At 67.8% G+C, this 57671-nt stretch carries 45 protein-coding genes (1 of these 45 running past the window's edge); 36 read left to right on the forward strand and 9 right to left on the reverse strand.

Annotated features, from left to right (window positions below; translation table 11 throughout):
- Nucleotides 1-267: 267 nt before the first annotated feature.
- Together JYP50_RS18700 and pap are read right to left on the reverse strand one after the other, a co-directional pair.
- A complete protein-coding gene (locus tag JYP50_RS18700; RefSeq protein WP_206562088.1) occupies nt 268-762 on the reverse strand; it encodes an asparaginase domain-containing protein in 495 nt (164 codons plus the stop codon).
- Between the two features lie 36 nt (nt 763-798).
- Nucleotides 799-2283 (reverse strand): polyphosphate:AMP phosphotransferase, encoded by a 1485-nt coding sequence (pap, locus tag JYP50_RS18705; protein WP_206562089.1) that lies wholly within the window; start codon nt 2281-2283, stop codon nt 799-801.
- Nucleotides 2284-2462: 179 nt separating this feature from the next.
- On the opposite strand from pap, the gene JYP50_RS18710 reads away from it, so the two are divergent.
- Both JYP50_RS18710 and JYP50_RS18715 read left to right on the forward strand, forming a co-directional pair.
- Nucleotides 2463-4268, forward strand: a complete 1806-nt coding sequence (locus JYP50_RS18710) for an autotransporter assembly complex protein TamA (RefSeq protein ID WP_206562090.1) — start codon at nt 2463-2465, stop codon at nt 4266-4268.
- Nucleotides 4265-7939: a translocation/assembly module TamB domain-containing protein gene (locus JYP50_RS18715; RefSeq protein WP_206562091.1), complete on the forward strand. Its 3675-nt coding sequence runs from the start codon at nt 4265-4267 to the stop codon at nt 7937-7939. The genes JYP50_RS18710 and JYP50_RS18715 overlap by 4 nt, the downstream gene beginning before the upstream one ends.
- A 10-nt stretch (nt 7940-7949) precedes the next feature.
- Here JYP50_RS18715 and JYP50_RS18720 read toward each other — a convergent pair whose 3' ends face one another.
- Nucleotides 7950-8591 (reverse strand): OmpA family protein, encoded by a 642-nt coding sequence (locus JYP50_RS18720; RefSeq protein ID WP_431311306.1) that lies wholly within the window; start codon nt 8589-8591, stop codon nt 7950-7952.
- Nucleotides 8592-8804: 213 nt separating this feature from the next.
- Between JYP50_RS18720 and JYP50_RS18725 the strand changes: the two genes are divergently transcribed.
- Nucleotides 8805-9842: a metal-dependent hydrolase gene (locus JYP50_RS18725; protein WP_206562093.1), complete on the forward strand. Its 1038-nt coding sequence runs from the start codon at nt 8805-8807 to the stop codon at nt 9840-9842.
- Here JYP50_RS18725 and JYP50_RS18730 read toward each other — a convergent pair.
- A complete protein-coding gene (locus JYP50_RS18730; protein WP_206562094.1) occupies nt 9810-10988 on the reverse strand; it encodes a pyridoxal-phosphate-dependent aminotransferase family protein in 1179 nt (392 codons plus the stop codon). The genes JYP50_RS18725 and JYP50_RS18730 overlap by 33 nt on opposite strands.
- A 242-nt stretch (nt 10989-11230) precedes the next feature.
- Here JYP50_RS18730 and JYP50_RS18735 point away from each other — a divergent pair, with 242 nt between their 5' ends.
- The gene (locus tag JYP50_RS18735) at nt 11231-12079 is read left to right on the forward strand and encodes a hypothetical protein (RefSeq protein WP_206562095.1); all 849 of its coding nucleotides are present in this window, start codon (nt 11231-11233) and stop codon (nt 12077-12079) included.
- 19 nt (nt 12080-12098) lie between these two features.
- Nucleotides 12099-15179: a hypothetical protein gene (locus JYP50_RS18740; protein ID WP_206562096.1), complete on the forward strand. Its 3081-nt coding sequence runs from the start codon at nt 12099-12101 to the stop codon at nt 15177-15179.
- 33 nt (nt 15180-15212) lie between these two features.
- Here the strand turns inward: JYP50_RS18740 and JYP50_RS18745 are convergent, their stop codons facing one another.
- The 3 genes from JYP50_RS18745 to JYP50_RS18755 form a co-directional block, all read right to left on the reverse strand.
- Nucleotides 15213-15554, reverse strand: coding sequence for a cupin domain-containing protein (locus tag JYP50_RS18745; protein WP_206562097.1), 342 nt, complete (start codon nt 15552-15554; stop codon nt 15213-15215).
- Nucleotides 15555-15690: 136 nt separating this feature from the next.
- Nucleotides 15691-18297 carry a pyruvate, phosphate dikinase gene (gene ppdK, locus JYP50_RS18750; RefSeq protein WP_206562098.1) on the reverse strand — a complete coding sequence of 869 codons (2607 nt, stop codon included), beginning with the start codon at nt 18295-18297 and terminating at the stop codon, nt 15691-15693.
- Between the two features lie 210 nt (nt 18298-18507).
- Nucleotides 18508-19392 (reverse strand): LLM class flavin-dependent oxidoreductase, encoded by an 885-nt coding sequence (locus JYP50_RS18755; RefSeq protein ID WP_347136850.1) that lies wholly within the window; start codon nt 19390-19392, stop codon nt 18508-18510.
- Nucleotides 19393-19573: 181 nt separating this feature from the next.
- Here JYP50_RS18755 and JYP50_RS18760 point away from each other — a divergent pair, with 181 nt between their 5' ends.
- A complete protein-coding gene (locus JYP50_RS18760; RefSeq protein WP_206562099.1) occupies nt 19574-20590 on the forward strand; it encodes a TIGR03617 family F420-dependent LLM class oxidoreductase in 1017 nt (338 codons plus the stop codon).
- 40 nt (nt 20591-20630) lie between these two features.
- On the opposite strand, the gene JYP50_RS18765 is transcribed toward JYP50_RS18760, so the two are convergent.
- Nucleotides 20631-22721, reverse strand: a complete 2091-nt coding sequence (locus JYP50_RS18765) for a metallophosphoesterase family protein (RefSeq protein ID WP_241263323.1) — start codon at nt 22719-22721, stop codon at nt 20631-20633.
- 219 nt (nt 22722-22940) lie between these two features.
- Here JYP50_RS18765 and JYP50_RS18770 point away from each other — a divergent pair, with 219 nt between their 5' ends.
- The 8 genes from JYP50_RS18770 to JYP50_RS18805 all read left to right on the forward strand — a co-directional run bounded on the left by JYP50_RS18770 (nt 22941) and on the right by JYP50_RS18805 (nt 31643).
- A complete protein-coding gene (locus JYP50_RS18770) occupies nt 22941-24122 on the forward strand; it encodes an acyl-CoA dehydrogenase family protein (RefSeq protein ID WP_206562100.1) in 1182 nt (393 codons plus the stop codon).
- Between the two features lie 15 nt (nt 24123-24137).
- Nucleotides 24138-25277, forward strand: coding sequence for an acyl-CoA dehydrogenase family protein (locus tag JYP50_RS18775; RefSeq protein WP_206562101.1), 1140 nt, complete (start codon nt 24138-24140; stop codon nt 25275-25277).
- A gap of 74 nt (nt 25278-25351) precedes the next feature.
- Entirely contained in the window at nt 25352-26053 is a 702-nt protein-coding gene (locus JYP50_RS18780; RefSeq protein ID WP_206562102.1) for a hypothetical protein, read from the forward strand.
- Nucleotides 26050-27189: a hypothetical protein gene (locus JYP50_RS22025; protein WP_206562103.1), complete on the forward strand. Its 1140-nt coding sequence runs from the start codon at nt 26050-26052 to the stop codon at nt 27187-27189. The genes JYP50_RS18780 and JYP50_RS22025 overlap by 4 nt, the downstream gene beginning before the upstream one ends.
- A gap of 43 nt (nt 27190-27232) precedes the next feature.
- On the forward strand, nt 27233-27970 hold the full coding sequence (locus JYP50_RS18790; RefSeq protein WP_206562104.1) for a helix-turn-helix domain-containing protein: 738 nt from the start codon (nt 27233-27235) through the stop codon (nt 27968-27970).
- Nucleotides 27971-28076: 106 nt separating this feature from the next.
- The gene (gene rlmKL / locus JYP50_RS18795; protein WP_206562105.1) at nt 28077-30329 is read left to right on the forward strand and encodes a bifunctional 23S rRNA (guanine(2069)-N(7))-methyltransferase RlmK/23S rRNA (guanine(2445)-N(2))-methyltransferase RlmL; all 2253 of its coding nucleotides are present in this window, start codon (nt 28077-28079) and stop codon (nt 30327-30329) included.
- Nucleotides 30330-30696: 367 nt separating this feature from the next.
- Nucleotides 30697-31152 carry a flavodoxin family protein gene (locus JYP50_RS18800; protein WP_206562106.1) on the forward strand — a complete coding sequence of 152 codons (456 nt, stop codon included), beginning with the start codon at nt 30697-30699 and terminating at the stop codon, nt 31150-31152.
- Nucleotides 31153-31172: 20 nt separating this feature from the next.
- Nucleotides 31173-31643 carry a PaaI family thioesterase gene (locus JYP50_RS18805; protein WP_206562107.1) on the forward strand — a complete coding sequence of 157 codons (471 nt, stop codon included), beginning with the start codon at nt 31173-31175 and terminating at the stop codon, nt 31641-31643.
- On the opposite strand, the gene JYP50_RS18810 is transcribed toward JYP50_RS18805, so the two are convergent.
- On the reverse strand, nt 31640-32515 hold the full coding sequence (locus JYP50_RS18810; RefSeq protein ID WP_206562108.1) for a LysR family transcriptional regulator: 876 nt from the start codon (nt 32513-32515) through the stop codon (nt 31640-31642). The two genes, JYP50_RS18805 and JYP50_RS18810, sit on opposite strands and share 4 nt — an antisense overlap.
- 112 nt (nt 32516-32627) lie before the next feature.
- On the opposite strand from JYP50_RS18810, the gene leuC reads away from it, so the two are divergent.
- From leuC to JYP50_RS18920, 22 genes are all read left to right on the forward strand, one after another.
- On the forward strand, nt 32628-34061 hold the full coding sequence (gene leuC / locus JYP50_RS18815) for a 3-isopropylmalate dehydratase large subunit (protein WP_206562109.1): 1434 nt from the start codon (nt 32628-32630) through the stop codon (nt 34059-34061).
- Nucleotides 34058-34705, forward strand: a complete 648-nt coding sequence (gene leuD, locus JYP50_RS18820; RefSeq protein WP_206562110.1) for a 3-isopropylmalate dehydratase small subunit — start codon at nt 34058-34060, stop codon at nt 34703-34705. Before leuC ends, leuD begins: the two co-directional genes overlap by 4 nt.
- A gap of 55 nt (nt 34706-34760) precedes the next feature.
- Nucleotides 34761-35840 carry a 3-isopropylmalate dehydrogenase gene (leuB, locus tag JYP50_RS18825; protein ID WP_206562111.1) on the forward strand — a complete coding sequence of 360 codons (1080 nt, stop codon included), beginning with the start codon at nt 34761-34763 and terminating at the stop codon, nt 35838-35840.
- A gap of 57 nt (nt 35841-35897) precedes the next feature.
- A complete protein-coding gene (locus tag JYP50_RS18830) occupies nt 35898-36923 on the forward strand; it encodes an aspartate-semialdehyde dehydrogenase (RefSeq protein WP_206562112.1) in 1026 nt (341 codons plus the stop codon).
- Between the two features lie 238 nt (nt 36924-37161).
- A complete protein-coding gene (locus JYP50_RS18835) occupies nt 37162-39570 on the forward strand; it encodes a FimV/HubP family polar landmark protein (protein ID WP_206562113.1) in 2409 nt (802 codons plus the stop codon).
- Entirely contained in the window at nt 39563-40408 is an 846-nt protein-coding gene (gene truA, locus JYP50_RS18840) for a tRNA pseudouridine(38-40) synthase TruA (RefSeq protein ID WP_206562114.1), read from the forward strand. Before JYP50_RS18835 ends, truA begins: the two co-directional genes overlap by 8 nt.
- A gap of 88 nt (nt 40409-40496) precedes the next feature.
- On the forward strand, nt 40497-41141 hold the full coding sequence (locus JYP50_RS18845; RefSeq protein ID WP_206562115.1) for a phosphoribosylanthranilate isomerase: 645 nt from the start codon (nt 40497-40499) through the stop codon (nt 41139-41141).
- Nucleotides 41138-42349 (forward strand): tryptophan synthase subunit beta, encoded by a 1212-nt coding sequence (gene trpB / locus JYP50_RS18850; protein WP_206562116.1) that lies wholly within the window; start codon nt 41138-41140, stop codon nt 42347-42349. The genes JYP50_RS18845 and trpB overlap by 4 nt, the downstream gene beginning before the upstream one ends.
- A 10-nt stretch (nt 42350-42359) precedes the next feature.
- Nucleotides 42360-43181, forward strand: a complete 822-nt coding sequence (gene trpA, locus JYP50_RS18855) for a tryptophan synthase subunit alpha (protein ID WP_206562117.1) — start codon at nt 42360-42362, stop codon at nt 43179-43181.
- A gap of 47 nt (nt 43182-43228) precedes the next feature.
- A complete protein-coding gene (accD, locus tag JYP50_RS18860; RefSeq protein ID WP_206562118.1) occupies nt 43229-44188 on the forward strand; it encodes an acetyl-CoA carboxylase, carboxyltransferase subunit beta in 960 nt (319 codons plus the stop codon).
- The gene (folC, locus tag JYP50_RS18865; RefSeq protein ID WP_206562119.1) at nt 44181-45473 is read left to right on the forward strand and encodes a bifunctional tetrahydrofolate synthase/dihydrofolate synthase; all 1293 of its coding nucleotides are present in this window, start codon (nt 44181-44183) and stop codon (nt 45471-45473) included. Before accD ends, folC begins: the two co-directional genes overlap by 8 nt.
- Nucleotides 45470-46174, forward strand: a complete 705-nt coding sequence (locus JYP50_RS22195; protein ID WP_206562120.1) for an SPOR domain-containing protein — start codon at nt 45470-45472, stop codon at nt 46172-46174. The genes folC and JYP50_RS22195 overlap by 4 nt, the downstream gene beginning before the upstream one ends.
- Before the next feature lie 100 nt (nt 46175-46274).
- Nucleotides 46275-46802 (forward strand): CvpA family protein, encoded by a 528-nt coding sequence (locus JYP50_RS18875; RefSeq protein WP_206562121.1) that lies wholly within the window; start codon nt 46275-46277, stop codon nt 46800-46802.
- A gap of 43 nt (nt 46803-46845) precedes the next feature.
- Nucleotides 46846-48369 (forward strand): amidophosphoribosyltransferase, encoded by a 1524-nt coding sequence (gene purF / locus JYP50_RS18880; protein ID WP_206562122.1) that lies wholly within the window; start codon nt 46846-46848, stop codon nt 48367-48369.
- 20 nt (nt 48370-48389) lie between these two features.
- The gene (locus JYP50_RS18885; RefSeq protein WP_206562123.1) at nt 48390-49589 is read left to right on the forward strand and encodes an O-succinylhomoserine sulfhydrylase; all 1200 of its coding nucleotides are present in this window, start codon (nt 48390-48392) and stop codon (nt 49587-49589) included.
- A gap of 47 nt (nt 49590-49636) precedes the next feature.
- Nucleotides 49637-50566, forward strand: a complete 930-nt coding sequence (locus JYP50_RS18890; RefSeq protein WP_241263324.1) for an AAA family ATPase — start codon at nt 49637-49639, stop codon at nt 50564-50566.
- Complete coding sequence (locus JYP50_RS18895; RefSeq protein WP_206562124.1) at nt 50550-51536, forward strand: DUF58 domain-containing protein; 987 nt, start codon at nt 50550-50552, stop codon at nt 51534-51536. The genes JYP50_RS18890 and JYP50_RS18895 overlap by 17 nt, the downstream gene beginning before the upstream one ends.
- Nucleotides 51533-53545, forward strand: coding sequence for a transglutaminaseTgpA domain-containing protein (locus JYP50_RS18900; protein ID WP_206562125.1), 2013 nt, complete (start codon nt 51533-51535; stop codon nt 53543-53545). The genes JYP50_RS18895 and JYP50_RS18900 overlap by 4 nt, the downstream gene beginning before the upstream one ends.
- Before the next feature lie 27 nt (nt 53546-53572).
- Nucleotides 53573-55003 carry a HAMP domain-containing sensor histidine kinase gene (locus tag JYP50_RS18905; protein WP_206562126.1) on the forward strand — a complete coding sequence of 477 codons (1431 nt, stop codon included), beginning with the start codon at nt 53573-53575 and terminating at the stop codon, nt 55001-55003.
- Nucleotides 55003-55536, forward strand: a complete 534-nt coding sequence (locus JYP50_RS18910; protein WP_206562127.1) for a hypothetical protein — start codon at nt 55003-55005, stop codon at nt 55534-55536. The genes JYP50_RS18905 and JYP50_RS18910 overlap by 1 nt, the downstream gene beginning before the upstream one ends.
- A 6-nt stretch (nt 55537-55542) precedes the next feature.
- Complete coding sequence (locus tag JYP50_RS18915) at nt 55543-56871, forward strand: sigma 54-interacting transcriptional regulator (protein ID WP_206562128.1); 1329 nt, start codon at nt 55543-55545, stop codon at nt 56869-56871.
- A gap of 295 nt (nt 56872-57166) precedes the next feature.
- Nucleotides 57167-57671, forward strand: the 5' portion of a protein-coding gene (locus tag JYP50_RS18920) for a hypothetical protein (RefSeq protein ID WP_206562129.1). The gene runs 167 nt beyond the window's last position; only the first 505 of its 672 coding nucleotides appear in the window; it begins with the start codon at nt 57167-57169; its stop codon lies beyond the right edge, outside the window.

The following is a 57671-nucleotide window of genomic DNA, read 5'->3' on the forward strand; positions in this document are numbered from 1 at the left end:
AGAAACAAGTCCGTATGGACTTACGTCGATAATCTGAAGATGGCACAACTTGGGCCAGCCTTCTAAGAAGGCTGGCTTCACAGCCCCCTTATAGGGGGCTAAAAGCAAGTCTGCGTTCTTAGAACGCAGATGTTTACTCGGCCAACCCCGAAGCCAGCCCCTCCCTATAGGGCCGAATTCATCCGGCCAACCCCGAAGCCAGCCCCTCCCTGTAGGGCCGAATTCATTCGGCCAATCCCGCGAAGCCAGCGCCCCGTAGGGCCGAATTCATTCGGCCCGATCGGTCGCCTCGAAGCGGTTGGCCTCGACGTTCTTGACCACGCGATCGGCGTCAAACACCAGGCCGTTCATCGCGATGTAGACGCCCTGCGCCTTGCTCTGCACGGCGCCAATGGCGCAGCCGATGTTGAATACCGCGTCGCTCTCGGCGAACGCCGCCGGCTGCAGCGCGCCGGTGAGCACGATACGCTTTCCGGGAATGCCGGCCAGCGCCCGGGCAGTGGCCACCATGCCGTCGGTGCCGTGGGTGATCAGCACGCAGTCCTCGCTGCAACTCTCGGCGAGTTCGCGGATCTTCGCCCGGTCGGCATCCGTCATGTCGAGGCTGTCCTTGCGCATCGCCGACTCCACGCTGAACTCGAATCCGGCGCCCAGGCGGGTTAGCAGCTCGCCGATTACCGGATCGCCCACCTGGTAGTCGCTCTTGGCGTCGAAGTAGATTTTGTCGATGGTGCCGCCGGTGGTGATGATGTGGAGTTTCATGGAGTCCTTGTCCGCAGTTGCTGGGAAAGCGCCGCATTATAGCGCCGCATCGAGGGCCTTGCAGAGTGTTTTCAGGATCTGGATCCGGGCGTGGCGCTTGTCGTTGCCGGCCACCAGGGTCCAGGGTGCGTGGCGGGTGCTGGTGTGGGCGACCATGTCCTCCACCGCGCGCTCGTAGTCGTGCCATTTATCGCGGTTGCGCCAGTCCTCGGGAGTGATCTTGTACTGCTTGTGCGGCGTCTGCTCGCGCTCGTGGAAGCGCCGCAACTGTTCTTCGGGGGTGATATGGATCCAGAACTTGGCCAATACCACGCCGTGCTCCACCAGTTGCTCCTCGAACAGGTTGATCTCGTTGTAGGCCCGCTGCCACTCCCCGGGGCTGGCCAGTTCCTCCACCCGCTCCACCAGCACCCGGCCGTACCAGGAGCGATCGAACAGGGTGGCGCGGCCATCGCGCTCGATATTGCGCCAGAAGCGCCACAGGTAGTGGTGGGCGCGCTCTTCGTCGGTGGGGGCTGCGTATTGCACCAGGTGGTACAGCCGGGGGTCGATGGCGCCGGTGACGCGGCGGATCGCCGAACCCTTGCCCGCGGCGTCCCAGCCCTCGAATACGGCGATGAAGGAGCGCCGCTCGCGGTGCGCCCGCCAGCTAAGGTCCTGCAGTCGCGCCTGGTACTTGTTCAGCTTCTTGCGGTACTTGTCCTTCGACAGGCTGGCCGTGCAGTCGACAGTGTCCAGTACCCGCGGCTGCCGCGCGTCGGCCGGTACCGGTGTGGGGTCGACGGTGCCACTGCTGCGACGATCCACCCCGGGCCGCTGCAGGTGGTCGCGCATGGCTTGCAACAGCGCTTCGCCGGCGGCGACTTCCCGGTAGTTGCGATCCTCCGCCTCCAGCAGGTGCCAGGGCGCGCCGCCGGTGTCGGTCTGCAGGATGATGTCCTGGGCCACCTGCAGGACCTTGGGATAGGCTTTCCACCACAGCTTGTCGTCGGCGCCGACCCGGGGGTTCTGTTGCTTCTGGGGCGCCTCCTCGGTCAGCTGCTGGCGCTGGGTCTCGCGGCCGACGTGCAGCCACAGCTTGACGATGCGGTAGCCGTCGTCAATGAGCATGCGCTCGAAATCGTTTACCTGCTTGAGATAGTGGGCGCGCCACTCGCTGTCGGGTTGTTTGTCGAGGGCGGTGCGCAGTGCCCGGGTGTACCAGGAGCCCAGGAATACGCCGATCTCGCCGCGCGGCGGCAGCTTGCGCCAGAAGCGCCAGAAGTAGGGCCGCGACTCCTCCTCGTCGGAGTGCATCCACAGGGCGTTGGTCTCGATGCCCCGCGGGTCCATCCACACATTGAGCCGGTGCACCAGGCGCCCCTTGCCGGCGCCGTCGACACCGGCCACCACCACGATGACCGGCAGGTCGCGAGCGGCCAGTTCGAACTGGGTTTTCAGCAGCTGCTGGCGCAGGGGGGCCCCGCGCCGCTCGAACTCTTTGTCGCTCAGGAACTTGCCGGTCTCAAGGGCTTCAAACATCGGTAGACTCTGCTTACATGGGCCTGTGTCCAGGCCTTACTATAGCGTATGCCCGTCGCGGGCAACTGGCTATAATCCGGTGCCGACAACAGGGAGTGCCTCCGCTTGGTTTTTCGCACGCATGACAACCCGCCGCTGGCCGGCACCGCAGGGGACGTGGCAAGTAGCGGTCCGCGACATTGAAGTTGACCTCGATGCTGTTCACATCGATGAGGGGCGGGCTCGTCCTCTGCGCGTGGCTGGCCCTGTCCGCGGGCGCGCTGGGCGCCGAGACCCTGAGCTACCGGCTGACGGGGCTGGACAAGCCCCTGCGTCGCAACGTCGAGGCCTGGCTGGGTACCGCCCCCCAGAGCGAGGCGGAGCGCGCCAGCTTCCTGGTCGCGGCCCGCGAGCGGGTCGAGGAGGGCCTGCAGGCTCTGGGCTATTACCACCCCGAGATTGATTTCGAGCTGGATCGGCAGGCCGTGCCCTGGCGCCTGGAAATCCGGGTGGACGCCGGCGAGCCGGTGCGGATCGCCCGGTTCGACGTACAGGTGATCGGCGAAGCCGCGGACGACCCGGCCTTCGACCAGCTGCTCGAGGGCCTGCCGCTGAAAGCGGGTGACATATTGCACCACGGCCAGTACGAGGCGATGAAAACCTCCCTGCTCTCACTGGGGCAGCGCCGCGGCTACTTCGACGCGCGCATTGAAACCGGCCGGGTGGCCGTGGAAGCGGCGGCGAACCGGGCGGAACTCCAGCTGCACTATAACAGCGGCCAGCGTTACCGCTTTGGGGCGCTGCGTTATGACGAACAGAGCCTGTTCACCGAGCAGCTGGAAGCCCTCCAGCCCTTCCGTCGGGGCGATCCCTTTCAACTCGCCAGCTTGCAGGAGTTCCAGTCGCAACTGCAACGCACCGGCTATTTCAGCGGCGTGCTGGTACAGCCGCGCCTGGACGAGGCCGACAACGGCGAGGTGCCCCTCGACCTGGAACTGTTTCCCGCCAAGCGGCACAGCTTCGAGGTGGGAGTTGGCTACAGCACCGACACCGAGGAGCGGGTGTCGATGGTGTGGCGCACGCCGCGCATCAATCGCCACGGTCACAGCCAGGAAACCCGGCTGGAGTACTCGGTGATCAACCCCAGCGGCAAGGTCACCTACAACATCCCCCTGACCCATCCCCTCGACGACGTGCTGCAGCTGCGCGCGCGGCTGGAGCAGAACGAATTCGGCGACCTGGAGAGCGACCAGCAGGAGGTCGGCGTGCGTCGGGAGTTGCGTCGCAACGGCTATGTCTACGGCTTTTCGCTGCGCGCGCTCAACGAGGCCTGGGGGCCCCAGAGCAGTGTATTGGAAGAGCGCAACCGCCCGGGGTCGCGGGACCGGGAGGACACTTACCTGCTGCCGGGGTTCAGCGTATCGCACAAGTCCCGGCAGGGCAGCCTGGTCAATCCACGCGCCGGTCTCAGCCAGTATTACCAGGTGGAAGGCGCTAGCGAACAGGCGGGCTCCGACGCCAGCCTGCTGCGCGTCTACGCCAAACTGGTGGGGGTGACCAGCATGGCGGAGCGTCACCGTTTCGTGGGCCGTGTCGAAGCCGGCGCGGTGTACATGTCCGGCAGCCAGCGCGACGCGCTGGCGCCCTCGCTCAACTTTTTCGCCGGCGGTTCCCAGAGCCTGCGCGGGTACGATTACCAGAGCATCGGCCACGAGGTGACCGTGACCCGCCCCAATGGCGAGTCCCGCACCCTGGTGGTGGGCGGCGACCGCCTGCTGCTGGGCAGCCTGGAATACCAGTACCGCTTCCTCGACAACTGGCGCGGAGCGGTTTTCGTCGACGCCGGCGACGCATTCGATGACGGCCACTTCAAAGCCAACTACGGCGTGGGGGTGGGCCTGCACTATCTCACCCCGGTGGGCGCGGTGAAACTGGAGGTCGCCAACAGTGTCAGCGAGGACGACCCCTCCTGGATGCTGCACATCAATATCGGGGCGGAATTTTGAGACGGCTGGCCGGTATCGTACTGCTCGCGCTGCTGGTGTTGCTGGGCCTGCTGGCGACGCTGCCCCTGAGCGAGCGCGGCAGCCGCCTGCTGCTCGACACGGTGGCCCGGCATACGCCGCTGGAGGTCAGCTATGGCGGCGGCCGGTTGTTCGGCGCGTTCGAACTCGAGCACCTGTCCATCGCCGCCGGCGACGTCACGGTGGCGCTGCGCGGATTGAGGGCCGACCTCAATCCGGCCTGCCTGTGGCGCAGCGAAGTTTGCCTGCGCCGGCTGCAGGTGGACGCCCTGGAGGTCGATGTGCCCGCGGGCGAGGGCGATCCCGATCCCGATCCGGGTGGCGTCCAAAACGTGCCCCTGGTGTTTCCGGTACGCGTGCTGGCGCCACAGGTAATGGTGGCGCAAACGGCGGTGCGCTGGGACGGTGGCGGCTGGACCCAGGGCCCCGCCGCGTTTTCACTGCAAATCACCGAGGGCGGCATCTACATCGGCGGCGGCAGTATCCGCGACGCGCGCCTGGCGCTGGCGTCCACGGGCGAAGCGGACCCGGATCCGGCGCCGCTGGCGCTGCCGGAGCTGTGGCTGCCCTTCGAGTTGGCGGTGGACGAGCTGGTGCTGTTGCAAGCCGGCTGGGACGTGGCCGGTGCCGGCGGCGAGCTGGAGCGGGTTGTCCTCGCCGGGCGCTGGCAGGGCACCCGGCTGGAGCTGCCGCGCCTGCGGCTCGAGGACGGCGCCTGGGGCGAGGCGACGCTGGAAGGGCAGCTGGAATTCGCCGGGCAGTGGCCACTGGCCGCCGGCCTGCGCTGGGTCCCGGCGGCGGCGCGGGTACCGCCGGCCCTGGACCTGGGCGCCCTGGCGTTGAGCGCCAGCGGGGACCTGTCGCGCCTGGCACTGGAATTGCGCAGCGACGGCGCGCGGCAGCTGGATCTGCGCGCCCGGCTGGATACCCTGGATCCGGCGCTACCTTTTTCCGCCGAGGGGCGTGTCGACTGGCCGCGGGCACTGCCCCTGGCGGACCTGGTAACTCTGCCGGATGAGGCGCCCCCAGTCACGCTGGAAGCGCCCCTGACCCTCAGCGCCGATGGTACGCTGGACGCGCAGACGCTGCGGGCCGGCCTGTCGGTGACGGGGCTGGGCTACGAGGCGCTGGCGGTGTCCGTGGACGCCGAGCACCGCGCCGGCACCGTGCAACTCCACCGCCTGGCGCTGCGCGAGGCGGACGGTGGCAGCGCCCTGTTCGCCAGTGGCGCGGTGGCGCTGGGCCAGGCCACACGGGCCTCGCTGCAGGTATCCAGCCCGGGCCTGGTGTTGCCGGCGTTCAGCGAATATCTGTTTGGCCAGGTGCGCGGCGAATTGGCGCTGGAAGCGGAGTTCGCGGACGCGCGCTGGGCCGTGGACCTGTCACAGCTGTCCCTGGAGGGCGAGGTCAACGGCCTGCCCGCCAGCGCCGATGGCGCGCTCGCCCTCGATAGCGCGCGCTATGTCGCCGGCGGTGATCTGCGCTTCGATCTCAATGGCGCCCGCGGCGAAGTACGCGGTTTGCCGGGAGGGCAGGGCGCCCGGCTCAGCCTGGATGTTGCCGACCTGGGGCGCTGGCAGCGAGACAGCGGCGGCCAGCTGGCCGTCAATGCGGAATTCGCCGGCCCGGACGCCGACCTGCGTTTCCAGGGCGAGCTCGAGGATGCCCACTGGCAGGCGTGGCAGTTGCGGGGCGCCACCGTCGAGGGCCGCATCGCCCCCGGCGCGCCCGACCGCTTCCAGCTGGGCCTGGTGGCCTCGGGCGCGCGTCACGAGCAATTGCGTTTACAGCACCTGGCCCTGGATCTGGAGGGCAACGGCGAACACCGCAGTGGGCGCCTGGACATCCGCGGTGATATCACCGGAGAGCTACAGCTCGCCGCGCGGCGCGAGGGCGACGGGTGGCGTGGCAGCCTGCGCCCGGCGGCGCTGCAAACCCCGCTGGGCGAGTGGGCGTTGGCCGAGGCCGCCGGTTTTGACTGGCGCGGCGACACCCTTTCGGTGGCGGCGCACTGCTGGCGTTCCGGCGAGCGCAGGCTGTGCCTCGAAGAGGGGGATTTCGGCGCGTCGGGGCGGGTGCGGCTGGCACTGGCGACCGACCTCGGGCTGTTGTCCACCTTCGCCGTTGCGGGTGTCGAGCTGGAGGGCGATATGGACGGGGCGCTGCGCGCAACCTGGGACAGCGCCGGCAATCTCCAGCTCGACGGCGAGCTGGACACCGGCGCCGGGCTCATCCGCCAGCAACTCGCCGAGGGCCAGGAGGCCACCTGGGGCTGGGACGGCCTGTCCTCGAGTGTCCATTCCACCGACGGCGGCACCGAGCTGGCGGCGCAGCTGCGGCGCGGGGGGCGCACCGTGGTCGACCTGCTGGCCGTGCTGCCCACGGACCGGGCCGCGCCCCTGGCGGGCCACGCGACCGTAGACGACCTGCAGCTGGCGGCCCTGCGTTCCTTCGTGCCGGCCCTGGCGCGACTGGAGGGCACCCTGGCGGGGGAGGTGGAACTGGCGGGAACCGGCGCTGACCCCCTTGCTCTCGGCAAACTGCGGTGGCGCCAGGGCGCGCTGGCGGTGCACAGCAGCCCCACCGAAATCACCGCGCTCAAGCTCGACCTGGATCTGCGCGGCGACGACCTCGCCCTGAGCGGCGACGGCGAGATGGGCGGCGGTCCTATCCAGTTGCGCGGCGAACTGCTGGCGCGGCCGGACTGGGCGCTGGAGCTGACCCTGCGCGGCCAGCGCAACCACCTGGTGTATCCGCCCAGCGTGGAGGTGGTGGTGACGCCCGATATCCGTGTCGAGGCGGGACCGGACCGGGTCCACCTGGGCGGCACCATCCGGGTAGAGGAGGGCGAGGTGGCCCAGGCCGAGCTGCCCGCCGGTAGTGTCGACCTGTCCCGCGATGTGGTGCAGGTGGATTATGCCGGCAATGTGATCGAGCAGTCGCAGCCCTTCGACACCAGCATGGATGTGCGGGTGGTCATCAACGACGCGTTCCGCGTGGTCGGCAGCGGTCTCGACGCGCGGGTCGGCGGCGACCTGCAACTGCAACAGCAGCCGGGGCGGCCGCTGCAGCTGTACGGCAACCTGAATGTGGTCGGCGGCGAGTTCCGCGCCTACGGCCAGCACCTGGCGATCAAGCAGGGCAGGGTCTCCTTTGCCGGGGTACCGGAAAATCCCGAGCTCGACCTGCGCGCCCAGCGCGAAATTCCGCTGGAACAGGTGACCGCGGGGGTCCGCGTCACCGGTACGCTGGAAGTGCCACAGCTGGAGATCTACACCGATCCGCCGATGTCGCAACCCGAGGCGCTGTCCTACCTGGTGCGCGGCCGCGGCCTGGATGCCGGCGGCGACGGCACCGCGATGGCGCTGTCACTGGGCACTGGCATCGTCAACCGCAGCGCGGTGGTGGAGGAACTGAACCGGCTGCCGGGGTTGAGCAACGTGGAGTTCGGCGCCGAGACCGTGGAGGACGACACCGCGGCCACGGTCAGCGGTTACCTGGGGGAACGCATCTACCTGTCCTACGGGGTGGGCCTGTACGAACCGGTCAATGTGCTCACCGCGCGCCTGTATCTGCAGACGCGCTTGTGGCTCGAGGTGGTGAGCCGGCTGGAGAGCTCAGTCGATCTCTACTACAGCTTCGACATCGACTGAGCGCGTCGGCCTACGCCGATTTGGGCAGGATGTAGAGCTCCACCCGACGGTTCTGGGAGCGCCCCGCGGTGCTGGCGTTGTCGGCGATTGGCTGGTCCGGCCCCAGGCCCTCGACCATCATGCGCGAACGGTCCACGCCGCGGGTGGCCAGGTAGTCGGCGACGCTGCCGGCGCGCTGCTTCGACAGGGTCTGGTTGTAGCTGCGGCTGCCAGTGCTGTCGGTGTGGCCCGAGACCCGCAGGGTGGTGTCGGCGTACTTGGCCAGCACCTCGCCGACGGAGTTCAGGACCGGGTAGAAGCTGGAGCGCAGGTTGTAGGCGTCGGTCTCGAAGGTGATGTTGCCGGGCATCACCAGGCGCAGGTTGTCGCCCTCGCGCACCACTTGCACGCCGGTGCCCTGCAGTTGCTCGCGCAGTTTGGCTTCCTGCACGTCCATGTAGGCGCCCACGCCGGCACCGACGATGCCGCAGCCCAGGGCCGCGTTGCGGGCCCGCTTGCCGGACTCGATGGCGCCCACCAGGGCGCACACGGCGGCGGCGCCGCCGCCGTAGGTGGCGGCCTTGCTGGCCTGGCGCTCGCCGGTATAGGGGTTGGTGGTACAGGCGCTGAGGGCCAGTATGCCGGCGGCGGCCAGCGCGGTGTTACGTATCATTCCCATGGGTCTTGTTCCTTGTACTGATATGAAGGCGGCGGGCTTGCTTGAATCGGCAGGCGCGGCCCCGTCGCACCCGTTATGACCGGGCTGGCTGTTTGGACCGTCGCGGCCGGTATCCGTTCACCCCGCGGCCGCGGGCAATAAGGTAGCGTCCCGGGCGCCATTTTTGTAGTTTAATCATGTCTGGTAACCGCGATATACAGGAAAAGCATGGATCCACTGACCCAGGGTGTGCTCGGGGCCTCGCTGCCCCAGTCAACGGGCCGCGCCCGGGAGGCGGCGGGGGCCGGCCTGCTGGGCTTCTTCGCCGGCATGGCGGCGGATCTCGACGTGCTGATCCGCTCTAGCACCGACCCGCTGCTGTTTCTCGAGTACCACCGCCAGTTTACCCACGCGCTGGTGTTCATTCCCGTGGGGGGGCTGCTGTGCGCCCTGGTGCTGCACGGCCTGATCGGCAGGCACCGGGGTTTTTCCTTCGCCCGCAGCGCGATGTTCTGCACCCTCGGCTACGCCACCCACGCCCTGCTGGACGCCTGCACCACCTACGGCACCATGCTGTTCTGGCCTTTCTCCGACGCGCGGGTGGCCTGGAATACCGTGTCGATCATCGACCCGCTGTTCACCGTGCCGGTGCTCGCCCTGGTGTTGCTGGCGGGTTTGCGGCGGCGCCCGGCCCTGGCGCGCTGCGCCCTGGCCTGGGCCCTGGGCTATCTGCTGCTGGGGCAGTGGCAGCATCACCAGGCGGTGGAGCTGGGGCGGGAGCTGGCCGCCGCCCGTGGGCACGCGCCCCTGCGCCTGGAGGCCAAGCCGAGCTTCGGCAATATCCTGCTGTGGAAAGTGGTGTACGAGACCGGGGATCGTTTCTACGTGGACGCGGTGCGCAGCGGCCCCTGGCCGGCGGTTTACCCCGGTGACTCGGTGGCCCGGCTCGACGCGGCACGGGATTTGCCCTGGCTCGATCGAGACTCGCAGCAGGCGCGCGACGTGCAGCGTTTCCGCTGGTTCAGCAACGGCTACGTGGCCCGGGACCCGCGGTACCCGAACCGGGTGATCGACATCCGCTATTCATTGCTGCCGAACGAGATCGCCCCGCTGTGGAGTATCGAACTCGATCCGGCGGCGGGGGCGAGGGTGCATGCGAATTACATCACCCACCGCGATGGCGCCGGCAATAGTGCCGGCGCCCTGTGGGCGATGCTCACCGGGCCGGCGTCCTCAGCCGGCGAATACCGCCTCGGCGGCGGCTAGCGCGACGCCGGTATTGATCGCGGCGCCCTGGGTCGATAGCACCGACTCCAGCGCCGCCAGGCAGGTCATGACGTTGCGGCGGCGGCTGCTGTGGCCCATCAGGCCGATGCGCCAGGTCTTGCCGGCCAGCGCGCCGAGGCCGGCGCCGATCTCCAGGTCGAAGTCCCGGAGCAGGGCGGCGCGCACCGCGGCGTCGTCCACGCCCTCGGGGATGCGCACGGCGTTGAGCTGGGGCAGGCGGCATTCGGCGTCCACCGCCAGCGACAGGCCCATGGCCTCCAGTCCCGCCACCAGGGCGCGGTGGTTGAAGGCGTGCCGCGCCCAGGCCGCCTCCAGGGTTTCTTCCTTGAGCATCAGCAGCGACTCGTGCAGCGCGTAGAGGGCATTGACCGGCGCGGTGTGGTGGTAGCTGCGCTTGCTCTCGCCGCCCCAGTAACCCATCACCAGCTGCATATCCAGGAACCAGCTCTGCACCTTGTGTTCGCGGGCCTGGATGCGCTCCACCGCCGCCGGGCTGAAGGTGACCGGCGCGATGCCGGGCACGCAGGACAGGCACTTCTGGGTGCCGGCGTACACCGCGTCGGCGCCCCAGTCGTCCACCCGCAGCTCGATGCCGCCCAGGGAGGTGACGGTGTCGACGATGGACAGGGCGCCGTGCTCGCGGGCCAGCGCGCACAGGGCCGCCACGTCACTGTACGCGCCGGTGGAGGTTTCGGCGTGCACGAAGGCGAGGGCCGAGGCCTCCGGGTGCGCGGCGAAGGCGGCCGCCACCTTGTCCACGCTCACCGCGCTGCCCCAGTCATCGTCCACCAGGATCGCGGTGGCGCCGCAGCGCTCCACGTTCTCCTGCATGCGGCCGCCAAACACGCCGTTGCGGCACACGATCACCGTGTCGCCGGGGGAGACCAGGTTGACAAAACAGGCCTCCATGCCCGCGGAGCCGGGTGCGGACACCGGCAGGGTGAGGGCATTGTCGGTCTGGAAGGCGTATTGCAGCAGGGCCTTGGTCTCGTCCATCAGGGCCACGAATTGTGGGTCGAGGTGGCCGATGGTGGGGCGCGCCAGGGCGCCCAGCACCCGCGGCGGGACGTCGGAGGGGCCCGGGCCCATCAGGGTGCGTTGCGGGGGGTAGAAACTGCCGGTCATGTGCGTACTCCGGAGGGCATCAAAGGGACGCGCCACCCTAGCAGTTTTTGGCGGGAAGCTTAAGCGAGGGCGGCTTATAGTGCGCATTCACCGCTGTGATTCCCGCCCGCCGGGAAGTCCCGTCCGCTGTTGGAAAATGTGGTAGATAAACGCGGATTGTTGTATGCGTTGCCATACGCCTGGGATAAAATCGCGGCGCACTGGGCTTTTCACGATTTTGTTAATAATACAAGGGGCGCTTTATGTTTGGGGCAATGCGATTGACGGCGGGCTGCCTGGCGGGGCTGTTGCTGGTGCAGGGCGCGCAGGCCGACCAGCAGATTCTCGATGACCTTGTTGTCGACGGCAGTGCCTGCGTGGGTACTGATTGCGTCAATGGCGAGGTATTTGACTTCGACACCGTCAAGCTCAAGGAAAACAACCTCCGGTTGCTGTTCCAGGACACCAGTAACTCCCCGTCTTTCCCCACCCGCGACTGGCGCCTGGTGGCCAATGACAGCAACAGCGGTGGCCGCGACCATTTCACCATCGAGGACGTCACCGGCGGCAATGAAATCCTCACCCTGATCGGCGGTGCGCCGCAATACAGCCTGTTCGTCAATAACGCCGGTAAAGTGGGGCTGGGAACCGATGCCCCGCAGCGCAACCTGCACCTGGTCAGCGGCAACACCGCCGCCATCCGCCTGGAGCAGGACGGCTCGCAGGGCTTCCCCGGCGTCGCCTGGGATATCAGCGCCAACGAGGACGGTTTGCGCATCGCGCGCGACGGTGCCGACCTGCTCGGCATTGACAACAACGGCAATGTCACCATTAGCGGCAACCTGGTGGCGGGCACCCCGGCCAGCACCTTCCCCGATTACGTATTCGCCGCCGACTACCGCCTCATGCCGCTGCCGCAGTTGCAGCAATATATTGCGCGCGAGGGGCATCTCCCCGGGATTCCGGCGGCCGCGGAAGTGGGCGCAAACGGGCTCAACATGACGCAGTTCCAGGTGCAGCTGCTGGAAAAAGTAGAGGAGCTTACGCTCTACACTTTGCGCCAGCAGGCGCAGATTGACGCACTGAAAGCCCGGCTGGAAGCGCGGCAGTAGCCGCCGGAGCGGGTTTATCATGAAAACTATCGTGACACGGAGCGTCGTCCTGGCGTCGCTGATGGGTGCGCTGCCGTCGATGGCGCTGGAACTGGCGCAGAGCTTTGCACCAATTGCCATAGGGCCGGGTTCCACGGCCAGGCTTGAATACCGTTTGACCAATGCCTCGGGTATCGCGCAGACGGGTATCGCCTTCGACAACACTTTGCCGGCCAATGTGAGCCTGGCGGCGGTGCCGCTTGGCGGCAACGATTGCGGTGGCCGGGTGTCGGCCCAGGCTGGCGGCACCGCGATCAGTTTTGATGACGGGCGCCTCGGTGGCGGCCAATCCTGCCGGTTGGTGGTCAATGTGGTGTCCACCGTACCGGGGACGCATATCAACGCCCTCGGTAACCTCAGCAGCGACCAGGGCAGCTATGCCGTTGGCGCCGCCGCCGATCTTTTCGTGGATGCCGGCGAGCCGGGTTTCTACGTCAGCAGTGTGACCCCCGCCAATCCCAGCCGTGGCGAGGTGGTGGAGCTGACCTATACCATCGATAACCTTCTGAACCCGGGTGGCGCGACGCTTCGCAATTTCGACATCGCGTTTCCGGACGGTGTCACCGTGGCGTCGGAGGGGTATCTGGACTCCGCCTGTGTGCTGCCGGTGGTGGACGAAGCGGCGAATTCGGTCAACGTGGGTGCGCTGAACGTGGGCGGGTTGATCGGTGAATTCCCCGTAAATGCCGGCGACTCCTGCAGCTTTACCGTGGGAGCCAGGCTCGATACCGCGGGACAGGTGGATATCAGCACACCGGTGCTGCAGACGGGGGGCTTTTCGTCGGTCGAGGTCGGCTTCGCCTCCGTGCGTATCGCGGTGGCGCCGCAGCCGTTGCATATCTCGGCCGGTTTCCATCCCTCTGTCGCGGCGCCGGGTGAAACCGTTTACCTGAGCTTCGATTTGAGCAACACCGATCGCGGCGCCGCGGCCGGCGGTTTGGGCTTTACCTACGATCTCGGCGCCCAGTTCGGCGCGTCGGTCGCTGTCGGGGAACCGGCGGTGCAGGGCTGCGGCGGAAGTTTCACCGCTGGCTCCACGCTGCAACTTGTCGGGGGCGGCCTGCCCGCCGGCGGCAGCTGCCGCATCGAGCTTCCTCTGCAGGTGCCCGCTGGCCTGGCGAGCGGCCGCTACAATGGCCTGGGTTCCGCGGTGTCCGCGTCGGTCGCCGGCAATCCCGTCACCGGCAACAGCGCCGCGGCGTCCCTGTTCCTGTCCGACCGGCCGGTGTGGCAGAAGACCTTTCTCGAACCGGTGGTGGTCGCCGGCGACGAGGTGACGCTGCGCTACACCCTGACCAATACCTCCGGCAGTGAAAACCTCGACGAGCTGTCCATACAGGAATCCCTGCACAGTGTCGACTACCTCGGCCACCGGACCGATTGCGACGCCCAGGTGGCCTATGTGCCCAATCTCACCAACACCAGGCTCACCGTGGCATTGAACCAATTGCTGCCCACGGCCAGCTGCGAGGTGGAGGTGGACCTGCGCATCCCGGAGAGTGCAAGTACCGGCACCCTGGAGCTGGGCACGATTAGCGCGTTGTACAACGGCAACCAGGAAGTGAAGGTACTTACGGATACGCTGGACATCGTCGCCGGCCCCGGTTTGCTACTCGCCTTTGAACCGGCTGCGGCGCTACCCGGGGATACCGTGGACCTGGTGGCCACGCTCGGCGCTGGCCCCGCGGCGGGACGGATAGACCAGGACGAGTACGAGGGTTACGCGGACGTGGGCTTCAGTCTCGATCTCAATGCCATCGAGCCCGGCCTGGTGGCCAATGGGCTGCCGCAGAGCGACGCCTGTGGCGCCGGTTCAAGTCTCGACGGTAGTAGTGGTGTGGTGACCCTGGGGGGCGGCACCCTGGCGCCGGGAGAGAGTTGCACCCTGCGCCTGCCGCTGCAGCTGCCCGCTGGCGCCGCTTACGGCACGCTGGCGGTGGATGACCTGCGGGCGATGGCGCAGGTGCGTGGGCGTGTTGCCGGCGGCGCCCCGGCCAGCGCCGAGTTGGCTATCGCCGGGGCCGAGGTGACCCTGGAACAGGTCGCCCCGCTGCCGGTGGCGCCCGGCGCGACCGCGCAAGTGCGGGTGACGGTACGCAACCTCACACCCACCGAGGCGATATCCGGACTGGCGTTGATCCTCGATTACGACAGCGACCTGCCGGGCCTGCCAACGCCGACACCGATTGCCGATGATTTTTGCGGTGCCGGCTCCAGCATGGCCGCAAGCGGCACGATACTGCAGTTGTCGAACCTCTCGCTGGCCCCTGGCGGGGACTGTGTGTTCGAGCTGGAATTCCCGGTTTCCCCCGGCCTTGCCTCGGGTGATTACGCCATGCCCATTGACTCCCTGAGCTATGTCGTACAGGGCGCGCCGGTGACGGCGGCGCCGGACTCCCTGTTCCGCCTGGCCGTCCTGGCGCCGGGAGAGGATGTGGATGTGGGTGACCCGACACCCGGTTCCCCGGATTCCGATGGCGATGGCCTGGATACGGCGGCGGAGTGGCCCCTGGGCGACGTCAACGGCGACGGCATCCGCGACGCCCTGCAGGGCAACGTGGCCGCCATGGTGAGTGCGGTGACGGGGTCGCCGGTGGCCCTGGAGTTCGACTCCGGCTGTCGCCTGGAGCGTTTCGCGATGGTGGCCGCGGTCGACGATGGCGACAACAGCTACCCCGAGGGCCTCGCGGATTTCAGCCTGGAGTGCGCGCGGTCCGAGGTCGTGTTGTACCTGCCCGGCATGGATTTTTCAGCGGGCGACCTGGCGGTGCGCAAATTCGGGCCGCGGGCGCCGGCCTTCGGCGCGGACCAGTGGTACGCGATGCCCGCCACCATCGACGCCGTCGGCCAGCGTATCCGCTTCGAGCTGGTGGATGGCCAGCTGGGTGACAGTACCGGCGTGGACGGCAGGCTGGTGGACCCGGTGGGGCTCGCGGTGCTGGCCGCGGTGCCGCCATCCGTGCCGGGGGGCGCGGTGGCGATACCGGTCAATCAGCCCTGGGTGCTGCTACTTGCGGTATTGGCGATACTCCGCCTGGCCGCGCTGCGGCAGCGGCGGTGACGAGTGCGCGCCGCCACCGGCGGCGCGCGTGAATCACGAGCGGGGCGGGGGCGTGTTGGCGAACATCACCATCAGGGTCATGTCCTCGTCGATCTCGAAAAAGCTGTGTTCGGTGGTGGCGCCGACGTAGAGAATCGAGCCGGGTCCGACCGCGCGCTCCTTGTCCCCCAGGCGCATGCGCGCCTTGCCTTCCAGCACCATGTAGACCTCGTCGTCATCGTGGTGGGACTGCATGTCCTTGCTGCCGGCGGGCAGGAAGTAGAGGCCACAATTCATGGCCGGGACATTGAGGAATTCCAGGTATTCAACGGCGTCGCCCTTGAACTTGTCCTTGATCTCGGCGAGATCGAATACCTGCCATTGGTCGGATGTCATTATTTGCTCCTGCTGGGTTATCGCTGGCCGGCGCTGCCGGCTTGTCTTGCGGCGTGCGACCAGTATCCCCGACTCAAGGGGCCGGCGCAACGCGGCCCCTTGATGCAGGTCAAGCGATGTCGGTGGCTTAAACCGCTCAGCCCCCCAGTTCCCGCTTCACCTTGGCCTGGGCCGCGGCGATGCGCGCCACCGGCACGCGGAAGGGGCTGCAGGAGACGTAGTCCAGGCCCAGGTCGTGGCAGAACTGGATGGAGCGGGGGTCGCCGCCGTGCTCGCCGCAGATGCCGTACTTGATGCCCGGCTTGCGCGCGCGGCTCTCGTTGACCGCCATTTCCATCAGCCGGCCCACGGCGCGCTGGTCCAGCGACACGAAGGGGTCTGACTCGACCAGTTTTTTCTCCAGGTACTGGGGAATGAACTTGCCGGCGTCGTCGCGCGAGAAACCGTAGGTCATCTGGGTGAGGTCGTTGGTGCCGAAGCTCATGAATTCGACCTCGTTGGCCAGGCGGTCGGCGCCGAGGGTGGCCCGGGGCGTCTCCATCATGGTGCCGATGCGGTAGGGCACCGAGACATGTTTTTCTTTCAGCACGGCCTGGATGCCGCGGTCGATAATATCGGAGATCAGGCGGATCTCGCGCACGTTGACCACCAGCGGAATCATGATTTCCGGCAGCGGCTTGAGGCCCTGCTCGATGGCGTCCACCGCCGCGCTGATGATGGCGCGGACCTGCATCTCGGTGATCTCCGGGTACACCACCGACAGGCGGCAGCCGCGGAAACCGAGCATCGGGTTGACCTCGGCCAGGTCCTGGCAGATCTCGCGGATCCGGGCGGCCGGCTTGCCGATGCGCCCGGCCAGGGCCTCGATCTCAGTGTCGTCGTGGGGCAGGAACTCGTGCAGCGGCGGGTCCAGCAGGCGCACGGTCACCGGCAGAGCGTCCATCACCTTGAACAGGGCCAGCATGTCGTCGTGCTGGAATTTAAGCAGCTGGTCGAGGTAGCCCTGGCGCTCGGCCTTGTTCTCGGACAGGATCATGGCCCGCATCAGGTCGATGCGCTCGGCCTCGAAGAACATGTGCTCGGTGCGGCACAGGCCGATGCCTTCGGCACCGAGCTCGCGCGCCTTGGCGGCGTCCTCGGGGGTCTCGGCGTTGGCCCGCACTTTCAGGCGGCGGTGCTTGTCGGCCCAGGACAGCAGGGTCTGGAAGTCGTCCGAGGAACTGGCCTCGGTCTTGGGAATGTCACCGAGCATCACGTCGCCGGCGGTGCCGTCGAGGGTGATGACGTCGCCGCGCTTGATCACCACGCCGTCGGTGGTGGTGGCGGTGCCCTCGGCGTAGTTGATTTTCAGCGCGCCGCAACCGGTGATGGCGCACACGCCCATGCCCCGGGCGACCACCGCGGCGTGGGATGTCATGCCGCCGAGTTCGGTGAGGATGCCCTCGGCCACCTTCATGCCGTGGATGTCCTCGGGGGTGGTTTCACGGCGCACCAGGATGACCTGGTCGCCCCCGGCGGCGACCTGTACCGCCTCGTCGGCGGAGAACACCACCTTGCCGGTGGCGCCGCCGGGACTGGCGGGCAGGCCGGTGGCGACAATGTCGGTCTTGGCCTGTGGGTCCACCATCGGGTGCAGGAAGGCCTCGACGTGCTCGGGGGACACCCGCATCAGCGCCTCGCTCTCGGTGATCATGCCCTCGCGGACCATGTCCACGGCGATTTTCACCGAGGCGCGGCCGGTGCGCTTGCCGCTGCGGGTCTGCAGCATGTAGAAGCGCCCTTCCTGCACGGTAAACTCGAGGTCCTGCATGTCGCGGTAGTGCTTCTCCAGCAGGGCCTGGGTTTTGTACAGCTCGTCGTACACCTCCGGCAGTTTCTGCTGCAGCGCCGCCAGGGGCTGCGGCGTGCGGGTGCCGGCCACCACGTCCTCGCCGGCGGCGTTGAACAGGAACTCGCCGAAGAAGTCGTTCTCGCCGGTGGAGGGGTTGCGGGTGAAGGCCACGCCGGAACCGGAGTCATCGCCGAAGTTGCCGTAGACCATGGCCTGCACGTTCACCGCGGTGCCCAGGGTTTCGGGGATGTTGTTCATTTCCCGGTACACATAGGCCCGCGGCGTGTGCCAGGACAGGAACACCGCTTCCACCGCCATCTTCAGCTGGGTGAAGGGGTCCTCGGGGAAGTTCACCAGGGTCTTGAAGGTGGCGATAATGGCCTGCCAGTCCTCGGCGGTCATGTCGGTGTCGAGGGGCTTGCCGTGGGCGGCTTTGTACTGCTCGATCTCGTGTTCGAACTGTTCACCGTCGGCCTCCAGCACCACATTGGCGAACATCTGGATAAAGCGCCGGTAGCAGTCGTAGGCGAAGCGGGGGTTGTCGGTCTTGCGCGCCAGGCCCTCGGCGATCTCGTCGTTGAGGCCCAGGTTGAGAATGGTGTCCATCATCCCCGGCATCGACACCGGGGCGCCGGAGCGCACCGAGAACAACAGGGGGTTCTCGGGGTCGCCGAAGCGCGCGCCCATCTTTTTCTCCACCAGGTCCAGGGCGACCCGGTACTCCTGTTCCAGCAGCGCGGGCAGTTTGTTGCCGGCCTCGAAGAACTCGCGGCAGGTGGGGGTGGTGATGATGAAGCCGTAGGGCACCGGGAGGCCCAGCGAGGTCATCTCGCAGAGGTTGGCGCCTTTGCCGCCGAGCAGTTCGCGGTCGTCCTTGCTGCCTTCGTTGAACAGGTATACGCGTTTGGCCATGGTCTCTCCCGGGCTAAAAAGATAGTGGTGCGCTGGAACAGCCGGCGAGTATAGCGATTATCGCCGCCCCAAGGGAGATTTGCCGCTATATAAAATTGTTTCAATATCAACAACTTGTAGTGATACTACAAGTTCCCGGGGCGGCGCCGGCGATTCCGTCGCCGGCTTTGTAGATTTACTACAGCGCCACCGCGGGCGGACGGGGGTGCTTCAGCGCGCGGCGAGCAGCTCGCTGAGCCGGTCGATTTCCGCCAGCTCCGCGGTGGCGGGGACCAGGAATACCTCCTCGCAACCGGCCGCCTCGGCGTTGTCCAGGGCCTCGCGCACCGCGTCGGGGGTGTGGCGGTGGACCGATTCCGCCATGGCCCTGGCGATCTCCGGGCCGGCGATGTCCAGGTAGTCGTAGACGTAGTCGTGCAATTTGCCCGCGCCGCCGTCGGCCAGCGAAAACCAGAAACCGCCCAGGCGGTAGGGGCGCTGTTCGCGGCCGGCCTCGGCCCAGGCCGCATCAGCGAGCTCGAAGGCGTTGCGCAATTCCGCGGTTTCGCCGTTGCCGGACCAGGCGTAGAGGCCGTCGGCCCAGCGCGCGCAGCGGGCGATGCTCTTGGGGCCCAGGGCCCCGGCCAGCAGCCGCGGCCCGCCGGAGCGGGTGGGGGCGGGGCCGATGGCGCCGGCGCCGGGGATGATTTCCTCCCCGGCCCAGACCCGGCGCAGCTCCTCCACCTGCTGGTCCATGCGCTGGTAGCGGCCGCGCATGTTCTGGTGCAGCGCCCGGTAGTCCTGCTCGCGGCCGCCGTAGCCCACACAGACCTGCTCCAGGCGACCACCGGAGAGGATATCCATGGTGGCCACTTCCTTGGCCACCGCCACCGCCGGGTGCATGGGCAGGACGTAGAGGGTGGGGGTGATCTTCACGCGGCTGGTGGCCACCGCCGCCGCGGACAGCAGCACCCGCATGTCGTAGGTGGGGCCGTGCACCCGCTCGCCGCAGGATAGGCTGTGGAAGGGGCCCTCGTCCACGCGCCGGAACCAGGCCAGGTAATCCTCGCGGGTCAGCCCCGCTTTCATGTAGGGCAGGCAGATACCGATTTTCACGATGCGCTCCTCCGCGATGGTTGGGCGAATTATCGCCCAGGGTCACGGCGCGCGCTGTACAGCATGGTAAACCAGAGCGTTCTGTCGTGCCGGTACGGGCTTGCCGAGCGGGGGTATGGCGCTATACCCGCGGCCCCGGCCGGGATACTGTCGGGCACAAGGCAAGCGGAGGCACAAGACCATGAAAATCGACGGCCCACTCTACAGTACACTGGAAACCGCGGCCGCCGATGCGCGGCGCATGGCGGATCTGGGCTACGACGGTATCTACTCCCTGGAGGGCAGCAGTGACCCCTTCCTGCCCCTGGTATTGGCCAGCGAGCATGCCCCGGGGCTGGATATCGCCACCGGCATCGCCGTGGCCTTCCCGCGCAACCCCCTGCACCTGGCCTACCAGGCCTGGGATCTGCAGCGATTCAGCCGGGGCCGTTTTCTGCTCGGCCTGGGTTCCCAGGTGCGCGCGCACATCGAAAAGCGCTTCGGCGTGAATTTCGATCCGCCCGCCCCGCGCATGCGCGACTACATCCTTGCCCTCAAGGCGATTTTCGATTGCTGGCAGCACGGTGGCCGGCTGGATTACCGCGGGCGCTTCTACCGCCACACCCTGATGACGCCGATGTTCAATCCCGGTCCCAACCCTTATGGCGTTCCGCCTGTACTGCTCGGTGCGCTGGGGCCGCGGATGACCGAAGTGGCGGGGGAGGTGGCGGACGGCTTGATTGTCCACCCCTTCAACAACCTGTCCTTTATCGAGCAACACACCCTGCCCGCGGTGGAGCGCGGCCTGGCGAAATCCGGCCGGCGGCGCGCCGATTTCACCCTGCAGATCAATGCCGTGGTGATTACCGGTGACACCGACGCCGAACGGGCCGCGGCCCGCGACAGCGTCCGGCAACTGCTGGGCTTCTACGCATCGACCCCGGCCTACCGCCCGCCGATGGAGGCCATCGGCAAGGGGGCGCTGCAGGAGGAATTGAACCGCCTGAGCAAGCGCGGGGAGTGGCAGCGCCTGGGTGAGTATATCGACGACGAATTTCTGGCGCGGTTCGCGACCGAGGGGGCGCCGCAGGAGATCCCACAGCTGTTGCACGAGCGCTACGGTCGCTACGCCGACCGCCTGGCGCTGTACATTCCCTATCGGGCGCCGGATGCGCTGTGGCGGGAGGTGATCGCCGGCCTGCGGCGGCTGGCGACCTAGAGCAACAGTGCCGCCGGGTGTTTCCCGGCGGCATGTGGGGTCAGCGCAGGTTGCGCTCCCGGACCAGGGCGAGCTGCGCGTCCTGTTGCAGGATGGCCCACCAGCGCTTGCCGTGCTCGGCGTCGAAGCCCACCATCGGGTAGGCCTCGCAGCCTTCCGCGCGCTCCGGGGCGTTGTCGATGTAGCTGTCATCCCAGGCGGATTGCACGACGCAGTCGGCCGGCGCCACCGCGCGCCAGCGGTCCAGGTACACGGCGAGGGTAGCGTCGCGGCGCAGTGATCGCCCGCCGTAGGTGAACTGCACCGCGTAGGGGTCGGCCACCGCGTCGCTGATATCCCAGGAGCGCGTGGCGTAGTCCGGCAAGGTCACCGGCGGCTTGGCCTCGCCGCTGGCGCTGGAGCCCGCCAGGCCCGTTTCCGCTTCGATGTCCTTCATGACGCCGTAGTCGTCCTGGTACACGCCGGTCTGGTTTTGGGTGCCGCTGACGATCAGGATTTCCGACTCGGTGTCGCGGTCCTCCGGCAGCCAGCTCAGGGTCACGTGCTCCTTGAGGTCGATGGTGGTCTCGGGAATGATCATCTCCTGGGCGTCAACATCCGGTATCACGCGGTTGTTGCCGTTGAGGTTGGGTGTCCAGCTCTCGTGGTACTGGAAAATCCACTGGTAGGCCAGCCGCACCAGGTCGTTGAGGGTCTCCGCGCGGGAGAAGCCGGGGGTGTAGCCCATGTCGCGGGTGCGGGTGTCGGTGCGGTTGAAGGTGCGGTTGAGACCGCCCAGCAGGCGCGCCTCGCTTTTGTCGGGGCCGATACACACGTTGCTGAGGTACTCGGGCTGGAGCACCATCACCGGCCGGGTGTCGGCGGGGATGGAGTCCGGGTAGACCACGGTCTCGCAGCGGTCGGTGGTGCGGGAAAAGCGGTCCATCAGTTTCCAGTCCGCCTCGAAATCTTCCTCCGGCGCGTTGCTGCGGGCGGTGTGCTCGGCAAAGTAGGCGGCGTAGTCCACACGCGGGCCGTTAAAGCGCAGCAGCGAGGAATTGACGTCAAAATGGCTCGAGCCCTTATCCAGGGTGGCATTCTTCTGGGACACAATCATCTGCACCAGGTCGCGCTCGCCGTAGCGGAACTCGTAGCCCTTGTAGGAGGCGTTGCCGGCCATGATCTGGGTGTAGACGTCCATGCGGTAATTGCCGCCGGTGGGTGTGGAGCTGGAGGGGTAGGTGGTCAGCGTGGTCTTCGCGCTGATCAGCGAGCGCTGGTACTGGTGCTCGTGGCCCTGGACGTAGATGACGTCGTAATCGGCGAAGAACTCGCGTATCTGCGGTTGTACCTGGTAGACCCAGTCATCGTCCTTGGTGCCGTCCACGATCTGCTCGCGGGTCTGGCCGTACTTGGCGCCGATCAGGCCGTCGTGGCTGGCCACGACGATGTGGTCGATGTCCTCCTCGTGTTCGTAGACCACCTGCTTGATCCACTCGAAGGCGATGGGCAGGTTGTAGTAGGCGAGGCCGACGATCAGCACGTTCTCGCGGATCACATAGTAGTTGACCCACTCGTAGCCGGGCATGTGCACCGCGTCCTCGGGGATGAAGTCGCGCATGTTCTCGACCCATTCCACGGTGTAGGCGTAGCTGGTTTCGTGGTTGCCCATCACCGGCAGGAACTCCACGCCCTGGGCGGCATACCGGTCGGCGACAGAACGCCACTCGGCGAATTCGAGGGTGGAGCCCTTGTCGGTCAGGTCGCCCAGGGCGATCACCATGTCCGCCCCGGCGGCGCGCTGGTGCTTGAGTACCTCGTCCATGGGGTGGATCGACACGTGGGCCTGGCCCTGGGCGTCGGTGCCGCCCTGGGTGTCCGGCAGCAGGCCGATGGTGAAGCTGTCGAAGCGGTCGTTGGAGCCATTGGGCGACCGGTTGGGGCCGACCCCTGTTTCGCCCGCGGGATCGGTTTTTGGTTGCGAGTCGACGGTGGCGTCCACATTTTCCTGGCCGGGCAGGCCAAATGCCTGGTTTTGTCCGGCGGCGTTGTCGCCATCGCCGGAGTCGGATCCGCAGGCGCTCAGCAGGCTGGCCGTCATCAAACTGCCCAGTAGTGTCTTGGCAAACGTTCTTCCCCGGTGGTGTGTCATTAGTATGGCTCCTTTTTGGCGGTTAGGGGCGTGCCCCGAAAAGCTAGCCATTGCATAGAATTACTGTGACAGGGCGGCGAATGCCTTGTGTTGGTCCCGTGAAGTTTTTATAACAGGGCGCGGGGATCGCTTTTGTCAGTCCAGGTGGCCGCAGTGCGCGCTGACAAGTGCCGGCAATCGGGCATAGTGTCAGGGTGACGGTGCGAAGGAGGGAGTCCCTTGAAACTGCAATTCACGGCGGCGCAGCTGGCACTGCGCGACGAGCTGCGCGCCTACTTCCGGGAATTAATGACGCCGGCGCTGGCGGCCGAGTGCGAGCGCGACATGGGCGAGGGCGGTGGGCCGCTGTGGCGGGAGGCGCTGGCGCGCATGGGCCGCGACGGCTGGATCGGCCTGGGCTGGCCCGAGGCCCTGGGCGGGCGCGGTTTGAGCCCGCTGGAGCAGTTCATCTTCGTGGAGGAGGTGATGCGCGCCGGCTACCCCTTCCCCTTCCTCACCACCGAGTCGGTGGGCCCGATCCTGGCGGAGCACGGCAACGACTGGATCCAGCGGGAAATCGTGCCGAAGATCCTGCGCGGGGAACTGCTGATCGCCATCGGCTACTCCGAGCCCGGCGCCGGCACCGACCTGGCGAGCCTCAAGACCGCGGCGGTGCGCGAGGGCGACGGCTGGGTGATCAACGGCCAGAAGATGTGGACCTCGCTGGCGCATTTTTGCGACTACACCTGGCTGGCGGCGCGCACCGATCCCGAGGCGCCGAAAAAGCACAAGGGCATTTCCATGTTCCTGGTGCCCAACAACGATCCGGGCTGGAGTTGCACCCCGGTGCACACCCTGGGGGGAGTGCGCACCAACGCCACCTTCTACGACAACATCCGCGTGTCCGACGACCACCGGGTCGGCGAATTGCACGGCGGCTGGAAGCTGATTACCAGCCAGCTCAACCGCGAGCGCCTGAGCCTGATCAATTTCGGCCCCTCGGCGGAGCTGTTCAACGCCACGGTGCGCTGGGCGCGGGACAGCGCGCTGCCGGGCGGCGGCCGCGTGATCGACCAGGGCTGGGTCCAGCTGAACCTGGCCCGCTGCCGCGCGCTCATCGAGTGCATGAAGCTGATCGTCTACAAACAGAGCTGGGCAATGACCGAGGGCACGCTGGAGATGGCCGACGCCTCCGCCGCCAAGGTCTACGGCTCCGAGGCCTTTATCGAACTCTACCGCTTGCTGGGCGAGGTGGTGGGCCAGGCGGGCCTGCTGCGCGACGGCGATGGCTGCGACAGCGCGCGCCGCCTGGAGCGCCTGTATCGCGCCGCCTCCATCATCACCTTCGGCGGTGGCACCAACGAAATCCAGCGCGACATCATATCGGCGGCGGGGCTGTGGATGCCCCGCGCCAGTCGCTAGCGGGGAGGGCAGGTCATGGATTTTGGATTCAGCGACGAGCAGCGGGAGGTGCGCGACCTGGCCCGCCGCATCCTCGGCGAGCAGGTAAGCCCGCGGTCCCTGCAAGCCTACGACGAATACGCCGCGCCGCGCTTTGACGAGGACCTGTGGCGCGCGCTGCTGGATGCTGGCCTGCCCGGTGTCGCGGTGGCGGCCCAGTGGGGCGGCATGGATTTCGGCTTTCTCGAGCTGGCGCTGTTCATCGAGGAGGTGGGGCGCGGCATCGCGCCGGTGCCGGCGATCCAGCACTGCGTCGGCGGCATGCTGCCCCTGCAGCGCTTCGGCAGTGCCGCGCAGCGGGCGCGCTGGCTGCCCGCGGCCGTGTCCGGAGAGCTCCTGCTCACCGCGGCGTTGACCGAAACGGGCAACGACTGGTCGCGGGCACCGCGGTGCGTGACCGCGCGCCGGGACGGCGACACGCTGTGCCTGCGGGGCCGCAAGAGCGCGGTGCCCTTTGCCGCCCAGGCGGACCTGGTGCTGCTGCCCGCGGCCCTGGAAGGCGGTGACGATGTGGCGGTGGTGTTGTTGGATCCGCGCGGCGCGGGGGTGACGCTGCTGCCCTGCGAGTCCACCAGTTTCGAGCCCCAGGCGCACCTGCAACTGGACAATGTGCGCGTCCCGCCCGAGCAGGTGCTGGTGGGCCGCGGCGGCGCGGCGGCCATGGCGTGGCTGGCGGAGCGCATGTGCGCCGCGCTCTGCGCGCACCAGCTCGGCGCGGCGGACGCGGCCATGCGCATGGCCGCCTCCTATACCGGCGAGCGCCAGCAGTTTGGCGTGCCGATTTCCACCTTCCAGGCGGTGGGGCACCGCATGGCCAACTGTTACATCGACGTGGAGTGCCTGCGCCTGGCGACCTACCAGGCCTGCTCGCTGCTGCACGACGAGCAGGCCGCGGCGCTGGAGACCCGCATCGCCAAGGTGTGGGCCGGCGACACCGGGCACCGGGTGAGTTATGCCACCCAGCATGTGCACGGCGGTACCGGCATCGACCGCGACTATCCCCTGTGGCGCTACTGCCTGTGGCTGCGGCACAACGAGATGACCCTGGGCGGCAGCGGTTTTCACCTGGCGGCCATCGGCGAGGGGCTGGCCGGGGGGCAAGGTCTGTTCGCCTGAGGGCTTTGCCCCGTCGCCGCAAAACCGGCATTGATCGCTGACCGCCGCCGGGCGCTGGGTTACACTAGCGCCCGATGATTGCTCCCTTACTCCAACGCCTGCTTACCGCCTGCTTGCTGGCGGCGATGCTGCTCGCCGGCGCCTGCGCCAACCCGCAAGCGCCCTTGCGCGGCGACAACGGCCAGCCGGCGGATTTCAGCGGGCACTGGGAGTTGAACTACGGCCAGAGCGACAATATCCAGGCGCGGCTGAATGCCCTGATGCGCGAATTGCGCCGGCAGAACGAGCGCCGCGGCGCGGGGGGCGAGGTCGGCGGGGCGTTGATCAGTGTCGGTGGCGGTGGCGCCAATAGCGGCGCCTCGGTGTTCGGCCTGGCGCAGATGGCGGATTTGATCACGCGGTCGCCGCAGCTCATCATCGACCAGGACGAAGAGGGTATCCAGGTCAAGCGGGAGGGCAATTTCGCCCTGGACTGCCAGTTCGTCGGTGATTCGGCCTACCGCGTGGATTCCCCCCTCGGGCGGGAGCTCTGCGGTTGGGACGGCCACCAGTTGGTGTTCACCCTGTTGTTGCCGGAGGGCCTGAGCATCCGCCATCGCCTGACCCTGAGCCCCGACGCCCGGAGCATGAATATTGCCAGCACCGTGGTCTCTGACCAGGTGTCCCAGCCCTTTACCCTGAACCGGGTGTACAGCCGCTTCGACCCCGCCGCGGCGGGCTACCATTGCAAAATGACCCTGACCCGCGGCCGCGTGTGCACCACGGAGGCCCAGTGAGGCTGGCCGTCCTGTCGCTGTGCGCCTGGCTGGCCGCCTGTGCCGGCGGCGCGCCGGAACCCGCCCCGCAGCCCGTCGCGGCGACGGCGCAGTGGCCGGCGCCCGTGGGCTCGGTGAGCTTGCAGCGGGTGGACGAGGTCGAGGAGGCCGCGGCCCTGGACGTGGGGCTGGTGGTCTTCGACCCCGGGCTGGCGGAAGACGTGACCTCTCACGGCACCCGGGGCATTTTCCCGGAGATCCGCCGGGCCGAGGCGCGCTACCTGCCGGTGCTGTTGCGCCAGGCCCTGGTGGATGCGGGCGCCTGGGGGGTGGTGCGGGTGCTGCCGGAGCCCGACGACAGTGTCGAATTGCTGGTGCGGGCGAGCATATTGCATTCCGACGGGCAGCGCCTGGCCCTGCGGGTGAGCGCCGGCGACGCCAGCGGTCGCCAGTGGCTGGATCGCGTCTACACCGATGTCGCCACGGAGGGCGACTACCCGGTGCCCGAGGGCGGCGACCCCTTCGCCGACCTCTACCGACAGGTCGCCAACGACCTGCTGGCGGTCCGCCGGGCGCTGGATGCCGACGCGTTGCAGGCGATTCGCCGGGTGGGCGAGTTGCGCTACGCCGCCAGCCTGGCGCCGGAGGCTTTCACGGGCTACCTGGCACGGGACGAGGCCGGCCACTACCGTGTGTCGCGCCTGCCGGCGGCGGGCGATCCGATGCTCGCCCGGGTGCAGCGCATCCGCAACAAGGAACACCTGTTTATCGACACCGTGGACGAGCAGTACCTCGACCTGTTGCAGGAGATGCGTCCCACCTACAACCTGTGGCGCCAGTACGGCCTGGAACAGGCCTTGTACATCGCCAATTACCACGAGCGCCTGGCCGGGCGCGACAGCGCCGGACGCCGGGGCTCCTTCGCCGCCATGCAGCAGACCTACAACGCCTTCAAGTGGCACAAAATCCAGCAACAGGACCTGCGCGAGCTGGCCCGGGGGTTCGACAACGAGGTGACGCCCACGGTCCTGGAAGCCAGTGGCCGGGTGTTCCGCCTCAACGGCAGCCTGGACAGCCAGTACAGTGAGTGGCGGGGTATCCTGCGGCAGATCTTCGCCCTCGAGACCGGTCTCGCGCCGGCGGACGGATCGCCCTGATGGCGGCTATACTGGTGGGCGCGAGCGCGCGCGGAGGCCAGCGATGAGCGACAGCAAACCGGAGCACGAGAACCGTTCCCTGTTCGATGCGCTGATGCGCCTCAGCGGGCAGGTGGCGGGCGGCACCCTGGAGCTGGCCCGCAGCACCGCCACGCTCACCGCGATGTTCGGCGAGTCCTGGCTGCGCAACGCCCTGCTCAATACCATGGAGCCGGAGCGGCTGGAGGCCATGGCGGATGCCGGCCACTTCCTGCGCGATGCCCGGGAGACCGCCGGTATGTCGCTGAAGGAGCTGGCGGACAGCCTCGGCGTGTCGGACAAGCGCATCCTCGAAGACGTGGAGAGCGGCGACAAGATCATGCCCCTGGAGCTGGTGCTGCGCTGCGCCTCGCTGCTGGCGCGGCACGACCCCATACCCTTTCTGATCAAGTTCATGCGCACCTACAACCCGCAGCTGGAGCAAACCCTGGAGAGCTGGGGGGTGATGGCCCTGCCCAAGCAGTACGAGCGCGAGCGCCGCTTTATCAACCTCTACCGCAAGCACGATGTCTTGCGCGGTTTCAGCGACGAGGAGTTCCAGCGTTTCATCGACTACATGGAGAGCTCGTCCAACCTGGTGCTGGACGTCATGGCGCGGGAGAAAGACGCCAACACGCCGCGGCGCCAAGCCGCGAAGCCGCCGGCCAGGAAACGAGCCGCCGGCGCCGCGCGAAAGCGGCCCGCCGCCGCGCGCAAAACACCGAAAAGTCGCGCCAAACCGCGAGCCGAGGGCGCCGACTAAGCCTCGAAACCACCTCATGTTATGTTTGGTTTCAGATTGTAAACCCGCTTTAAGTAGCTGAATTAATGAATATTTTGATTATGTTTAAACCGTGGGGGCGGCGCCCGTGAGCAGTGCCGCGACCCGCGACTGGTTCGCCACCTGTCCCAAGGGCATCGAGTCCCTGCTGGCCCACGAGCTGGAGACCCTGGGCGCCGTTGGAACCCGTGAGACGGTGGCCGGGGTGTATTTTTCCGGCCCCCTGGCGGTGGCCTACCGGGCCTGCCTGTGGTCCCGGCTGGCGAACCGCGTGCTGCTGCCGATCGCCAGTGTCGACGCGGACACGGCGGACGCCCTGTACCAGGGCCTGGGCGAGATCGCCTGGCTCGACTGGCTGGATGTGCGCCAGACCTTCGCCATCGACTTCAGCGGCCAGAACCGCGCCATCCGCAACACCCAGTTCGGCGCCCAGCGCAGCAAGGACGCCATCGTCGACTGGTTCCAGAACAGCCTGGGCCGGCGACCCTCGGTCGCGCGGCGGGACCCCGATCTGCGCTTCAATGTGCGCCTGTCGCGGGACCGAGCCATGGTGGCCCTGGACATGGCCGGCGGCAGCCTGCACCGCCGGGGCTACCGCACCGGCGCCGGCGCCGCGCCGCTGAAGGAGAACCTGGCCGCCGCGCTGCTATTGCGGGCGGACTGGCCGGGCATGGCCGCCCGCGGCGGCGCCCTGATCGACCCCATGTGCGGCTCCGGCACGCTGCTGCTGGAAGGCGCGATGATGGCGGCGGATGTCGCTCCGGGGCTCGAGCGCGGGCGCTACGGCTTCGAGGCCTGGCGCGGCCACAATCCCGAGCAGTGGCGGGCGATTCTCGGCGACGCCCGGGGGCGGGCGGAGCGCGGGCGCGCCCGCCAGCTGCCGGAAATGCGCGGCTACGACGCGGATCACCGGGTGGTGCGCCGGGCCCAGGAAAACATCGCCCGCCTGGGGCTGGAGCGCTCGGTGCGGGTGACCTGCAAGCCCCTGGGTGAGTTGCGCCGTCCGACCCACGTGGCGCTGCCGGAGGGCCTGCTGATCTGCAATCCGCCCTACGGCGAGCGGCTCGGCGAAAAGGAGAGCCTGCGCTACCTGTACCGGGAACTCGGCGAGGTCATGAAGCGCGAGTTCGGCGACTGGCAGGCGGCCATCTTCACCGCCGATGTCGAGCTGGGCCGCGCCATCGGTCTGCGCAGCCACCGCCAGTACAAACTCTACAACGGCGCCATCCCCTCGACCCTGCTGCTGTTCGAACTGCGCGACAACCGCCTGCGCGACGCGGGCGGGGCGGGGGAGGCCTCTGCGCGACCGGAGCCGTCGGCGCCGCTGCGCCAGGTGGAGAACGCGCCCGACCCGGCGCCGCTGAGCGAGGGCGCGCAGATGTTCGCCAATCGCCTGCGCAAGAACCGCAAGCGCCTGGCGTCCTGGGTGCGCCGCGAGGCCATCGAGTGCTACCGGGTCTACGACGCGGACATGCCCGAATACGCGGTGGCGGTGGACCTCTACGGCGAGCGCGTGCACGTCGCGGAGTACCAGGCACCCCGGGGAGTGGACCCGGAGGCCGCGGCGCGGCGCATGGACGAGGTGTTGGCGGCGTTGCCGACGGTGTTCGAGGTGGCGCCGGGGGATATCGCCTGCAAGCTGCGCCAGCGCCAGCGGGGCGCGCAGCAGTACCAGCGCCGCGAGGCGCGGGGCGAGCTGATCAGTGTGCGCGAGGGAGCGGCCAGGCTGCTGGTCAATCTGCACGACTACCTGGATACCGGGTTGTTTCTCGATCACCGCCCGCTGCGCCGGCGGATCGCCGCCGAATCCGCGGGGGCGGATTTCCTCAACCTGTTCTGTTACACCGGCGCGGCCACGGTGCACGCCGCGCTCGGCGGCGCGCGCTCCACCACCAGTGTCGACCTCTCCAACACTTACCTGGGCTGGTTGCGCAAGAACCTGGCCCACAACGGCCTGGGGGAGAGCGCGCACCGGGTCGAGCGCGCGGACTGCCTGGCCTGGCTGGGGCAGACAGGCCCCAGCTATGACCTGATCATGCTCGACCCGCCCTCGTTTTCCAACTCGCGGGCGATGGCGGACAGCTTCGACGTGCAGCGCGACCACCTGGCGCTGGTGCGTGCCGCGATGGCACGCTTGCGGCCGGAGGGGCAGTTGTACTTTTCCAACAACCGCCGCGGCTTCAAGCTCGACCCGCTGCTGGCGGAGGCCTTCGACTGCGAGGACATCACCGCGGCAACCCTGGATCCGGACTTCGCGCGCAACCCCAGGGTTCACGTCTGCTACCGCCTGCGGCACCGTGACGGCGGCTCCCGCTCAGCAACACCGTGGGGTCGCGGGTAAGTGTCTACAAACAGCGGGTGCCGCGTGCTATCCACACTACCTGTACAAGCGTGCAGGTTTTGGCCTAATTGCCATTAGTTTGAGAAAGGGGCCATCTAAGTGTTTGTTTCTTCAGTTATAAAAGGGTACCCGGTCGTGTCGGCCGGCGGCGCGGGTTGCCCGCGCGTTCCAGTTTGGAGCCGCGGCGCGGTTGAATGTCCCCAGAGTTATCCACAGGCTGCTCTGTGGATAACACGTGGATGGTCCCGGCAGGGGGTGAAGGGCTGGCCAGGGGCCGCCAGGTGATGTCGCCGGCGCCGGGTCGGAACGATGACAAGCCCCCCGGGCTGTGTTCAAATCGCCGGTCGTGTTGTTGCGGGGCCGGGGCATGAAAACGCTGTTGATCGTGTACCACAGCCAAAGTGGCGCCAGCGCCGGACTGGCCCGCGAGCTGTGGCGGGGCGCGCGCGAGGAGGGGAGCGTCGATGTCCGGGTGATGCGCGCCTGGGATTGCGGTACCCTCGACGTACTGGAGGCGCACGGCCTGGCGCTGGTGGCCCCGGAAAACGCCGGCGCGCTCGGCGGCGGCATGAAGGATTTCCTGGATCGCGTGTTCTATCCGGCCATCGACCGGCAGCTGGTGCTGCCCTACGCCCTGGTGATCAGTGCGGGGAATGACGGCCGCAATGCCCGTGCCCAGGTGCAGCGCATGGTGTCGGGTATTCCCTTTACCGAGGCCACGCCGCCGCTGATCTGTCGCGGCGAGGTGAGCGAGGGGCACCGGCGGGAGTGCCGGGAATTGGGCCAGGCCCTGGCGGCCGGGCTGGAGATGGGCATTTTTTAATAAGAAGGTAGACACTGGCGATGACCGAGCAAGCAGACATTCCCGATGGCTTTGAACCGGTCCCCACGGGCCTGGGCTTTACCGACATGCTACAGCCGTTTTACCGCTGTATCGACGAAGGCGGCATCCGCTTCGGCCTGCGAGTGGGGGAGCAGCACGTCAACCTGATGGGGATCTGCCACGGCGGCGTATTGCTGACCCTGGCGGACGTGGCGGCCGGTACCGCGGTCAGTCACGCGCGGGGCCAGATGGGGGGCAATCCCACTGTCAACCTCAGTCTCGATTTTATCAACAGCGGCAAGCGCGGCGAGTGGCTGCAAGCCGAGCTGAGCGAGATCACGCTCAAGCGCCGCTTTGGCTTCTGCAACGGACTGATCAGCAGTGAGCGGGGAATTGTCGCCCGCTTCAACGGCACCTTCTATTTACCCGGCCACGAGGGCATGTGGCAGGGCGAGCGCCGGCCGGACGCGACGGGTATCGCGGACGGCTAGCCGTCCGCCGCGGGCCTCAGCTGTTCGATAAAGGCCCGCGCCGCCCGCGACAGGCTGCGGCCCCGGTGGTAGACCACACCCAGGGTGCGCTCGATCCGCACGTCCTCCACCGTCAGTGGCAGCAGGGTGTGATCGCACATGCTGCGCGGCAGCACCGTCCAGCCGAGTCCCACCGAGGCCATCATGCGGATGGTCTCCAGGTAATTGGTGGCCATCGACACCTGCAGCTGCAAGTCTCGCCCGTCAAACAGGGTTTTCACGATCTGACCGGTGAAGGTGTTGAGGCCGGGCAGGATGGCCGCGTGCTGCGACAGCGCGTCGAGGGGGCAGGGGTGCAGCGCCGCCAGCGGATGGTCCCGGGCCACCATGACATCCAGCGGGTCCTGCCATACCGGAAGGGCGATCACATTGGGGTCGCGCTCGGGTGCCAGGGTGACCACCGCGAGTTCCGCCTTGCCGTGGAGAATCAGTTCGTGGGCCTGCTCCGAATCCATGAAGTCGATGTCGATCTGGACGTCCGGGTAGGTCTTGCTGAAGGTCGACAGCACCGGCGGCAGGCGGTGCAGGCCGATGTGATGGCTGGTGGCCAGGCGCAGTTCGCCGGCCACGTCCCCCGACAGGTCGCGCACCGCCTGCCGCGCGGCCTGCAATTGCCGCAATACGGCCTTGGCGTGTGGCAGCAGGGCCTGGCCGGCTTCGGTGAGGCCCACCTGGCGGCCGATGCGATCGAACAGCTGGCATTCCAGCTGTTGCTCCAGCAGGGCTATACGCTTGCTGACCGCGGGCTGGGTCAGGTGCAGGGCCTGTGCCGCCTGGGAAAAGGAACAGGTCTCGGCGACATGGAGGAAGGCCTGGAGATTTTGCGTATCCATTTGTATTCCTATTGGGAATCAATTGAATAAAAATAATAAATTTGTTTTATCTCTGCCGCAAGCGTAGGATGGCCGCCTGTTTCCGTTATTGCCGACCAGTGAGGGAGGGGCCATGGCCGGACAAACCCTGTACGACAAATTGTGGCAGCAGCATGTGGTGGAAACCCGCGACGATGGCACCGCGCTGCTCTATATCGATCGTCACCTGATTCACGAGGTGACCTCGCCGCAGGCCTTCGAGGGCCTGCGCCTGGCCGGGCGCAAGCCCTGGCGCCTGGACGCCAACCTGGCGGTGCCGGACCACAACGTGCCCACCGACAGTGCCGAGCGCGCCGGCGGTGTGGAGGCGATCGCCGACCCGGTGTCGCAGTTGCAGGTGCGCACCCTTGACGACAATTGCGCCGATTTCAATATCGTGGAATTCGCCATCAATGACCGCCGCCAGGGCATTGTGCACGTGGTGGGCCCGGAGCAGGGCGCCACGCTGCCGGGCATGACCGTGGTGTGTGGCGACTCCCACACATCCACCCACGGCGCGCTGGGAGCGCTGGCCCACGGCATCGGCACCTCGGAGGTGGAGCACGTGCTGGCCACCCAGTGCCTGATTACCCGCAAGATGAAAAACATGCTGGTGCGCATCGACGGCCAGCTGCAGCGGGGAGTGACGGCCAAGGACGTGGTGCTGGCGGTGATCGGCCGCATCGGCACCGCCGGCGGCACCGGCTACGCCATCGAATTCGCCGGCGAGGTGGTGCGCGACATGAGCATGGAAGGGCGCATGACCATGTGCAATATGTCCATCGAGGCCGGCGCCCGCGCCGGCATGGTGGCGGTGGACGACACCACCCTGGACTATGTGCGCGGACGCGCCTACGCCCCTGCCGACGACCAGTGGGAGCAGGCCGTTGCCGCCTGGCGCGAGCTGCACTCGGACGCCGACGCCCGGTTCGATAGGGTGGTGGAGCTGCGCGGCGAGGACATCGCGCCCCAGGTCACCTGGGGCACCTCGCCCGAGATGGTGCTGCCGGTGGACGCGCTGCTGCCGCAACCCGACAGCCTGGCATCGGCCTCCGCCTGTGAATCCGCCCGGCGCGCCTTCGAGTACATGGGGTTGGAGCCGGGCACGGCGATCACCGACATCCGCCCGGACCGGGTGTTTATCGGCTCCTGCACCAATTCGCGTATCGAGGACCTGCGCGAGGCCGCCGCGGTGGTGCGCGGCAAGCGGGTCGCGGCCAGCATCAAGCAGGCCCTGGTGGTGCCCGGTTCCGGCGAGGTTAAGGCGCAGGCCGAGGCCGAGGGCCTGGACCGCGTCTTCATCGACGCCGGCATGGAGTGGCGCGAGCCCGGTTGTTCCATGTGCCTGGCGATGAACGCCGACAAACTGGGGGCGGGCGAGCACTGCGCGTCCACGTCCAACCGCAATTTCGAGGGTCGCCAGGGTTTCGGCGGGCGCACCCATCTGGTCAGCCCGGCGATGGCCGCGGCGGCGGCGGTGGCGGGGCACTTCGTTGATGTGCGCAACTGGCAGGAGGAGACGCAATGAAAAGCTTCACTGTGCACAAAGGTGTCGCGGCGCCGATGGACCGCGCCAATGTCGACACCGACCTGATCATTCCCAAGCAGTTTTTGAAGTCGATCAAGCGCAGCGGCTTCGGCCCCAACCTGTTCGACGAGTTGCGCTATCTCGACGAGGGGCAGCCGGGGCAGGATTGCAGCGGCCGGCCGCTGAACCCGGACTTCGCCCTGAACCAGCCGCGCTACGCCGGCGCCTCGGTATTGCTGGCGCGGGAAAACTTCGGCTGCGGCTCCTCTCGCGAACACGCCCCCTGGGCGCTGGACGACTACGGTTTCCGCTGCGTTATCGCGCCGAGCTTCGCCGACATTTTCTTCAACAACTGCTTCAAGAATGGCATCCTGCCGATCGCCCTGGACGCGGATACCGTGGAGAGGCTGTTCCAGGCGATGTACGCGCAGGAGGGCTTCGCCCTGGAGATCGATCTGCCGGCCCAGGTGATCCGCACGCCGGCGGGCGAGGACATCGCCTTCGAGGTGGAGAGCTTCCGCAAGCACTGCCTGGTCAACGGCCTGGACGATATCGGCCTGACCCTGGAGAGCGCCGGGGCCATCCGCGACTTCGAGGCGGCGCACCGGCAGCGCGCGCCCTGGTTGTTCGACCGCATCCGTTGAGGTCGCGCTGCGATGAATCCATCGGGCGAACTGAATTGAAAGAAGAGGTAATAACGTGAGCAAGAAAATCCTGATTCTCCCCGGCGACCACATCGGCCCGGAAATCATGGCCGAGGCGGTGCGGGTGCTGGAGCACGTCAATGCCCGTTTCGACCTGGATCTGGAGCTCGAGCACGCCCTGGTGGGCGGCGCCGCCCTCGACGCCGTGGGCACCCCCCTGCCCGACGACACCCTGGCCAAGGCGCGGGCATCCGACGCCATCCTGCTGGGCGCCGTGGGCGGGCCGGAGTGGGACAATGTCGAGCGCCACCTGCGTCCCGAGAGAGGCCTGCTGGGGCTGCGCTCCGAGCTGGAGCTGTTCGGCAACCTGCGCCCGGCGCTGCTGTACCCGCAGCTGGCCGCGGCCTCCAGCCTCAAGCCGGAACTGGTCGCCGGCCTCGATATCCTGATCGTGCGCGAACTCACCGGCGGTATCTATTTTGGCGAGCCGCGCGGCATCCGCACCCTGGAAAACGGCGAACGCCAGGGTTTCAATACCTATGTGTACAGCGAGTCCGAGATCCGTCGCATCGGGCACCTGGCCTTTGGCCTGGCGCGGGCGCGGGGCAAGCGCGTATGCTCGGTGGACAAGGCCAATGTGCTCGATGTCACCGTGCTGTGGCGCGAGGTGATGACCGAGGTGGCGAAGGACTACCCGGACGTGGAGCTGTCACACATGTACGTGGACAACGCCGCCATGCAGCTGGTGCGCGCACCGAAGCAGTTCGACGTGCTGGTCACCGGCAACATGTTCGGCGATATTCTGTCCGACGCCGCGGCCATGCTTACCGGTTCCATCGGCATGCTGCCCTCGGCATCGCTGGACAGCAGCGGCCGCGGCATGTACGAGCCCTGTCACGGCTCGGCGCCGGACATCGCCGGGCAGGGCGTGGCCAATCCCTTGGCCACCATCCTGTCAGTGGCGATGATGCTGCGCTACACTCTGGACAAGCCCGAGGCCGCGGCCGCGATCGAGGCCGCGGTGAGCGCGGTGCTGGACCGGGGACTGCGCACCGCCGATATCCGTGCCGAGGCCGAGACCCCGGTGTCCACCTCGCAAATGGGCGAGGCCGTGTTGCAGGCCCTGGCGGGCTGAGGCGGCCCGCCGGCAACTCCATCCGAACATTCACTACTGTTAAACGGAACACACGCAATGGCAGACGCATATGACGTAGCCGTCGTCGGCGCCACTGGCGCCGTCGGCGAGACCATGATCGAGATTCTCGAGCAGCGGGATTTCCCGGTGCGCAATCTCTACCCGCTGGCCTCCAGCCGCTCGGCGGGCAAGACCATCAAGTTCAAGGGCAAGTCGGTCACTGTCACCGACCTGGCGGAGTTCGATTTCAGCAAGGCCCAGATCGGCCTGTTCTCCGCCGGCGGCAGCATCTCCGCCGAATACGCGCCGAAGGCGGGCGCGGCGGGTTGCGTGGTGATCGACAATACCTCCCACTTCCGTCGCGACGAAGATATTCCCCTGGTGGTGCCGGAGGTGAATATCGAGGCGCTGGCGGGCTACACCAAGCGCAATATCATCGCCAACCCCAATTGCTCCACCATCCAGATGCTGGTGGCGCTGAAGCCGATCTACGACGCCGTGGGCATCGAGCGAATCAATGTGGCCACCTACCAGGCCGTGTCCGGCACCGGCAAGGAGGCTATCGAGGAGCTCGCCGGCCAGACCGCGCGGCTGCTCAATGGCCAGGAGGCCGAGTGCGAGGTCTACCCCAAGCAGATCGCTTTCAACGCGCTGCCCCATATCGATACTTTCCAGGACAACGGCTATACCCGGGAAGAAATGAAAATGGTGTGGGAGACCCAGAAGATCTTCGGCGACGCCAGCATCAAGGTGAACCCGACCTGCGTGCGTATCCCGGTGTTCTACGGTCACTCGGAGGCGGTGCACATCGAGACCGCGGAAAAACTATCGGCGGAGCAGGCGCGCGAGCTGATGCGCAACGCGCCCGGCGTGACCCTGATGGACGAGCGCGCCGACGGCGGCTATCCCACCGCCGTGACCGAGGCTACCGGCAAGGATCCGGTGTTCGTCGGCCGTATTCGCGAGGACATTTCCCATCCGCGCGGCCTCGACATGTGGATCGTGGCCGACAACGTGCGCAAGGGCGCCGCCCTCAATAGTGTGCAAATTGCCGAGTGCTTGATCGGCACTTATCTTGATTAATACCAGGCAACTGGACATACTTGGAGCCTCCCGGGCGCCATGCAAAGGCCTGAAAAGTCCTTTGTGACGCGCCCCGGGTGGCCGCTGCGGCATCAGCTGACAAACCCGGGGCGATATGGGGTTGGGAAGCTGGGACGTTGGAAAGTAACGAGTGCCGCAGTGGTAAGCGCCGTGACAGCGGTTTTATCAGGGGAGGCCGGCTTGAACCAAGCAGGTGCACAATAATAAGGCGTGGGTTATGGCTAGTAAGCGTAAGTTAGCGGCGGCGTTGTTGTCCCTGGGGTGCTTGCAGGCGAGTTCGGTTTGGGCCCTCGGCCTGGGCGAGCTGACCCTGGAGACGTTTCTCAACGAACCACTGCGAGCGGAAGTCGAGCTGCTCAATACCGGCGGCTTGCACGAGGACCAGATCCGCGTGCGCCTGGCCACCACCGAGGATTTCGATCGCCTGGGCGTGGACCGCGCCTACTTCCTCACCGGCATCAAGTTCGAAGTGCGGGTGGACGACAACGGCCGCGGACGCATTGTCCTGACCTCCGACGACCCGGTGCTTGAGCCCTACCTGGATTTGATCATCGAGACCCGCTGGCCGTCCGGCCGCCTGCTGCGGGAATATACGGTACTGGTCGATCCGCCGGCTTTTGACGAGAGCGCCGAGGTGGTCTCGGCCAGCGAGCGGGTAGAGGCCGTCGAGGGCATTCCCGCGCCGGCAAAAAAAAAGACTGAGCCCGAGGTCGCCACCGGCACCCGGGTAGGGGTCGGTGAAAAGTCCGGCCTGGCGCCGGGGGCGATGCCCGAGCGCCAATTCAGCGCGGGTACCGCGCAGGCGCCCACCCCGGGCAGCCAGTACATGATCCGGCGTGATCAGACCCTGTGGCAGATCGCCCAGGCAGCGGCCCCCGAAGGCGTCTCGGTGCACCAGGCCATGCTGGATATCCAGCGCCTGAACCCGGACGCTTTTATTGGCGGCAACATCAACCGCATCAAGGCCGGTTACATCATCTATCTGCCCGCCGCCGACGAGATCCGTTCCGGTGACCTGGCGGAGGCGCTCGCCGAGGTAAGGCAGCAAAACGAGGACTGGCGGGCGGGGCGCGCCTCCGCGACCCCGGCTTCCGCGGGTCCGTCCCTGCGTATTTCCGCCGCCGCGCCGGAGAGCGAGCCGGCGTCCGGCGCCGACCGCGATGCCGCGGCGGCCCGCGAGCCGGCGGCGAGCGCCGCGGCGCTGGAAGACCTGGAGCGCGCCGAGCTGGAAAACAGCGAGTTGCAGACGCGCCTGGATGCCCTCGCCGAGCAGGTGCAGACCCTGGAAAACATTGTCTCGGTCAAGGACGCGCAGATCGCGTCCCTGCAGGCGGCCCTGCGCGAGGCGGGCGCCGGCGGTGTCGCGCCGGACGCGGGCGGGGAGGCCACAGGTGCTTCGCCCGCCGGCGCCGAGCCCGCGCCCGAGGCGGGGCAAGACAAGGCGCCTGAGAAGGCGCTTGAGAAGGCACCGGAGATTGCTCCGCAGAAGGCGCCGGACAAACCCGGCGACACCGCCGCCCCGGCTCCGGCGGCCCCGGCGAAGCCCGCCGCCAGGCCGGCGCCGGAGGCTGACACGGCTTGGGCTGGCAATCTCCTGTATCCGGCCATCGCGGTATTGCTGGCCCTGCTGGGTGGCCTGTTCTTCTGGCGCCGTCGCCAGGCGCAGGAGGCGGAGTCGGAAGAGGAAGAGTACGACGTGTTCGCGGGCGTCGAGCTGCGGGACCAGGACCTGCAGGTGGACGAGCAGCAGGATGCCGCCCGGGCGGAGGACGCGCCGCGGGCCGCGCCGGAAGAGGCGACTGACCTGCCGGAGTCCGTGTCCCCGGGTGATGTCCGGCCGCCCGCCGGCAGCCGTGGCTATGGCGAGGGCAAGCACGACCAGTACGCCTCCGACGTCGATACCGGCGACGCCCTGGCCGAGGCCGACATCTATATCGCCTACGGGCGCTACCCGCAGGCCATCGAACTGCTGCGCACCGCCACGGCCGCCGAGCCGGGCAATCCCGAGTACCGTCTCAAGCTGGTGGAGTTGTTCGCCCAGGTTGGTCGCCAGCAGGAGGCCGAGGAACAACTGCAGGCGCTGCGCGAAATTGGCGATACCGCCATGGTGGCCCGGGGCGAGGAAGTGCTGTCGGGTCTCGGTGACAGCGGCGGCGATATTGACACCGGCGCGCTCGCAGACAGCTTCGCCGACGACGGCGACGATGGCGAGCCGGCCTTCAGCGCGCCGACGGTGGGCAATCCCGCGGGCGCCAACGAGGCGCCGGTGCTCCGCGATACCGCGCCGGAGGATCTCGAGATCGCGCCCGACTTTGACGATAGCGAGGTCGCCGCGGACGATTTCAGCGAGCTGGAAATCGAGGGGGACGGCTTCGAGGACCTCGATGACGAGCTGGATCTCAGCAGGGATTTCGAGGCCGCCGCCGGCGGCGTGTTGGACGATGATGACGAGGACCTGGTGTTCGCGACCGAGGGCAACCAGATGTCCACCAAGCTGGACCTGGCCCGGGCCTATATCGACATGGGCGACGAGGAAGGCGCCCGGCAGATTCTCGAAGAGGTTTCCCTCGAGGGCAGCGAGGAACAGCAGCAGGAAGCCCAGGCGCTGATGGCACGGCTTGGCTGATACATCTTTCCCCCGCCCGCTCGCCCCCGAACCGCTGGCCGCCGGCGCGCGGGTGGCCTGCCGGATCGAGTACGACGGCGGCCACTACAGTGGCTGGCAGGCGCAGCCCCACCTCGAGGTAGCCACGGTTCAGCAGACCCTGGAGGCCGCCCTCGGCCGGGTGGCGAACACCGAGGTGCGGGTGCACTGTGCCGGCCGCACCGATACCGGCGTTCACGGTTTCGCCCAGGTGGTGCACTTCGACCCCCCGGTTGCCCGCAGCCCCAAGGCCTGGGTGCTTGGCACCAACGCCAATTTGCCCCATGACGTGAGGGTGCACTGGGCGCAGGCGGTGCCGGAGGATTTTCACGCGCGTTTCAGCGCGCTCGCCCGACGCTACCGATACATCATCGCCAATACCCCGGTGCGGCCGGCCCATCTCGCGGGGCAGGTGACCTGGCAGCGCCGGCCCCTGGACGCCGACCTGATGCATCGCGAGGCGCAGTGCCTGCTGGGCGAGCGGGATTTCAGCGCCTTTCGCGCGGCGGCCTGCCAGTCCACCAGCCCCAACCGCAACGTGCACGCCATCACCGTGACCCGGCGGGGTTCGCTGGTGGTGATCGATATCCGCGCCAACGCCTTCCTGCACCACATGGTGCGCAACATCGCCGGCAGCCTGATGGCGGTCGGCAGCGGGCGGCAGTCCGCCGGCTGGTTGGCGGCGCTGCTGGCCGGGCGCGATCGCACCCTGGCCGCCGATACCGCGCCGCCCGACGGCCTGTACCTGGTGGACGTGAGCTATCCGCGGCGTTTCGAGTTGCCGGAAACGCCCGCGGGACCGCTGTTGCTCGAGGGCTGAGGCAGGGGCCGGGTAAAGACACCGGCGGCCTCACTCTGCTATGATGCGGGGCTTTTTCGAGGTACCGCGCCGAGGCGCCCAACCGTTCGTGTTGCACACCCGTATCAAAATCTGCGGCATTACCCGGCCCGAGGACGCGGTGCACGCCGCCGCCCGCGGCGCCGACGCCCTGGGGCTGGTTTTTTATGCCAGGAGCCCCCGCGCCGTTAGCCTGGAACAGGCGGCGGAGATCGCCGCCAGCGTACCGCCCCTGGTACAGCTCGTGGCCCTGTTCGTGGACGAGACGCCGGAGCAGGTGGCGCGCACGTTGGCGCGGGTGCCGGTGCATACGCTGCAGTTTCACGGCGACGAGAGCGCGGCCTATTGCGAGCAGTTTTCCCGCCCCTATCTCAAGGCGGTACGGGTGCGCGAGGGCATGGACCTGGCGGCGGCCTGCGCTCCCTACACCAGCGCCGCCGGCATCCTGCTGGACAGCTGGCAGGCGGGCGTGCCCGGCGGCACCGGCCGGGTGTTCGACTGGCGGCAGGTGGGCGGCGGGTTTAACAGGCCGCTTGTACTGGCCGGCGGTCTCAATGCCGGCAACGTGGGGGAGGGCATGGCCCTGCTGCGTCCCGCGGCGGTCGATGTCAGCGGCGGGGTGGAGAGTGAACCCGGGCGCAAGGACCCGGGCGAAGTCGCCCGGTTTATCGCGGCGGTGCGCGCCGCGGACGAACAGCTAGGTAGTGAGATATGACGAGCGAAATTGACTTTGGTACGGTACCGGATGCCGAGGGCCGATTCGGCGCCTACGGCGGCAAATTTGTCGCCGAGACCCTGATGTCCGCCCTGGCGGAGCTGGAGAGCCTGTATCGCAAGCTGTCGGCGGATCCGGCTTTTCAGCGCGAGCTGGACGAGGATCTGCGGCACTACGTGGGCCGGCCCTCGCCGCTGTACGAGGCCCGGCGCTGGTCCGACGAAATTGGCGGCGCGCGCATCCACTTGAAGCGCGAGGACCTCAACCACACCGGCGCCCACAAGGTGAACAACACCATCGGCCAGGCCCTGCTGGCCAAGCACATGGGCAAGACCCGGGTGATCGCCGAGACCGGCGCCGGCCAGCACGGCGTGGCCACCGCCACCATCGCCGCGCGCCTGGGCCTGGAGTGCCATGTGTTCATGGGCGAGGAGGACGTGCGCCGGCAGGCCCTGAACGTCTACCGCATGAAACTGCTGGGCGCCGAGGTCATTCCGGTCACCTCCGGGTCGAAGACCCTGAAGGATGCGATGAACGAGGCCATGCGCGACTGGGTAACCCACGTCGACGATACTTTTTACATCATCGGCACCGTGGCGGGTCCGCACCCCTACCCGGAGCTGGTGCGTGATTTCCAGTGTGTGATCGGCCGCGAGGCCCGCGAACAATGCCTGGCGCAAATCGGTTGCCTGCCCGACGCGCTGGTGGCCTGTGTCGGCGGCGGCTCCAATGCCATAGGCCTGTTCCATCCCTTCCTCAAGGACGAAGGCGTGGCCATGTACGGGGTGGAGGCCGGCGGTCGCGGTGTCGACACACACGAGCACGCGGCGCCGCTTACCGCCGGCAGTCCCGGGGTGTTGCACGGCAACCGCACCTACCTGATGCAGGACGACAACGGCCAGATCATGCACACCCACTCCATATCCGCCGGCCTCGATTATCCCGGCGTGGGGCCGGAGCACGCCTGGCTCAAGGATATCGGCCGGGTGAACTACGTGGTGGCCACCGACGACGAGGCACTGGCGGCCTTCCACACGCTGACCCGGGTCGAGGGCATCATGCCCGCCCTGGAGAGCAGCCACGCCCTGGCCTACGCGGCGAAGCTCGCCGCCGGCATGCGCCCCGACCAGCACATCGTGGTCAATCTGTCGGGCCGTGGTGACAAGGATATTCATACCGTCGCCGAAATCGACGGCATTCAGTTTTAGGGGGAGTGCGGTGAGCCGTATAGCGGAACGTTTTCAACAACTGGCCGGGCAGGGGCGCAAGGCACTGGTGCCCTACATGGTGGCCGGGGATCCCTCGCTGGAGCTGACGGTGCCGTTGATGCACGCGCTGGTCGACGCCGGCGCCGATATCCTAGAGCTCGGGGTGCCGTTCTCCGACCCCATGTCCGAGGGCCCCACCATCCAGCTGGCGCACGAGCGCGCGCTGGCCAACGGCGCCCGGCTGCGGGACGCGCTGGACATGGTGCGTGAGTTTCGCCAGCGCGACGCCGATACCCCGGTGCTGCTGATGGGCTACGCCAACCCGGTGGAGCGCATGGGCTACGCCGCGTTTGCCGACGCCGCCAGCGCCGCCGGTGTCGACGCCCTGCTGACCGTGGATATTCCCCCCGAGGAAGTGGCGCAGGTCAATGCCGAGCTACGCCGGGTGGGCATGGACAACATTTTCCTCATCGCGCCAACCACGCCCGACGAGCGCATGGCATTGATCGCCTCCCAGGCCAGCGGTTTTATTTACTACGTGGCGGTGAAGGGGGTGACCGGTGCCGGCAACCTCGATACCGCCGACGTGGCGGACCACCTGGCCCGCATTCGCGAGCACACCGGGTTGCCCCTGGCGGTGGGTTTCGGCATCAAGGACGCGGCCTCGGCCGCCGCTATCGCCACTGTCGCCGACGGCGTGGTGGTGGGCAGTGCCCTGGTGCAGCGTGTCGCCGACGCGGCCGCGGAGGGCGCCGACAACAGCGGCCTGCTCGCCCGCGCGGGTGAACTGGTGGCGGAAATCCGCCGGGGAATCGACGCAACGCCTTCCTAGGTGCCGTCGCCGACGTTTATAATGCCCGCAACGAAGCGGGAGATACCATGAGCTGGATTGACAAGATTCTACCTTCCGGGGTGCGCAAGCCGGACGGCGAGCGCCGTTCCAACGTGCCCGAGGGTCTGTGGAAAAAATGCGTCAAGTGCGACGCGGTTCTCTATCGCCCCGATCTGGAGCGCAACGACGACGTCTGCCCCAAGTGCGATCACCATATGCGCATTGGCGCCCGCCGGCGGCTGGACATTTTCCTCGACCCCGAGGGGCGGGAGGAAATCTTCGCTGATATCGAGCCGGTGGACCGCCTCAAGTTCAAGGACAAGCGACGCTACCGCGACCGCCTGTCCGCGGCGCAGAAAGCCACCGGCGAGAAAGACGCCCTGGTCGCCATGCGCGGCACCCTGCAGGACATGCCGGTTATCGCCCTGGCCTTCGAGTTTGCCTTCCACGGCGGCTCCATGGGCTATGTGGTGGGTGAGAAGTTCACCCGCGCGGCGCAACGGGCGCTGGAGGAGGGCATCCCGCTGGTGTGCTTTTCCGCCTCGGGCGGCGCGCGCATGCAGGAGGCCCTGATCTCGCTGATGCAGATGGCCAAGACCTCGGCGGTTATCGAGCGCATGAAGCAGGCGGGCGTGCCCTATATCTCGGTGATGACGGACCCCATCTACGGTGGCGTTTCCGCCTCCCTGGCCCTGCTTGGCGACGTCAACGTCGCCGAGCCGGACGCCCGCGCCGGCTTTGCCGGGCCCAATATCATCGAGCAGACCATTCGCCAGAAGCTGCCCAAGGGCTTCCAGCGCAGCGAGTTCCTGCTCGAACATGGCGCCATCGATATGATCGTTCACCGCAACGACATGCGCGACACCATCGGCCGCCTGCTGGCCAAGTTCACCGCGCACCCCGCTGTCGGGGAAGTGGTCGAGGAGGTGATCGAGGAGGAGGAAAGCGAGGTCGTCGACCCGAGCACCCAAGATACCGAGGCGGAGCCCTTATCGGGCGATGAGTGACACCGGCCTCGCGGCCTGGCTGCAACGCCTCGAGGCATTGCATCCCACGGAAATCGAACTCGGGCTGACGCGGGTGCGGGCGGTCGCGCAGCGCCTGGAGCTGCTGCCGGTGGCGGTGCCGACGGTCACGATCGCCGGCACCAACGGCAAGGGCTCCACGGCCGCGGCACTGGAGGCCTTGCTGCTGGCCGCGGGGCGCCGCCCCGGCGTTTACACCTCGCCCCACCTGCTGCGTTACAACGAACGGATTCGCGTGGCGGGGGTCGAGGCCGACGACACCGATATCGTCCGCGCCTTTGAGCAGATCGACGCCGCCCGCGGCGAGATTTCCCTGACCTATTTCGAGTTCGCGACCCTGGCGGCGCTGTGGATATTCCGCGCGCGGGGGGCGGACGTGCTGGTCCTCGAGGTGGGTCTGGGCGGGCGCCTCGACGCGGTCAATATCGTCGATGCCTCGGTGGCCGTGATCACCAGCATCGCCCTCGACCACCAGGGTTGGCTGGGGGATACGCGCGACGCCATCGCCCGGGAGAAAGCCGGCATCCTGCGCCGCGATCGCCCCGCGGTGATCGCCGAGCCCGAGCCCCCGGCGGCCCTGGGGGAGGCGGTGGCCGACAGCGGCGCCCGGGGCCTGTTCCTGGGGCGCGATTTCCACTGTGCGGTGGACGGTGGCCACTGGCGGGCGCGGCTGCGCGCCGCCGGAAAGCGCGGCGGGGAGTTTGTCCTGCCGCCCGTGCCCGTGGGTGGCGTGGTGCCGGCCAATCTCTGCGCCGCCCTGCAGGCCCTGGTGCTGCTCGGTGAGTCGCCGGCGGAGCTGGACCTGCTGGCGGTGCTCGGCGATGTGCGGCCCCCGGGGCGGCGCCAGCGCCGCCGGGTGGCGGGCAGGGACTACCTGCTGGATGTGGCCCACAACCCGCAGTCAGTTGACATGCTGCTTGAATATTTGTCACTAAGCCCTTGCCAGGGAAGGACTATTGCGCTGTTTTCGGCCATGGAAGACAAGGATATCCGTGCTATGATTCGCCCAGCCACCGGGGTCTTTGATGCCTGGTTCCTGGCGGACCAGCCCGACAACCCGCGCGCCGCGAAAGCGGCGGATATCGCCGCCATGCTGCGCGAGGCGGGGGAGTCGATGATCAGCGTCAGCAGGAACCCGCGCCAGGCCCTGCGCCGCGCCCAGAGCATCATGGCCGGGGAGGACCGGCTGGTGGTATTTGGCTCCTTTTTCACGGTGGCGGCGGTGTTGCCGGCTCTCGACAGGGAACTCGACAGGGGTAAGCGGTGAACGACGTGCTCAAGCAGCGCCTGGTCGGCGCGTTGATCCTGGTGGCGCTGGGCGTGGTGTTCTGGCCCATTATCTTTGTCGAGCCCGAAACCGGCCGCGGCGGTGTCGAGGCCCGTATCCCCCCCCGTCCCGACGTCGATACCACGCCGCTGTCGCCTCCGGACAGGGTGGGGTTGCGCGGATCGCCGCCGCTGGAAGCGGCGCCCGACGATGGCGCCGCGCGGCAGCCTGTCGATGAGATAGCGGGCGGGGACGGGGAGCCGTCGGCCCGGGCGCCGGTGGCGGAGACCCCGGCGCAACAGCCCGATGCCGATGCAGCGGAGCCCGCGGCGGAGCCCGCCGCGCCCGTCGCGCGCCCCGAGCCCGCCGGGGCCGGCGACCCCAACGACACCGCGGCGGCGGTGGCGCGACGCACCCGCGACGAGCCCCCGGCGCAGCCGAAGCTCGACGCCCAGGGCGTGCCGGTGGCGTGGATGCTGCAGGTGATCAGCGTCAGCCGCAAGGACCGCGCCGAGCAGACCCGCGACGCGCTGGGTAAAATGGGCTACAAGGCCTATATCAAGCCCGCCCGGGTGGAGGGCAAGACCGTGTACCGGGTCTATGTGGGGCCCAAGTTTGAGCGCGCCAGGCTGGACGCGATCAAGGCCGAGGTAGACCGGGAGTTCGGCGTGAATTCCATGGTGCGGCGCTATCTGCCATGAATCCGGTGCGCGGGAAGTGGCTCGATCGCCGTCGCGGTTCAGCGTCACCGGCCGCTCTGTTAGAATGCGCCCGCGCACGGCGCATGGGTAGGTTGACGAATTGAATTGGACTCTCTTGACCTGGGTGGACTGGGCGATCCTCGCCGTGGTCGGCCTGTCCACCTTGGTCAGCCTGTGGCGCGGCTTTACCCGCGAGGCGCTGTCGTTGCTCGGCTGGGTGGCCGCCTTTGTCGCCGCCAACCTGTTCGCCAGCGAGGTGGCCTCGGGGCTGGCCGGCGTCATCGGCAATATCACCGCCCGCTATATCGCGGCCTGGTTGCTGGTGTTTATCGGCGTGTTGCTGGTGGTGGGCCTGGCGGGCATGGTGATGTCGCAGCTGGTGCGGGCCACGGGCCTGGGGCCCACCGACCGCCTGTTGGGCACGCTGTTCGGTTTCACCCGCGGCGTGGTCATCGTCATGGTGCTGGTGTTTTTGATCCGCGAGCTGTTGCCGCCGCGGGACCAGGCCTGGTTGCACCAGGCGCAGCTGATGCCCCACGTGGACGCGCTCATGGACTGGGCCCAGGGCGCGCTCGCGCGTTTCGATACCGATAGCCTGTCGGCGATGGCCCCCGGCTCGTCGGTGTAAGTACAACCCCGCGATGTTTGCATCGCAGCGAGGATATTGAATCATGTGTGGTCTGGTTGGACTGGTCGGCAAGGGCAATGTCGCCCCCGATATTTACGACGCCTTGACGGTGCTGCAGCACCGGGGGCAGGACGCCGCGGGGATCATGACCTGCAGCGAGGGCCGCTTCCACCAGCGCAAGCGCGAGGGGCTGGTGCGGGACGTGTTCCAGCAGCACCACATGCAGCGCCTGCAGGGGCCGATCGGCATCGGTCACGTGCGCTACCCCACGGCGGGCAGTTCCGGCACCGCCCTGGCGCAACCCTTCTACGTCAACTCGCCCTACGGCATCGCCCTGGCGCACAACGGCAACCTGACCAACTCCGAGCAGTTGGCCAGGGAGTTGTTCCAGGACGACCTGCGCCACCTGAACACCGATTCCGATTCCGAGGTGCTGCTGAACATCTTCGCCCACGAGATGCAGACCCTGGGCAAACTCAACCCCACCGCCGAGGACGTATTCCAGTCGGTGGAGGCGGTACACCGGCGCTGTCGCGGCGGCTACGCGGCGGTGGCCATGATCGTCGATTACGGCGTGGTGGGCTTTCGCGATCCCCACGGCATCCGCCCGCTGGTGGTGGGCAAGCGCGAGACCGAAGCCGGTGACGAGTTCATGGTGGCCTCCGAGAGCGTGGCCCTGGATGTCCTGGGTTTCCGCATGATCGACGATGTGGCGCCGGGCGAGGCCATCTTCATCGACCGCGACGGGCGCCTGCACCGGCGCCAGTGCGCGCAGGAACCCCACCTGCGGCCCTGTATCTTCGAACACGTGTACTTCGCCCGGCCGGACTCGATGATGGACGGCATCTCGGTGTACAAGACGCGCATGCGCCAGGGCGAGTCCCTGGCGCGCAAGGTGCTTCGCGAGCGCCCCGAACACGACATCGACGTGGTGATCCCGATCCCCGACACCAGCCGCATCGCCGCCCAGTCCATGGCCCACGAACTCGGACTCAAGTTCCGCGAGGGCTTCATGAAGAACCGCTATATCGGCCGCACCTTCATCATGCCCGGCCAGAGCCAGCGCAAGAAATCCGTGCGCCAGAAACTGAACCCGGTGCCGCTGGAGTTCGAGGGCAAGAATGTGCTGCTGGTGGACGACTCCATCGTGCGCGGCACCACCTGCCGGCAGATTATCCAGATGGCCCGGGACGCGGGCGCGAACAAGGTGTATTTCGCCTCGGCCGCCCCCCCCGTGCGCTACCCCAACGTGTACGGTATCGACATGCCCTCCGCCACGGAGTTGATCGCCCACAATCGCAGCGTGGAGGAGGTCTGCGAGCAGATTGGCGCGGACTGGCTGGTGTACCAGGACCTGGAAGACCTCGTGGCCTGTTCCCGGGAGGGCAACGAGCACGCCGAGGGCTTCGATTGCAGCGTGTTTGACGGCCAGTATATTACCGGCGACGTGGATCAGGCCTACCTGGAGCGCATCGAGTCGCTGCGCAACGACGAGGCCCAGAGCCGCGAGCGCGCCCGCCAGCAGGCGGAGGGCGCCGTGGTGGGCCTGCACAACGATGTCTCCTGATGCCCGGGGAGGGGACTGAGATGGCGGACGATCGACAAACCGACCCGCTCGCCGGCGCCCACCTGGATACCCTGGCGGTGCGCGCGGGCATCGCGCGCACCCACGAGGGCGAGCACGCCGAGCCGATTTTCACCACCTCCAGCTACGTGTTCGGCTCCGCCGCAGAGGCCGCCGCGCGTTTCGCCGGCGACAGCCCGGGCAACGTGTACTCGCGCTACACCAATCCCACGGTACGCGGCTTCGAGCAGCGCATCGCCGCCCTCGAGGGGGCGGAGGCCGCGGTGGGCACCGCTTCGGGCATGGCCGCCATTCTCAGCTGCGCGATGGCGCTGCTCAAGTCCGGCGACCACGTGGTCTGCTCGCGCAATGTGTTCGGCACCACCACCAACCTGTTCGGCAAGTACTTGGCGCGCTTCGGCGTCGAGGTCACTTTCGTGCCCCTGCTGGCCGTGGACGAATGGCGCCGCGCCATCGGGCCCCGGACCGCCATGCTGTTCATGGAGACGCCGTCCAATCCGCTGTGCGAGGTGGCGGACCTGTCGACCTTCGCGCAGATGGCGCGGGACGCCGGCGCGCTGCTGGTGGTGGACAACTGCTTCTGCACGCCTGCGCTGCAACAGCCGCTGGCCCACGGCGCCGATATCGTGGTGCACTCGGCCACCAAGTACCTGGACGGCCAGGGCCGCTGCGTCGGTGGCGCGGCGGTGGGGCGCGCGGAGCACATGGAGGAGTTGGTCACTTTCCTGCGCACCTGCGGCCCGACCATGAGCCCCTTCAACGCCTGGGTCTTCCTCAAGGGCCTGGAAACCCTGCGCCTGCGCATGGAGGCCCACAGCCGCTCGGCGCTGGAACTGGCGCGCTGGCTGCGGGAGCAGGACGCGGTGGAAAAGGTGTACTACGCGGGGCTGGAAGACCACCCCGGTCACGCCCTGGCGGCGCGCCAGCAGTCGGCCTACGGCGGGGTGCTGTCCTTCGAGGTGCGCGGTGGTCGCGAGGCCGCCTGGCGTTGCATCGACGCCACGCGGATCCTGTCGCTGACCGCCAACCTGGGCGACGCCAAGTCCACCATCGTGCACCCCGCGACCACCACCCACGGGCGCCTGAGCGCGCCGGAGCGCGCCGAGGCGGGGATTCGCGATTCGCTGATTCGCGTGGCGGTGGGGCTGGAACACGTGGACGATATCAAGGCGGACCTGCAGCGGGGGTTCGCGCTCATATAACAAGCCGGGGGCCTGGCAACAGGCAACGAAACCCGGGGGGCGAGGGGATGCAGATACAGGGTTTGATCGACCGGGCGGTGTCCGAGGTGGGCAAGGTGCTGCTGGGCAAGGAGCCGCAGATACGCCTGGCGCTGTGCTGCCTGTTCGCCCGCGGCCACCTGTTGATCGAGGATTTGCCCGGGATGGGCAAGACCACCCTGTCCCACGCCCTGGCGGATGTGCTGGGCCTGTCCTATACCCGGGTGCAGTTCACCTCGGACCTGTTGCCCGCGGATATCCTCGGGGTGTCGGTGTACAACCGCAACGACGCCAGTTTCAGTTTTCACCCGGGCCCGATTTTTACCCAGCTGTTGTTGGCGGACGAGATCAACCGCGCCACGCCGCGCACCCAGAGCGCGCTGCTGGAGGCGATGGCGGAGGGGCAGGTCACCATCGAGGGCGAAACCCGCGCCCTGCCGGAACCCTTTTTCGTGATCGCCACCCAGAACCCCATCCACCAGTCCGGCACCTACCCGCTGCCCGAATCGCAACTGGACCGCTTCCTGATGCGCCTGGAGCTGGGCTATCCGCACCCCCGGGCGGAGCGCGAGATGTTCCGCCGCAAAACCCTGCACGGCCCCGGCAACCAGCGCCTGTCGCGGTGCATCAGCGCCGATCAGCTGGCGCAGATCCGCGAGGCGGTGGCGGCGGTGCACGCCTCCGACAGCCTGCTGGACTACCTGCAGCGGCTGGTGGCCCATACCCGGGAGTCGCCGGAGTTCGAGGTCGGCCTGTCGCCGCGTGGCGCCCTGGCCCTGCTGGACTCGGCGCGTACCTGGGCGGTCATGAACAGCCGCGGCCACGTGGTGCCGGAGGACCTGCAGATGGTGTTACCCGCGGTGGTCGCGCACCGCCTGGTGCCCAGTGGCGACTATGCCGGCGACGGCATGGCGCTGGTCGCCCAGATGCAGCGCAACGTGGATGTCATCAAACCCTGATTCAGTGCTGCCCGTGGCCGCCTGGCGCCGGCGCTTCGGCGAATGGCTGAACCGGCGCATTCCGGCGGCGCGCAGCGTTACCCTCGACCAGAAACGCATTTTCATCCTGCCGTCGCGGGTGGGGGTGTTTTTCCTGGTCTGCCTGCTGGTGATGCTGCTCACCGCGATCAACTACCAGAACAACATGAGCTATGCGCTCACCTTCCTGCTGACCACGCTGTTTATCGTCGGCATCCTCCACACCTACGCCAATCTCTCGGGCCTGACCCTGCAGGCGGTGCGCGCGCGCCCGGCCTACCCGGGCCAGTTGACCGAGTTCGAGTTGCGCCTCGACCGCGGCGGCCGGCGCCCGCGCTTCGGCCTGCGCCTGGGCTGGCCCGGGGGCGACGAGCGCGTGGTGAGTCTGGTGGACAGCGACAGCGAGGAGGTGAAATTGCACTGTCCGGTGGGCGAGCGGGGCTGGTTTCACCCCGGACGCCTGCTGGTGGAATCCACCTATCCCCTGGGTTTGCTGCGCTGCTGGACCTGGGTGGACCTCGACCTGCGGGCGCTGGTTTATCCCCGGCCGCTGGCCTCGGCGGAGCTGCCCGGGAGCGCCGCCGACCAGCCGCGGGGCAGCGCGGTGCCGGTGGCCGGCATCGACGACTTCTACGGCTTTCGCAATTACCGCCAGGGTGACTCCCTGCGCCACGTGCACTGGAAGGGGCACGCCAAGGGCCAGAGCCTGCAAAGCAAGCAGTACGCGGCCTACGCCGATAGCAGCCTGTGGCTGGACTGGGCGGCCTTTCCCGGCGCCGCCAGCGAACGCCGCCTGTCGCACCTGTGCTACTGGGCGCTGGAGTTCGAGCGCCGCCACCGGGATTACGGGCTGCGCCTGCCGGGGGTAACGGTGGAGCCCGGCAGCGGCGAGCGGCACCTCGAGCGCGTGCTCACGGCGCTGGCACTGCACCCGGCGGGGCGGGTGTCGTGAAGGCCGTGCAGCAGGTGCCGCGCAACGCGCTGGCGTGGCTGCTGGTGAGCATGTTCGCGCTGCTGGCGCCCCACGCGCAGCGCGTACCCGTCTGGGTGCTGGCGGTGTACGCGGCCTGCGCGGTGTGGCGCCTGCAGGTGTATCGCGGGCGCTGGTCCTTTCCCGGCCGCCCGGTGAAGTTCGGCCTCATCCTGGTGGCCTGCGCCGGCATCTGGCTCAGTTACGGCAGTCTGCTGGGCCTGGAGCCCACCGTGGCGCTGCTGCTGACCGCCTTCGCCCTGAAATTGCTGGAGCTGGCGCGGCGCCAGGACGCCTACGTGCTGTTGTTCCTGGCTTACTTCATCTGTATCACCGAGTTCCTGTTCACCCAGGACCTGCTGATTGTGCTGTACGCCGTGGTCAACGTGTTGCTGGTGACCACCGCGCTGGTGGCCCTGCACCAGAGCGGCCGGCAGCGTTTCGACTGGAGCAGCCTGCGACACGCGGCGGTCATGCTGGCCCAGGCCTTTCCGCTGATGATCGTGCTGTTCTTCCTGTTTCCGCGCATCGGCCCCCTGTGGACGGTGCCGATCAAGACCCAGGCGGCGAAAACCGGGGTCAGCGACTTCATGCGCCCGGGGGATATCTCCCGGCTCAGCCAGTCCGGCGAGGTGGCTTTTCGGGTCCAGTTCGAGGGCGAGATTCCGCCCGCGTCGGAGCTCTACTGGCGCGGCCTGGTCTTCAGCCGCCTGCGGGACGGGACCTGGTCGAGTCTCGACTACTACGACCTGCCCCCCGGCGAGCGGCGCCCCGGCCCGGTGGCCACCCGGGGCGAGCCCCTGGACTACAGCGTGATCATGATGCCCACGCGGCAGAACTGGCTGTACAGCCTGCGCTACGCCGAATCCGCCCAGGGGGGCGTGATGCAGGCGCCGGACTTCCGGCTGTTCAGGCCGGTGGAGATCGAGGACCAGTACCGCTATCGGGCCCGCTCCTGGCCCGCCGCGCCGCTGGAGCCGGAATTGTCCGCGTGGCGCCGGGCCACGGAGCTGCGCCTGCCGCAACACGGCAACCCCGAAACCCGGGCGCTGGCGCGGCGGCTGCGGGAGGAGAGCGGCTCCGACGCCGACTATATCGAGCGCGTGCTGGCCATGTTCCGCGAGCAGCCCTTTGTCTATACCCTGCAACCGCCACTGCTGGGCGAACAGGCCATGGATGAGTTCCTGTTCCAGACCCGGCGCGGCTTTTGCGAGCACTACGCCCACGCCTTTACCCTGATGATGCGCGCCGCCGGCGTGCCCGCGCGGGTGGTCGCGGGCTACCAGGGGGGCGAGATCAACCCGGTCAATCGCACCGTGATCGTGCACCAGTTCGACGCCCACGCCTGGGCCGAAGTGTGGCTGGCGGGGGAGGGCTGGCGGCGGGTGGACCCCACCGCCGCGGTGTCGCCCGACCGCATTGAGCAGGGCCTCGAACAGGCCCTGGCGGGCGAGGGCAGCTTCCTCGCGGATTCCCCGCTGTCGGCGGTGCGCTACCGCAGCATCGACTGGGTGAACTGGCTGCGCCTGCGCTACGACGCGCTCACCTACCGCTGGCAGTCCTGGGTGGTGGGTTTCGACAGCGACCGGCAAATGGATTTCCTGCAGCGCTGGCTGGGGCAGCTGAGCGCGCGCACCTTCCTGGCGGTGCTGTTCGGCGGCTTTGCCCTGGTGCTGGTGCCGGTGGCGCTGAGCCTGCTGCGGCACCGCGGGCGAGTGCCGCGCGATCCGCTCGATCGCCTCTACCTGGCGCTCTGCGACCGGCTCGCCGCGCGCGGGCTTGCCCGGCGCAGGGGCGAGGCCCCCGGCGAATTCGCCGATCGCGTCGCCGTCGCGCTGCCGGCGGTCGGCGATACCGTGCGCCGGGCGACGGGGTTGTATACCGCGCAGCGCTACGGCCCGCCGACCACGCAGGAGGACAGTCGCCGGGCGCGGCGGGCGCTGCGCCTGGCCCTGCGCCAACTGGCCCGCCGCGGCAAGTATCGTGAGTGAAGTCGGCTTTGCCGCTATAATCCCGCCATGATTTGGCGCTCCCGTTCGATTCTCCAGTTGGTGTTGCTGGGCCTGCTGGCCGTGGTGGCCCCGCTGTGCGTGGGTATTTTCTATACTTTGCAGACCCTTGGCGCGCTGGCGCAGGAGAGCGCCGCCATGTCGCAGGCGGTGGTGTCGCTGACGCGGGTGACCCAGGTCCTGCAGACCGACCTGCTCGACCTGGAGCGCCGCGCGCGACAATACCTGACCCTCGAGGACGATAGCTTGCTGGTCCTGTTCCGGGAAGAGCGCGAACGCCTGCTGCAGCAGTTGGATGACATGGCGCGGGTGCGCGCCCTGGTGGACTCGCCGGACCCGGCGCTGGAGCAGGCGCGACTGGCGGTGGCCGAGGCCCTGCGGACGCTGCCGGGGGAGGGCGGGGCCCTGGCGCGGTCGATGGCGGACTTCGCCAACCTGGAGCGGACCAACGAGCAGTTCCAGCGACTCAGCCAGCGCTATGTGGACCGCCGCCTGGCCAACTATCGCGACCATGCCGAGGGTATCCGGCAATCGCTGTTGTTGCTGGTCAGCGCCCTGGTGGGGCTCACCGTGGTATTGTCGCTGGTGTTTATCTACTGGGTCAGTCGCCCGATCCGCCAACTGGAGACGGAAATACGCCGCCTGGCACAAAGTGGCCCGGGCCGCGCGATCACCATCTCCGGCCCGCGCGAAATGCAGGCCCTGGCCGGACAACTGGAGTGGTTGCGCGGGCGCCTGAACGAGGCCGACTCGCGCAAGCAGCAGTTTCTCATGCACATGTCACACGAATTGAAGACCCCGCTGGCGAGCCTGCGCGAGGGCGTGGACCTGCTGGCGGAAGAGGTGGTCGGGCGGCTGGCGCCGCGTCAGCGCGAAATCACCGAGATCCTCCAGGAAAACAGCCGCGAACTGCAGCGCCTGATCGAAAACCTGCTCGATTACAACCGCGCCGCCCACCAGAGCGACCTGCAATCGGAGCCGGTGGCGGTACAGGCGCTGTGCCGGGAACTGGTCCAGGTCCACGGGATCAGCGCCCGCCGCAAGCTGCTGGAGGTGAGCCTGGACGTCCCCGCCACGGACTGGGTGACCGACCCGTCGAAGCTGCGCACGGTGGTGGATAACCTGCTCTCGAACGCGGTCAACTATACTCCCAAGTCCGGCCGCGTACTGCTGCGCGGCCAGGTGGACGGGGCCGCGCTGCAGCTGGAAGTGGCCAATACCGGCGAGCCCATCCCGGACGCCGAGCGCGGCCGCATTTTCCAGCCCTTCTTCCAGGGCAGCGCCAGCCGCAGCGGACCGATCAAGGGCTCCGGCATCGGCCTCAGCGTGGCGCGGGAGTGCGCCCGCGATCTCGGCGGCTCGCTGGAACTGGTGGACCGCGCGGGCTATGCCGCCTGTTTTCGCATGGTCCTGCCCCAGGTCGGCCGGGTGGCGGCGTGATGCGGTCCCGCCTCGGACTGGCTGCCCTGGCCCTGCTGGCCGGTTGCCAGATGCTGCCGGAGGAGCCCCCGCTGCGCGAGGTGCCGCGGACCGCGCGCCCCTGCGTGACCGCGCCGGCGACGGCGCTGGAGCGCTGGATGGGCGAGATGACCTCGGTGGACAAGCTGTCGCAGGAGCAGGCCCGGGAACAGTTGTCGCTGATGCGAGGGGCCGGTGACAGCGCTTTCGAGCGCTACCGCTACGCGCTGCTCAACCAGCGCATCGGCGATGGCGCGGGCTGGATTCGCGCGCGCGATACGCTCCGGGGCCTGCGCGAGGAGGGGCTGGCGGAGCCCGGCCTGATGCAGTTGGTGGCCCTGCTGCAGCGGTTCAGCCAGGCGATGATCAACGCCGATGCGCGCCAGCAACAGCTGGCCGAGGAGCTGCTGAGTTCGCAGCAGGAGCGCGAGGCGCTGGCGGATAAAATCGAGGCCCTGACCAATATCGAGCAGACCATCAGCGAGCGCAAGAACCAGGGCGAGGACGGAGGTTAGACCGTAGTGGCCAGGATCCTGCTAGTCGACGACGACCCGGGCCTGTTGCGCCTGCTGACGCTGCGCCTCGAGGCGGAGGGCTTCGAGGTGCTGTGCGCGGAGAGCGGCGCCGCCGCGCTGGGCATGCTGGACGCCCAGCGCGTAGACCTGGTGATCAGCGACCTGCGCCTGGGCGATATCGACGGCCTGGCGCTGTTCGACCAGACCCGGGCGCGGTTCCCCGGGGTGCCGGTGATCATCATCACCGCCCAGGGCTCCATTCCCGAGGCGGTCGCCGCGACCCAGAAGGGGGTGTTCGGCTTCCTCACCAAACCGGTGGACAAGGACGAGCTGCTGGGTCAAATCCGCGACGCCCTCAGCCTCACCAGCCTCGGCACGGTGGAGGACGAACACTGGCGCGACCACCTGATTTCGCGCAGCGAGGCCATGGAACAGGTGCTGTCGCGGGCGCGGCTGGTGGCGGCCTCCGATGTCAGTGTGCTGATCACCGGCGGCAGCGGCAGCGGCAAGGAACTGCTGGCCCAGGCCATTCATCGCGCCAGCGAGCGCCGCGACAACCCCTTCGTACCCATCAACTGCGGCGCGCTGCCCGAGGCCCTGCTGGAGTCCGAGCTGTTCGGCCACGTGAAGGGCGCCTTTACCGGCGCCCTGCGCGACCAGCTGGGCCTGTTTCGCGCCGCCGATGGCGGCACCCTGTTCCTGGACGAGATCGGCGACATGCCCCTGACCCTGCAGGTTTCGCTGCTGCGTGTCTTGCAGGAGCGACAGGTGCGTCCGGTGGGCAGCACCGAGAGCCACCCGGTCGATGTGCGGGTGATTTCCGCCACCCACCGGGACCTGGAACACGACATGGAGGAGGGCGGCTTCCGCCAGGATCTGTTCTACCGCCTGAACGTGGTCAACCTGGAATTGCCGCCGCTCAGCGCCCGCCGCGAGGACATTTCCCTGCTGGCCACGCACTTCCTGCACAACAGCGCCAAGGGCAGCCGCGGCGATGTCAGGGCCTTTTCGCCGGATGCCATGGCGCTGCTGGTCAGCGCCCCCTGGCCCGGCAATGTGCGGCAGCTGGAAAACGTGGTCCAGCAGACGGTGGCGCTGGCGCAGAGTCGCGTCATTCCCGAATCCCTGGTGCGCGAGGCGCTCACCCACGAGGCCGACCTGTTGCCCTCGTTCAACGACGCCCGGCACCAGTTCGAGCGCGACTACCTGGTCAAGGTGCTCAAGTTGTCCGAGGGTAACGTCACCCAGGCCGCGCGTATCGCCCAGCGCAACCGCACCGACTTCTACAAGCTGATGCAGCGCCATAAGCTGAGCGCGGCGTCATTCAAGAGCTGAGATCGCCTTTTGGGTGTCTCAAAACAGCGACAGTCTAAGTCTTTGAAAAGTAACGATAAAATAAATATTTGTGAACTATGTCGCAAAATCACGACGAAAGCCGTCGGCCCCGCCGCTCTCCGCGGCGGGTGATTTTATTTAACTAATTGAAAAATAAAGTAAAAAAATAAACTGGCACGGCTTTCGCTATAGCTCTGGCCAGGAACATTGGCCCTAATCGCCCCCCGGTTGTGGCCAACCGGCAATGGATGTGCCCACGAATTATGTGGAGTGAAACAGCCGGAGAAGCAACCGCGTGGACTACTCGTTCGTCGTCGCCCGAGATACACAGTTACTGGATAAATACTACCGCCTCCGCGAGGCGTGTTTCAGGGAGGAACTGGGGATACCCGGGTTCAATGGCGGCGAGGACGACTTCGACCGCGCGGGCACCGTGCTGCTGGCGGTGGAGCGCGGCGGCCGGGTGCTCGCCGGCGCGCGTATCTACGGCAACCACCCGGGGCAGGGACGCCGCCTGCCGGTGGAGTGCAGCCAGTTTCGCCTGCGCAATTTCTTCCCCACGCTTGACCTGGCCAATGAGGCCTACTGCCACTGGGGGCGCCTGGTGATCGATCCCGACGTGCGCTGCAAGGTGTTCGCGCGATCCTTCCTGCGCCGCCTGCTGGACTGTACCGAAACCCTCGGCTACCGCTACGCCTTTATCGTTACCGACCGCCGCCGCTCCCGCTACTACCGTCAGATGCACCGCAGCATCGGTTACGACTACCGCATCTGCAACGCGGAAATTCCCTCCTCGGAAT

The sequence above is a fragment of the Parahaliea mediterranea genome (assembly GCF_017255185.1).
GTDB lineage: Bacteria > Pseudomonadota > Gammaproteobacteria > Pseudomonadales > Halieaceae > JAFKCZ01.

Coding starts and splice junctions, on each gene's coding strand:
- JYP50_RS18765 (WP_241263323.1), bottom strand. CDS start 22,721: ATGACACACCACCGGGGAAGAACGTTTGCCAAGACACTACTGGGCAGT.
- leuD (WP_206562110.1), top strand. CDS start 34,058: ATGAAAAGCTTCACTGTGCACAAAGGTGTCGCGGCGCCGATGGACCGC.
- JYP50_RS18895 (WP_206562124.1), top strand. CDS start 50,550: ATGTCATCAAACCCTGATTCAGTGCTGCCCGTGGCCGCCTGGCGCCGG.
- purF (WP_206562122.1), top strand. CDS start 46,846: ATGTGTGGTCTGGTTGGACTGGTCGGCAAGGGCAATGTCGCCCCCGAT.
- trpB (WP_206562116.1), top strand. CDS start 41,138: ATGACGAGCGAAATTGACTTTGGTACGGTACCGGATGCCGAGGGCCGA.
- accD (WP_206562118.1), top strand. CDS start 43,229: ATGAGCTGGATTGACAAGATTCTACCTTCCGGGGTGCGCAAGCCGGAC.
- JYP50_RS18790 (WP_206562104.1), top strand. CDS start 27,233: ATGAGCGACAGCAAACCGGAGCACGAGAACCGTTCCCTGTTCGATGCG.
- JYP50_RS18745 (WP_206562097.1), bottom strand. CDS start 15,554: ATGACATCCGACCAATGGCAGGTATTCGATCTCGCCGAGATCAAGGAC.
- JYP50_RS18700 (WP_206562088.1), bottom strand. CDS start 762: ATGAAACTCCACATCATCACCACCGGCGGCACCATCGACAAAATCTAC.
- JYP50_RS18810 (WP_206562108.1), bottom strand. CDS start 32,515: ATGGATACGCAAAATCTCCAGGCCTTCCTCCATGTCGCCGAGACCTGT.
- JYP50_RS18775 (WP_206562101.1), top strand. CDS start 24,138: ATGGATTTTGGATTCAGCGACGAGCAGCGGGAGGTGCGCGACCTGGCC.
- pap (WP_206562089.1), bottom strand. CDS start 2,283: ATGTTTGAAGCCCTTGAGACCGGCAAGTTCCTGAGCGACAAAGAGTTC.
- JYP50_RS18760 (WP_206562099.1), top strand. CDS start 19,574: ATGAAAATCGACGGCCCACTCTACAGTACACTGGAAACCGCGGCCGCC.
- JYP50_RS18830 (WP_206562112.1), top strand. CDS start 35,898: ATGGCAGACGCATATGACGTAGCCGTCGTCGGCGCCACTGGCGCCGTC.
- JYP50_RS18735 (WP_206562095.1), top strand. CDS start 11,231: ATGTTTGGGGCAATGCGATTGACGGCGGGCTGCCTGGCGGGGCTGTTG.
- JYP50_RS18800 (WP_206562106.1), top strand. CDS start 30,697: ATGAAAACGCTGTTGATCGTGTACCACAGCCAAAGTGGCGCCAGCGCC.
- JYP50_RS18905 (WP_206562126.1), top strand. CDS start 53,573: ATGATTTGGCGCTCCCGTTCGATTCTCCAGTTGGTGTTGCTGGGCCTG.
- JYP50_RS18890 (WP_241263324.1), top strand. CDS start 49,637: ATGCAGATACAGGGTTTGATCGACCGGGCGGTGTCCGAGGTGGGCAAG.
- JYP50_RS18740 (WP_206562096.1), top strand. CDS start 12,099: ATGAAAACTATCGTGACACGGAGCGTCGTCCTGGCGTCGCTGATGGGT.
- leuC (WP_206562109.1), top strand. CDS start 32,628: ATGGCCGGACAAACCCTGTACGACAAATTGTGGCAGCAGCATGTGGTG.
- JYP50_RS18720 (WP_431311306.1), bottom strand. CDS start 8,591: ATGATACGTAACACCGCGCTGGCCGCCGCCGGCATACTGGCCCTCAGC.
- JYP50_RS18805 (WP_206562107.1), top strand. CDS start 31,173: ATGACCGAGCAAGCAGACATTCCCGATGGCTTTGAACCGGTCCCCACG.
- JYP50_RS18725 (WP_206562093.1), top strand. CDS start 8,805: ATGGATCCACTGACCCAGGGTGTGCTCGGGGCCTCGCTGCCCCAGTCA.
- JYP50_RS18780 (WP_206562102.1), top strand. CDS start 25,352: ATGATTGCTCCCTTACTCCAACGCCTGCTTACCGCCTGCTTGCTGGCG.
- JYP50_RS18835 (WP_206562113.1), top strand. CDS start 37,162: ATGGCTAGTAAGCGTAAGTTAGCGGCGGCGTTGTTGTCCCTGGGGTGC.
- JYP50_RS18910 (WP_206562127.1), top strand. CDS start 55,003: ATGCGGTCCCGCCTCGGACTGGCTGCCCTGGCCCTGCTGGCCGGTTGC.
- JYP50_RS18885 (WP_206562123.1), top strand. CDS start 48,390: ATGGCGGACGATCGACAAACCGACCCGCTCGCCGGCGCCCACCTGGAT.
- JYP50_RS18730 (WP_206562094.1), bottom strand. CDS start 10,988: ATGACCGGCAGTTTCTACCCCCCGCAACGCACCCTGATGGGCCCGGGC.
- folC (WP_206562119.1), top strand. CDS start 44,181: ATGAGTGACACCGGCCTCGCGGCCTGGCTGCAACGCCTCGAGGCATTG.
- ppdK (WP_206562098.1), bottom strand. CDS start 18,297: ATGGCCAAACGCGTATACCTGTTCAACGAAGGCAGCAAGGACGACCGC.